The organism is Noviherbaspirillum soli, from assembly GCF_015352955.1.
GTDB classification, from domain to species: Bacteria; Pseudomonadota; Gammaproteobacteria; order Burkholderiales; family Burkholderiaceae_D; genus Noviherbaspirillum_A; species Noviherbaspirillum_A soli.
The window spans coordinates 224,436-280,884 of the sequence record NZ_JACYOX010000003.1 but is presented as its reverse complement, the minus strand read 5'-3'; the positions used below and the strand labels follow the sequence as shown (position 1 = coordinate 280,884).

The following is a 56,449-nucleotide window of genomic DNA, read 5'->3' as shown; positions in this document are numbered from 1 at the left end:
TCGCCAATGAGCGGCTGCATTTCCGCCGGCGCGCCAGCGGCGGGCGCGCGCAGCAGCAACTCGCCGCGCAAGAGGCTGCGCACGCCATTGACCCAGCCGCGCCAGCTCAACTGGGCGATGACCACCGTCAGCACCGCAATCACCAGGGCGAGCAGCGCGAACATGGTGAAGACGTATTTGCGGGTATCGGCGCTGCGCCGCTCGATAAAGCTCATGTCATGCACCAGCAGCAGCCTGCCCACGAGCACGCCGTCCTGCATCAGGTCGCTCCCGGATACATGGACGGCGCCCTGCGGCAGGCGCAGCATCGCCCTGTTTTCACTGCCGGCCTTGCCCTGGGCCGGACGGCTGCAGGGAATCGATGCGGGAAAGGTTGCCGTCTTGTACAGCAGGCTGCCGGCGGCGTCGCACAGCCCCAGCGCATAAAGCCGTTCATCGCGGATGGCGCGGTCGAACAGCTGGTTGATCTGCCTGCGCGCCTTTTGCGGCAGATAGCCCAGCAAGGGCTCTTCCAGCGCGCTGGCCAGCAGTTGCGACCGGATGTCGAGGTCGCGCACGAACCAGCGCACTGTCAGTTTTTCGGTGAGGGGCACGGCCGCGTAGGCGAACAGCACGAGCACGAGCGCCAGCGGCAGCAGGAAACGCAGCGAGAGACGAAGCGACTGGGACGGCATGGCGTCTCCTCAGGCAGCCCTGGCGGCGGGGATAGCTGCCAGGTGGCTGGCGGCAGCCTGCATTTGCTCGGGCGCCAGGCGCAACAGGCTCACCGGATAGGCGAGGGAGATTTCACGCGCATTGAGCGCCTCAAGCAGCGCCAGGTTGATGGCCTGCTGAATATCCATGTACTTGTTGAAGTCGGGATCCAGCACGAAGTACACCACTTCGAAAAGCAGGGCGCTGTCGCCATAGCCCTTGAAATGGGCACGGTCGAAACGGGTCTGCAGTTCGGAGGAAATGATTTCCCGCACGATGCCGGGCAGCGCCCGCACCTGCTCGATCGGCGTTTCACGGGCGATGCCGAACTCGAACAGCACGCGCCGCTCCTGCATGCGCTTGTAATTGCGGATGCGGTTTTTCAGCAATTCGTTGTTGGAGAAGATGATCTGCTCGCCGCCCAGGCTGCGCAGGCGCGTCGTCTTCATGCCCACGTACTCGACGGTGCCCATGTAGGAGTCGACGACGATGAAATCGCCGATCACGAACGGCTTGTCGAGCGCGATCGACACCGATGAAAAGATATCGCCGAGGATGTTCTGCACCGCCAGCGCGACCGCAATGCCGCCTATGCCCAGGCTGGCCATGAGCGTCGTGATGTTGAAGCCCAGGTTGTCCAGGGTTACCAGCACGGCGACCGACCACAGCACGATGCGCGCCACCAGCCCGGCCAGCATCAGGTGCGTGGCGGACGCCGGATTGCTCGTGCGCTGGCGCTCGAAGGCGCGCTCCACGGCAACGGTGACGATGCGGTTGGCCCACAGCGCTATCTGCGACACCAGGATGATGATCCAGGCATAGTTGAGCCACTTTTCCTGGCGCGGGTTCAGGGTCAGCTGGCTGACGCCGGCCAGCAGCGCGACCCAGCACAGGAAGGGCAACCGCGTGGCGCCAAGCACCTGGGCCACATAGCCAAGCACATTGAAGCGGGAGGCTTCGGCCAGCCGGCGCAACTGGCGCGTCAACAGGGCCTTGCCTGCGAGCAGGCCGGCAAGTACGGCGATGAAAACGACTGCGGCAAGCATGACGTCGTATGATGGCATCGGCATCAGGTCCATATCTTCTCCATTTTGAAACGCACCTCACCGGCCCGAAGCAGACACGGGGCGGCGCCGGGAATCGCGCGCGGCGAAGCCGGAGCGGTGCGGCTGGGACGGGGCGCGGCGGCGCCCTTCACCAGGACTACAGATTGAATGACAGCGGCTTGTCGCCGGCGTCCTTGTCGGCGTCCTCGACCACGTCGAGCAATGCCTGCAGTCCGGCATTGAGCTTGGCCCGGTCAGCGGCGCTGACCCTGGCCAGCGCTTCCGGAAGCAGGCCGCGCGCCGGTTGCGGCGCCTTGCGCAATACCTTCACGCCGCTGGGGGTGAGCGACAGGTTGACCACGCGCTGGTCGCTTTCGTCGCGCGACTTGAGCACGTAACCGCTTTTTTCCAGCGAGTCGAGCAGGTTGCTTGTGGTCGTCTGGTGAATGGCCATGCGGGCAGCCAGTTCGCCCACCCGCAGGCCAGGCGCGTCGCGCAGTTCCTGCAACATCCAGAGCTGTGCGCCGCTGACGCCGCACTGCTTCTGTATCGCTGTGGAATGCCGCTGCGCGGCACGAATCAAAATGCGGAACTTCCCGAGAATGACCAGCGGATCGTTCGTTTTTGCAGCGCCGGAGCGGGAAGCAGCCATATATTTACCGTTCAGATCAGTATCTTTTTTGCAAATATACATTCGTTACAATGTGTTTCGCAACCTCAATCTCATCATCCTGCGCCTCGGGAGCGCTGCGAATTATATTTGCTAGAATGTAAAAAACAAGGCTATTGATCAGGAAGGCAATGGAAAATCCAGGCTCGCGGCGGACCAGACTGCGAAACGGCGCGGTGACATATTGGCACAAGGGCTGGGCCTGGCTGATCGGCCCCCTGCTGGTAGGCCTGGTGGCGGTCGGGCTCGCCCAAGGCAGTGAAGAGGCCACGCGGCTCAACCGCGCGCTCTGGAGCGCTTATCCATATCTGCCGCTGCTGCTGATGCCGGCGGCGTTCGCCGCACTGGCATGGGTCTGCCGCAACTGGTTTCCCGGCGCCCAGGGCAGCGGGATACCGCAGGCCATCGCCGCCATGGAAGTGCATGACCGTATCCAGCCGAGCTCGCTGCTGTCGCTGCGCATCGCATTCGGCAAGGTGCTGCTGACGATAGGCGGCCTCGCCGCCGGCGCATCGATCGGCCGCGAGGGGCCGACCGTGCAGATCGGCGCATCGATCATGCACGCCTTTCGCGGCCGCGGCCCGCTGAATGGCGAGCAGCAGCGCCGCACCCTGATCCTCGCCGGCGGCGCCGCCGGCATCGCCGCAGCGTTCAACACGCCGCTGGCCGGCATCATGTTTGCCATCGAGGAACTCAGCAGCCAGCATGTCTTCAAGGCAAACAGCTCCACGCTGATCACGGTCGTTCTGTCCGGCCTGGTGTCGCTTTCCCTCCTCGGCAACTACACCTACTTTGGCACCACGGCCACCACACTGGACTGGCGCAGCGGCGCGCTCGCCATTGTGGTGTGCGGCATTGCCGGCGGCCTGGGCGGCGGGCTGTTCAGCCGCCTGATGATACGCAGCAGCGCCGGCCTGCCAGGCCGCGCCGGCCGCTTTGCCCGCTCCCGGCCGTATGCCTGGGCGGCCTCTTGCGGCCTGGGCGTGGCCCTGCTTGGCGTTGTTACCGATGGCCTGGTGTTCGGCACCGGCTATGAACCGACCCGCATGACGCTGGAACAGAGCGGCGCCCTGCCCTGGTACTTTGGCGCAGCAAAGTTCCTGGCCACGCTGATGTCCTCGGCCGCGGGCATTCCCGGCGGCATCTTTGCGCCTTCGCTGGCCGTCGGGGCCGGCATCGGCGACAACGTGGCGGCGCTGCTGCCGGCGCTGGCGCCGCACAGCGCAATGGTTCTGCTGGTGATGGCCGCCTATCTGGCGGGCGTGACCCGCGCGCCGCTGACCTCCTTCATCATCATGATGGAAATGACCGACAGCCATCACATGCTGATGCCGCTGATGGCCACCGCACTCATCGCCAGCGCTGCCTCCAAGCTGGTGTGCAGGACGCCGCTCTACCACACGCTGGCCGAACGCATGCTGCCCGCGGCGAGCGCGGGAACGCCGGGGCGGCACTGACGCCGGCGCCGGACAATCCGGCGCAGGCCCTTCCCTGCCCGGCCCGCCGCTGCCTGCGACTCTACCGCCCGCCTTATTTTTTAAGAACTCTTAATTTCGCGCAAGCCCTTGCTCCATAGGGTTTCGCGCACGATGCTGGCTTGGCACGAATGGTTGTTTGAAGGAGAATCGGCGGCTATACTGCCGAGCTTTTTTATATTCTGCCAAATGCATATTGCCGTCCGACACCAACTTCTGTTCTGGCTCGCCTGTGCAGCGCCATGGGCTGAGGCGCAGTCCAGCGTTGTCCTGTACGGCAACATCGACCTTGGCATCAGCAAGCGCAGCGGCAATCCCCTTGCGCTCGAGCGCGGGTACAACAACTGGTTGGGCATCAAGGGCAGCGAGGCGCTTGGCGGCGGCCTGTCCGCCACCTTCCATCTGCAGACGCGTTTCAATCCGGATACAGGCAGCCTGGAGCGCAACAGCACCTTCTGGCAGGGCGAGTCGACCGTGGGGATGGCGAGCGAGACGCATGGCACGCTGCGCCTGGGCCGGGCGCTGACGCCGCTCTGGAACAATGTGTGGCGCTTCGAGCCATGGCTCAACAGCGGCTTCAATGGCTCGCTGGCCGCATTCCAGACCGGCAGCTACAGCAGCGACGGGCTGAAGGACACGGCTACGGATTACGCCAATTTCTCGCGCATCAGCAACGGCCTCTTTTACGAGAGCCCGACGTTTGGGGGCTGGAGCCTGGATGCGGCCGGCGAAACGGAACGGCTCGCCGGCGCTGCCAAGCGCACGTCTGGCGTTTCGCTCAATTATGCGCGGGGGGCGGTGGAGGCAATGGCGTCCTACGAGAGCAACCGGATTCGCGACCGTATCATGTTGATCGCGGCATCATGGCGCCTCGACAAGCTCACGCTGATGGCATCGCATGCCCGCGTGCACCTCAACCAGGGCGATACGGAGAAAGCCGTCATGCTGGCCGGCACGTACAAACTCGGCAAGGATACGGTGCGCGCGGGATACGGTCGCAATGCTGACCGGCACAGCAGCAAGCTCAGCATGGGCTACATCCATGCCTTGTCCGTGCGCACCAATATCTATGCTGACCTCTACCGCGACCGCGAGCCGGACTTTGGCAGCGCGGTGGGCGCCGCGCTGGGAATCAGCCACACTTTCTAAAAAGCCGCATGGCAGGCCGGGGCACCGGCATTTGCGGCGCCGACCTTTCGTCAGGAGACGTCATGCAGCTCATATTTCCGGCAGGCCTCATTTTTATCGTGGTGCTATGGGGCATCCTTTCGCCAGCCTCCATGGCTGCCGTATTCGACACGGTGTTGGCGGCAAGCATCCGCAATTTCGGCTGGCTGTATTTGTGGATCGTGCTGGGGCTGGTGCTGTTCGCGCTGTTTCTCGCGATGAGCCGTTACGGCAACCTGAAGCTGGGCAGCGAGGACGAGGAACCCGAGTTCTCGGTGGCCAGCTGGTTCGCGATGCTGTTTGCAGCCGGCATGGGCATTGGCCTGGTGTTCTGGGGAGTGGCCGAACCCCTGTCGCATTACAACGCACCGCCTCCGGGCATCGCACCCGGCACGCCTGAAGCGGCCAATGCCGCGATGCGCTATGCGTTTTTCCATTGGGGCCTGCACCCGTGGGCGGTCTACAGCATCGTCGCGCTGGCGATTGCATTCTTCCAGTACCGCCGCCAGTCGCAGGCGCTGATCAGTTCGGCGACCAGCGCCTTGCCTTGGGCAGCGGTGCGCCGGCTATCGGGCCTGTTCAATGCGCTGGCCGTCATCGCCACCGCCTTTGGAGTTGCCGCCTCCCTCGGAATGGGGGCATTGCAGATCAACAGCGGCCTGAAGGCGGTGTTCGGGCTGCCGGTCAGCAACGTCGCGCAGGTGGCGATCATCATCGTCACCGCCGTCATCTTCATCACTTCGGCGACCACGGGGGTCGACAAGGGCATCAAATACCTGTCGAACTTCAACATGGTGGTGGCCGCGCTGCTGATGCTGGCAGTGTTCCTCCTCGGCCCCACCATTGCCATCATTGACACACTGACCAATACGCTGGGCAGCTATCTGAGCGAGATCGTGCGCATGAGCTTGCGGGCGACGCCGTTCCGCGACAGCAATTGGGTTGGCGACTGGACCATTTTTTACTGGGCCTGGTGGATTTCCTGGTCCCCGTTCGTCGGCCTGTTCATTGCCCGCGTGTCGCGCGGCCGGACTGTGCGCGAATTCATTGTCGGCACCGTACTGGCGCCGTCTCTGGCTGCCTTTCTGTGGTTTTCGGTATTTGGCGGCACCGCCCTGACCATGGAGATCTGGCAGCATGTGCCGATCGCGGCAGCTGTCAAGGCCGATGTCTCCACTGCGCTGTTCACCATGTTCGACGCCATGCCGCTGGGCGGGCTGATGTCGGGCGTGGCAACGCTGCTGGTGCTGATCTTTTTCGTCACCTCAGGCGATTCGGCTGTGCTGGTGCTGGGCATGATGAGCACTGGCGGCAATCCGGAGCCGTCTGCCCGCGTCAAGATCATCTGGGGCGTCCTGGTATCGGGCATCGCCATCAGCCTGCTCCTGGCGGGCGGCATCAAGGCCGTGCAGACAGCGACGATCGTGTTCGCCCTTCCGTTTGCCCTGGTGATCATACTGATGGTCATAGCGCTGTGGCGTGCGCTGCGCGAAGACCAGAAGGAAGAAGAGCGGCGCGAGCGCGAACTGCGGCGGCGCATGCGCAACATCGTTGCCAAGTAGGCCGCACTGCCGCAAGGCGATCCGATGATGAGAATCAAGAGGACGAAAATATATTTGAACAAATTTAAACTGCGCACTCTCGAACTGGCGGCAGCGGGAATGGATCATTCATGCGCTGGGCTGGTCGCTCCGCTTCGCGCCGGTCTTGTCCGTTGCCTGATTAGTTCCTGATGGTTAATTCATTTTCGAGGAGAGCAACATGCCACATCAACAGTTTCAAGCCTGCATCGATGCCTGCCATGCCTGCGCGGTCGCCTGCGACCACTGCGCCGCTTCATGCCTGCAGGAGCAGGATGTCAAAATGATGGCGCGCTGCATAGCCCTCGATATGGACTGTGCCCAGATCTGCCGCATGGCTGCCGCCTACATGAGCCGCGGCAGCGAGTTCGCGGCAGCCATCTGCAAGGCATGCGCGGACGTATGCCAGGCATGCGGCGACGAATGCGGCAAGCATCAGGCCCAGCATTGCCAGGAATGCGCCCAGGCCTGCCGCCGCTGCGCGGATGAATGCCGCCGCATGGCAACCGCCTGATTTCCGGGAAAACGAGGCCGCTCCTGCATGGCCTTGCCTCCGCTCAATGGAGTGCGGGCAATATTCGCCAGTGCCTGTCGCTTCGCGCAGACAACAACGCCGTACCCGGAAATAGTGGATTTACACAGATGCTATCAATACCTTGCGGCGAATCGTGGGTATAGTCGTCCGTGCGCCGGTGTCCGCTGTCCTTGCGGACCTGTTGCAATCGCGAATTCCAACCTGAACGGAGACAACCATGTTGAAGACCCTGATCGTCGGCGCCTGCGCCGCCCTGATCGCCGGCGGCGCCTTCGCCGCTGCCCACACCGCAGCCCCTTCGGCCCCGACCACCAAGGCTGAAAAGAAGGCCGAGGCCGCAAAGGAAAATGCCAGCAAGGACGCCACCGGCAAGACCCAGGCGAACCGCGACGGCAAGATGAGCCCGACCGGCCAGAACGAGACCAGCAGCACGATGCCGAAGAAGGAAGGTGCGGGCAGCACGACCGGCACCATGTCGAAGTAATCCAGCCGCTGCATCTTGCGGGCCAAGGCCTGCCTGCCCGCCATGTACATGGCGGGCAGGCAGGCCTTTATCGTTTTCAGCGCGGGCTGATGCGGGACTGGCGCATCAGTCGGCGCTGATCCTGGCGCGCTTGATCACATCGGCCCAGCGCGCCAGGTCGTTCTTCACCATCATGCCCAGGGTTTCGGCCTTGCCGGGCGTCGGCACCATGCCCTGCTTGTCCAGCGCTTCGCTGACCTCCGGCATCGCCAGGATCTGGTTGATCTCGCTGTTCAGGCGAGCCACCACCGGCGCCGGCGTGCCCGCCGGCGCCAGCAGGCCGTACCAGAGGTCGACATTGGAATTGGCCACGCCCTGCTCGGCAAAGGTCGGCACTTCCGGCGCGCTTGGCACCCGCTTGTCCTGCGCCACTGCGAGCATGCGCAGCTTGCCGGCCTTGGCATGTGCCAGCGCCGAATGCACCGGCAGGATCATTGCCTGCACCTGGCCGCCCAGCAGGTCGGTAATGGCGCCGGCAGAGCCCTTGTATGGCACATGCAGCAGGTCGGCGCCGGTGTTGAGCTTCAGCAGTTCCATCGCCAGATGCTGCGGCGTGCCGTTGCCGGGCGAGGCATAGCTATACTTGCCCGGATTGTCCTTGAACAGCTTGATGGCTTCCGTCAGCGTCTTTGCCGGAACCGATGGATTGACGGCGAAGGTCAGCGCGCCCTGGGCGGTGGGCGCGACCGGCACGAAGCTCTTCACGGGGTCGTAGGGAACGCTCTTGTACAGGCTGGCGTTCATCACGAAGGTGTTGACCGTCATCAGCAGCGTGTAGCCGTCCGGCACGGCACGGGCAACCGCCTCGGTGCCGATGTTGCCGGAAGCCCCGGCCTTGTTCTCCACGATGACGGGCTGTCCGACCCGCTGCGACAGCTTCTGGCCCAGTGTGCGCGCCAGCACATCGATGCCGGTGCCGGGCGTGAATGGCACGACGATCGTGATCGGCTTCGATGGCCAGGCTTCCTGCGCCATGCCGGCGCCGGGCAAGGCCAGCGCGGCGATCGCGCCTGCCAGCAGCATGAACTGGCGGCGCCCGCGGCGCTGCGAGATGAAAGGGGTGTTTTGTGACATCACGGTCTCCTTGAGATTGTTATCCATTTTTATGCATAGCCCTGCGCTGCAAGCGCAGCGCGTCATTGTGAACGATCAGCCGCTCTCCGGTGTTCCCGCATCGGGGCGCCAGGGTGGCTGCCTGTCTCCCGCCGCCATCTGCGGCAGCATCCCGATCAGCATGTCGGTGAACTCGGCCATATAGAACGGCTTGCCGCGGCCCTTGCGCGAAATCTGGTGGAAGCCGGCGGTGACCTGGGGCTGGACAAGCGGTGCGGCGCTGACCCGATGGCGCCGGCAGGCGGGCATCGCAAAGGACGGTATCACCGCCGATCCGAGGCCGATGGCCACCATGGCGATCAGGGTGTCGAAATGGTTGAACGACGCGCGCTCGGCATCGGCATGGCCTGTCCTGGCAAGCTGCCGGTCGACCAGCTGCTGGATCGGGTTGTCGGGCGGCAGCCCGATCAAAGTCTGTTCACGCAGGCTGTCCCATGGCACCGGCATGGCCGGCGCGGGCAGGCCGGCATCGTCGGCTTGCGCCTGCAGCGGGCCGACCAGCACCAGCGGGAAGTCGTACAGCAGCCTGCGCTCGATGCTCTTGCTGCCTTCGAAGAAGAAGCCCAGGCCAAAGTCGGCGGCGCCGCCTTCCACCAGTGCCTGCACCTGCTTCAGATCGGTATCGACCACCCGTACCGTGACATCGGGATACTGCTGCCGGAAGCGGCTGATCACCAGCGGCAACAGGGTCGAGGACACCAGCGGCGTGGCGGCCACCCGCAGCAGGTAGCGCGCCCTGTCCGACATGTCATCCAGTTGCGCCGCCACCTGCTCCAGCCCTTCCACCGCAGCCTGCGCTATCGGCAGCAGCTTCTCGCCGGCCGGCGTCAGCGTCACCGAGCGCGTGGTCCGGTCGAACAGCCTGCTGGCAAGCTGGACTTCCAGCTCGCGCATCATCACGGAGAGGCCGGCCTGGGTGATGTGCAGGCGCTCCGCCGCGCGAGTGAAGTTCTTCAGTTGCGCAATCAGCAGGAAGGCCTTGAGCTGGCGCGTCGATATGTTCATGCCGGCACCGCAGCAGCCTGCATCAGCGAGCCGGCGCGGGCTGGGACAATGCGTTCACGCTGAAGCCGGCAACCTGCTTGTAGCGGTTCGACATCGCCTGCAGTTCTTCGCGGCTGATCACGTCCTCGATGCGGGTGAACGGCTTGCCGCCGGTCAGTTCGTGCACGGTCTGCAGGATGGCATCCGGCGGCGCCACCCGGTTCATCAGCACCACTTCGCCGGTCGCCTTCAGGCGGATGCGCTCATATTCCTCCAGCGCCTTCGCGGTCGCGCCGAAGGTGCGTATCTGCTGCGCCAGGCTGGGGCCGTCGAGGATGGCCTGGCCGGCGCCGTTGGAGCCGCGCGGCACCATCGGATGGGCAGCGTCGCCGAGCAGCGTCACGCGGCCGAAGCTCCACTTCGGCAAGGGGTCCTGGTCCACCATCGGATATTCCAAGATGGTCTCGGTGGCCTGCAGCATGGCGGCCACGTCCAGCCAGTCGAAATGCCAGTCGGCGAAGGCGCAGAAGAAGTCTTCCAGCCGGCCGCCCCGGTTCCAGTCGCGGCGCGCTGGCTGCGGCGCCTCGATCTCGGCCACCCAGTTGACCAGCTGCCTGCCCTGGCCATCGACATTGTTGCGGATCGGGTAGATCACCATCTTGCCCACCGACAGCCAGCCGGCGCGCACCATGCTGGCTCCCGACAGGAAAGGCGGCAGCGCCGTGGTGCCGCGCCACATGTTCACGCCGGAATAGCGCGGCGCGCCCTCGTCGGGATACAGCTGCTTGCGCACCGCCGAGTGGATGCCGTCGCAGGCCACCGCCAGCGCGGCGCGGGCGGGCTCGCGTTCATGTCCGTCGCCGTCATCGAAACGCACGATGACGCCGGCATCGTCCTGCTCGACGCCCAGGCAGCGCCAGCCGAGCTGCACCGCCTCCCTGCCCAGCTGCTCATGCACTGCATCAAGCAGCACCATCTGCAGGTCGCCGCGGTGGATCGAGAACTGCGGCCAGGCATAACCGGCGTCCCGGCCAGCCGGCTCGCTGTAGACGAACTGGCCGAACTTGTTGAAGAAGATGGATTCCTTCGTCGTGACCGCCACCTCGGCCAAGCGGCCGGCCAGGCCCAGTTCATCCATCACCCGCACTGCATGCGGCAACAGGTTGACGCCAGCGCCCAGCGGCCGGATTTCCCGCGCCGCCTCGAACACTCGGCAGGAAATGCCCTGCTGATGCAGGCTAAGCGCCAGTGTCAGGCCGCCAATGCCGGCGCCGATGATGGCAACGTCGTATTGATGAGGGTTCATGCCGATTCCTTTTGTCCGCGCCGGCGTTCAACAGCAATGCCGGAAAAGCGCCATTAGACATCAACCCGTCACATTGGGAAAATGCATATTTCATATCAATTCAAAAGAATTGCTTATGAATGACCAGAGCGCTTCGTAACCAGGCAAAGGGGGCCGGAGGAATCGATCATGACTGCCCGGGCTACCTCAATCCTTCGAGAATTGCTTGCCCGCGAAGTCAACGGTGACCAGCTTGCCATTCATCTTGCCCATGCCGGGCGAGTTTGCCGGCATCCCCGGCACTGCGACGCCTTTCACTGCGGGCGCGGCAATCAGTTTCGCCAGCGCGGTGGCGGGCACATGCCCTTCCACGACCTGGCCCGACGCATCCACCACGCCGGTGTGGCAGGACTCCAGATTCTCGGGCACGCCAAGGCGTTTCTTCACGGCGGCCATATCGTCCGAATCGATTGCCCTGACCTTGTAGCCGGCTTCCCGCAGATGCTCGATCCACGCGCTGCAGCAACCGCAGTTCGGGTCCTTGTAGACCGTGATGGCTTCGCCCGCGGCGTGGGCAAGCGTTGAGGCGACAGCCAACAGGCTTGCTATAAATAACTTCTTCATTTTTGCTCCGTTGTAGACCTGGCTTCTAAAAGTTGCTGATACCTTACGCCTTCCTACAGTGGGAAGGTCAAGCGGATCGAGGTGAAACGCCTGCACCCTCCGAGCTTACATTCCAGATGACGGTTACTGTGCCTTGCTTTGCACAAACAACGCACAGTAACCGTCAATGTCTGCCGGTGATGCATTTGGGAACCCCGTCCAGCCTTATTAGTCGAAAAATCGCTTGACCTTCCCTTCATGGGAAAGCTTAGAATGCGAGCCGGTGCGGTGGAAGGAATGCCGCACGGAATAGTAAAGTGAATAAATGAACCGTTTCCTTAAGACCCTTCTGCTCTGGCTGCTGTTGGCCGCACTGCCCTTCCAGGGGATAGCTGCCGTCGTGAAGACCGCCTGCGGCCCGATGGAACTGGACGGTTCAACCGGCGTGGCAGTCTCCATGCAATCCCATCATCATCACGATGACGAAAGCATGCATGCGGCGCATGCTGCGGCTGCAGACGACACAGCAGTAAAGCCGTCGCCTGACGCACCATCCGACGCGAAACATACCCATACAGCCTGCAGTGCTTGCGCAAGCTGCTGCGTGGGGGCTGTCGCCCCGCCGTTTGCATCGGATGCGATTTCTTCCTGCAGCGGTTCCCTGCCTGTCGTCACTTCCCCGCCGCCCCTGCTTGCCAGCGTGGTGCCGGGCGGCCTGGAACGTCCTCCCAAACGCATTACCGCTTGATCGCGTACTGAGCCGGGTACGCTGGGCAACGCTCGTCCAGCGACCTGCGTCTCGGTGCGGTTTGCGCGCCCTGGCGCGCCTACCCTATCGATTCCGAGGTAATCATGTCGTTTTCATATTGGCCCAAGGTGGCCGCGCTGGCGCTCCTGCCGCTCGCCGCGATGGCACAGCAGGCACAGCAAGCCGGCCCTGCCGACCCGAACGCATCCGTTCCGGCATCGCAGTATGTCTCAGCGTTCAGGGACTACCGCGCCGTGGCCGACGGGCAGGGCTCCCCGGACGAGACCTGGCGCGCAGCCAATCAGGCGGTTGCAAACCAGGACCCGCATGCCGGGCACATGGCGGCGCCGCACACGGCGTCCCAGGCCGTCGCCCCTGCGGCGTCACCCCTCGCCGCGCCTGCGCCGGCTGACCCGCACGCTGGCCACGGCAGTCATCATCATTAAGGAAAACAAGCATGCCCCTACACCGAAATGCAGCGGGCCTGAAGCCGCTTGCCATCGCATTGTCGGCCCTGCTCGTGGCAGGCTGCGCAACTTTTTCCAGGGACGGCGGACTGGACTCCGTCTCTGCAATGACCAGGGAGCGTACCGGCCTGGGTGTGCAGCGCGACAAGTCCGCCGACGATAGCGCGGCAAGCGAGGCGGCTGTCAGGCAGCTCCTGGCACAGCCGCTGACGCCCGACGCCGCCGTCCGGATTGCCCTGACCAACAACAAGGGCCTGCAGGCTGCCTTTGCCGGGCTGGGCATCGCCGAAGCCAACCTTGTCCAGGCGGGCCGCCTTCGCAATCCCGGCTTTTCGTTTGGGCGCATGCGCGGCGGCGACGAAGTCGAAATCGACAGAAGCATCCTGTTCGACTTCGTTGGCTTGCTGACGCTTCCATTGCGCACCGGCATAGAGAGCCGCCGCTTCGAACAGGCCAAGCTGCAGACCGCTGCGCAGGCGGTTCAGCTGGCGGCGGATACCAGGCGGGCCTACTTCAACGCCGTCGGCGCCCAGCAGTCGGTGCAATACGCCGAGCAGGTCGTCAATGCCGCGGAAGCCAGTGCCGAGCTCGCACAGCGCATGAGCAGGGTCGGCAACTGGAGCAAGCTCGACCAGGCCCGCGAGCAAGCCTTCTATGCGGATGCGACGACGCAGCTGGCCAGAACCCGCCATAACGCCACGGCGGCCAGGGAACGGCTGACCCGCCTGCTCGGCTTGTGGGGCGCTGCGATCGACTACAAGATCCCGGACCGGCTGCCGGACCTGCCCAGGGCGCCCAATGAAGCGACCGATGCCGAGGCACGCGCCATGCAGCAGCGGCTCGATGTGCAAATCGCCAGGCAGGGCGCATCGGCGACAGCGGCCGCGCTGGGGCTGACCCGCGCAACCGGCTTCATCAATGTGTTCGAACTCGGATACGCGAACAAGAGCCAGACTGGCGCGCCACGACAGAACGGTTATGAAATCGAACTCGCGCTTCCCCTGTTCGACTGGGGCACGGCGCGCCGCGCCCGCGCAGAGGCGATTTACATGCAGGCAGTCCAGCAGACTGCCGATACCGCTATCCGGGCACGCTCGGAAGTGCGGGAGGCCTATTCCGCATACCGCACCAGGTATGACATCGCAAGGCATTACCGTGATGAAGTGGTGCCTCTGCGCAAGCGAATTTCGGACGAGGTGCTGCTGCGCTACAACGGCATGCTTGCCAGCGTATTCGAACTGCTGACCGACTCGCGCGCCCAGGTGAGCAGCGTGAATGCGGCCATCGAAGCGCAGCGGGACTTCTGGATCGCCGAAACCAACCTGCAGGCCGCCATCAACGGCAATGGCAGCGCCGGCTCCACCGAGATACGCGGCCAGGCTTCCACAGAAGCCCAGCCTCAACATTAATAAAAGGAACAGCGATGGTTTCACGTAGAAATTTCCTGGCCAGCGCCGCCACCGTGGTCGGGGCCGGCGTCGTCAGCCGTGTCGGCGCGGCCTCCCTGCCGGAAGCGGCAATCATGACCAGCGCATCCACCCAGGCGCCGCTGGCGCCGCCCAACGGCCGGCCGTATAACCCTGTCGTCACGCTGAACGGCTGGTCCCTGCCGTGGCGAATGAACGGCGGCGTGAAGGAATTCCACCTGGTCGCCGAACCGGTGGTGCGGGAATTCGCTCCCGGCATGAAGGCCAACCTGTGGGGGTACAACGGCCAGTCGCCGGGCCCGACGATTGAAGTCGTCGAAGGCGACCGGGTGCGCATCTTCGTGACCAACAAGCTGCCCGAGGCGCACAGCATCCACTGGCACGGGCAACGCCTGCCGAATGGCATGGATGGCGTCGCCGGCCTGACCCAGCCCGCCATCCCGCCCGGCAAGACCTTCGTCTATGAATTCATCGCCAAGCGGCCGGGAACCTTCATGTATCACCCGCACGCCGACGAAATGGTGCAGATGGCGATGGGCCTGATGGGCTTCTGGGTCACGCATCCGAAGAACCCGGACTTCATGCGCGCCGACCGGGATTTCGTTTTCCTGCTCGGTAATTACGACATCGAACCCGGCAGCTATACGCCCAAGACATCCACCATGCTCGACTTCAACCTGTGGACCATCAACACCCGGGTGTTCCCGGGCATCGACTCGATGAACGTGCGCCAGGGCGACCGGGTACGCATCCGCATCGGCAACCTGACCATGACCAATCACCCCTTCCATCTGCACGGCCATGAATTCGTCACGACCGGAACCGATGGCGGCTGGATACGGCCGGAGGGCCGCTGGCCCGAGGTCACCACGGATCTTGGCGTCGGCCAGATGAAGGCCATCGAATTCATCGCCGACGAGCCGGGCGACTGGCCTTTCCATTGCCACAAATCGCATCACACCATGAACGCGATGGGACATAACGTGCCAACGATGATCGGCGTCGACCAGAGGGGCGTCGCCGAGAAAATCAACAGGCTGGTGCCTGACTACATGGCCATGGGCGAACGCGGCGGGTCGATGGGCAGCATGGAGATGCCGCTGCCGGACAATACCCTGCCGATGATGACCGGCGAAGGTCCTTTCGGGAACATCGAAATGGGCGGCATGTTCACCACCGTGAAAATCCGGAAAAACCAGAAGCCCGGCGATTACAGCGACCCGGGCTGGTACCAGCATCCCAAGGGCACCGTCGCCTATGAATGGACTGGCGACATGCCAGCGGCGCCGCAAGCGCCGCAGGCAAAGACGCCGGCTCCCGGCGTGGAGCTCAACGTCAGGAAACCGCAAGGCCATAATCACTAATCCATGACCAACAGCCAGAAATCCCAGATGAAGCCATTCAAACAGTTTGTTTCTTCCGTACTCTTTGCCGCCGCCGCAATGGCAGGCCATTCATCCGCGTGGGCGCATGCCACCCTTAAAAGTGCTTCGCCAGCAAGGGATGCGGAAGTCGCCACGGCGCCCAGGGAAATCTCCCTCCAGTTCAATGAGAAGCTCGAAGCTGCCTTCAGCAACGCCAGGCTGGTCGACAGCACCGGCAAGGAAGTCAGCGCCGGCAAGGCGACCCTGGATGGCGCCGACCCGTCCGTGATGAAACTGGCCGTGCCGGCTCTCGCGCCGGGCAGGTACAAGGTCGAGTATGTCGGCGTAGGGCACGACGGCCACCGGCGCAAGGGCGACTATGCCTTCACCGTGAAGTGAGCGATGGCGTCATGGAGTCGACGCTTCCGCAGGTTGCGGCAACGGCGCTGGTCAACGCCAGCTTTGCCTGGATTGTCGGCGTGCTGGCGTCGAGGTTCTGGTTAGTGAATCCGGCCACGGCCTGGCAGCGGTCGGCCGCGAAGCGACTGTCGTCAGCCATGTCGGCCGGGCTGATTGTCTGCGCCGCTAGCATCTTCCTGTCGCTCTGGACAGAGTCATCGGTGATGGGCGACGTCGCATGGCTGGATGCCTGGCCCGCCTGTGCCCGGATGATGGCCACCACGCACTATGGCCATGCCGGCGTCGCAGCCCTTGTGCTGCTTGTCGCCACCATGGTGGCGCACCGGATGCTGGACCGGCCCGACGCCGGCATGGTCTATATGGCAAGCATCGCCGCATTGCTGCTGCTGGTGGCCGCAGCACGCGTCACCATCGGCCATGCCTTTGAACACGGGCCGTTCAGAGTCGCCGTCGCGGTGGAATGGCTGCACCTGCTGCTGATGGCGGTATGGGCGGGCATCGTCTTCGTCGCTGGCTGGCTGGTGCTTCCCCATGTGCTGGCCAACGAGGCCGCGCCCTCCGGGGAGCGTTCCGCTTACCTGACATCGATGTCGAACTGGGCCGCTGCGGCGCTGGCGGCAATCCTGGCAAGCGGCGCCTATAACGCCTATCGCGTCCTGACCAGCCCGCGTGACCTGGTTGACGTGGATTACGGGAACGTCCTGTTGTTCAAGATTGCCCTTGTCCTGGTCGCCATGGCGCTCGGCGGCTTCAACAAGCTGGTCGGCTTGCCGGCCGCAGAAGCTTCGCAGGCCGGCCTGCGCAAGGTGATTGCCGTGCTGCGGATTGAATCCATTGCGCTCCTGCTCGTCTTGATTGCTGCTGCTGTCCTGGCCGGCAGTGCCCCGCCCGCGCAATGATCCAGGAACTCTTCAATAAACTCGTAAAACTGAAAAAGGAATTCACCATGAAAACGTTTGCTGCAGCAGCATTACTCGCCGCGCTGGCACTGTCTCCCATGCCGGCCGCCCTTGCCCAGTCAACGCAAGCGACCGCAGGCGCGGCCGATGCGATGTCGACCGGCGAAGTGAGGAAGATAGACAGGAGCACGGGAAAAATGACGATCAAGCATGGTCCCCTCGCCAATCTCGGGATGGATGCGATGACGATGGTGTTCCGCGTCAGCGACAAGGCGATGCTGGACCAGGTGAAAGTCGGCGACAAGATCAACTTCGTGGCTGAAGAGCCGAACGGCCAACTTACCGTCATCCGGCTGGAGAAGCAGCAGTAAGCCGGGGAGGCTCAAGCCGGGCGCGCGGGCACGATGATGCCGGGCCGTCTGGGCAGGCGGTTCGCACGGACCAGCCTCGCACCCGGCCTTTTTTCACGCCGCGCTTGACCTTCCCATAGCAGGAAGGTCTACATTGAACTTCTATCTTGATAAAGGAGATCACACCATGTATGAACTGCAAGTGGAAGGCATGACCTGCGGCGGCTGCGCCAGGAGCGTGACCCGGTCCGTGCAATCGGTCGACAGCAATGCACGAGTCGATGTCGACCTGGCCGCGAAGAAGGTGCGCATCGATAGCCAGGCCAGCCTGGATGCGGTGAAGTCAGCCATCAGTGAAGCCGGTTATCCGGTGACGGCAAGCGCGGCGGTATAAGAGCGCAAGGGCGGCGTGGCCGGTGCATGCCGCCCGCCGTTCGGATTCCGGAAAATTCCGATGCAGGTCAACCGCATCATGCCGCGGGATCAATGGCAGGCTTGCTGCGCGGTGGCCAGCTCGTCCAGAATCGGGCAGTCCGGACGCTGGTCGCCATGGCAGCTGTCCGCCAGGTTCTGCAGTTCATTGCGTATGGTCTGCAGCTTCTCGATGTCCCGGTCCAGCTCGGCAATGTACTGGCGCGCCAGTTTCTTCACATCGGCGCTCTTGCGGCCACGGTCTTCCCACAGGCCGAGCAGGGTCCTGATGCGCTCGATCGAAAAGCCGAGGTCGCGCGAGCGCCTGATGAAGCGCAGCGTCTGCACGTCCCTGTCGCTGTATTGCCGGTAGCCGGAATCGGTCCTGCTTGCGGCCGATATCAGGCCGATGCTCTCGTAATACCGAATCATCTTTGCGGTGACGCCAGAGGCTTCCGCCGCCTGCCCGATATTCATTGCTTTCCTCCTTCGGTGAATGCCGGCTTCCAGCGCCTGAGCAAGAGTGCGTTCGACACCACGGAAACGCTGGAAAAGGCCATTGCGGCGCCAGCGATCACCGGGTTCAGGTAGCCAAATGCAGCCAGCGGAATGCCTACGATGTTGTAGATGAAGGCCCAGCCCAGGTTCTGCTGGATCTTGCGATAGGTCTTCTTCGAGATGTCGATCGCTTCCGCCACCAGGGTCGGCTCGCCGCGCATCAGGGTGATGCCGGCCGTATGCATGGCCACGTCGGTCCCGGTCGACATGGCAATCCCGACATCGGCCGCGGCCAGCGCGGGCGCGTCGTTGATGCCGTCGCCGACCATGGCCACTGTCCTGCCGTCCTTCTTCAGGGCGGCGACCACCTCCGCCTTGTCGCCGGGCAGCACCTCGGCCCGGAAGTCGCTGATGCCGACGGCCGAGGCCACGGCGCGGGCGCTGCCGGGGTTGTCGCCGGTCAGCATCACGGACGCCACGCCGATTGCCTGCAGCCGCTGCACCGCGGCCCTGGCCGACGGCTTCAGGGTGTCGCCGAATGCCAGCAGGCCAGCCAGCTCGGTCGCGCCATTGCCCTGTATGGCCAGCCACGACACGGTACGCCCGGCGCTCTCGTGCCTTGCGGCGGCCTCTTCCATGCCGGCGGTCGCCAGGCCGATTTCCTGCATCAGGCGCTTGTTGCCGAGATAGACGGACGCGCCATCGACGTCGGCGCGCACGCCACGGCCGGCAAGCGCCTGGGCGGCGGTGGCGGCCCGCAGGACGATGCCCTGCCTTTCTGCCTCCGCCTGGACTGCCTTGGCCAGCGGATGGTCGCTGTACTGCTGCACGGCCCTGGCCATCTCCAGCAGTTCGCGCTCGGTAAGCGAGGCCGCTTCGACCGCGACCACTGCCGGCCTGCCCTCGGTCAGCGTGCCGGTCTTGTCGAAGGCAACCACATTGACTGCATGCGCGGTCTCCAGCGCCTCGGCATCCTTGATCAGGATGCCGTACCGCGCCGCCACGCCGGTGCCCGCCATGATGGAGGTGGGCGTGGCCAGGCCGAGCGCGCAAGGGCAGGCAATCACCTGCACCGCCACGGCATTGAGCAGCGCCTGCTGCCAGTCGCCGGTCATCCATCCCCATCCGACCAGGGTGACCAGGGAAATCAGCAGCACCACCGGCACGAAGACGGCGCTGACCTTGTCGACCAGGCGCTGGATCGGCGCCTTCACCGCCTGCGCATCCTCCACCAGCTTGATGATGTGGGACAGCATGGTGTCGCCGCCGACCGCGGTTGCCTTCACCACCAGCATGCCGTCCGCATTGACTGCGCCGCCCGTGACGGTGTCGCCCGCGCCCTTGGTCACCGGCAGGCTTTCGCCGGTCAGCAGGGATTCATCCAGGTGGCTGCTGCCTTCCATCACCTCGCCATCCACCGGCACCCGGTCGCCAGGACGCACGACGATCATGTCGCCGACGCGAACCTGGGATACCGGCACTTCGTCTTCCCGGCCATTGCGCCGGACGATGGCCGTGGTGGCCCGCAGCGATTCCAGCGCATGCAGCGCGGCCACCGTCTGATGCTTCGCCCGCGCCTCCAGCCATTTGCCAAGCAGCACCAGCGTGATGACCACCGCCGACGATTCGAAATAGAGATGGTCCATGCCGGCGTGGTCGCCGTGCCCGAGGAGCAGATACAGCGAAAGCGCATAGGCGGCGCTGGTGCCGAGCGCGACCAGCAGGTCCATGTTCCCGGAGCGGGCAAGCACGGCTTTCCAGCCCGCCTTGTAGAAACGGGCGCCGAGCCAGAACTGCACCGGCGTTGCCAGCGCAAGCTGCAGCCATCCCGGCAAGGCCCAGTGCAGGCCGAATGGCATGGCCAGCATCGGCGCCACCAGCGGCGCGCTGAGCAGTGCAGCCACCGCAACCGGCCACCAGCCAGGCAGGCCGGCTTCCGCCTTCGTTGTCGAAACGCCGCCTTCGGGCACTGGCGCAGCCTCGTAGCCGGCTTTCTCGACGGCGGCAAGCAGCTTCCCGATCGGTACGCCGACCGAGCTTACCTGGGCCTTTTCGGTGGCCAGGTTGACCGAAGCCGCGGTCACGCCGGGCACCTTCTTCAATGCCTTTTCGACACGGCCGACACAGGAAGCGCAGGTCATCCCGGAAATTGCGAGGGTCACCGTATCGCTGGCGATGTCGTAGCCCGCCTTTTCCACCGCGGCCGAAAGCGCATCGACCGGGAGCGCGGGGTTGGCGCGGACAGTGGCCTTTTCAGTGGCCAGGTTGACGGAGGCGCTCTCCACGCCCGGGACGGCCTTCAGGGCCTTCTCGACGCGGGCAACGCAGGAAGCGCATGTCATGCCTTCGACCTTGAAGCTCAGGTCGAGCGGCTCGACGGCGGATTTGACGGCAGCGTCCATGGCATTCTCCAGTTTCATGCCTGCAGGATAAACCTTACCGCGATGGTAAGGTCAAGCGGTCGGGAACGTTGCCCGCGGCAGCGTGGCTGCAGCCGGCGCGGCGATGCGACTCACTGGCCTGGCCTGCCTTCATGCAATGGCTCTTGCCGGATGGATCAGGCCCGGACTCGCTGCGTTGACAGGGTGAGCGCCCTTGCCGTGCACGCGGCAAGGCGCCATGCGTCGCGCTCAGTCCAGCATGCCGGCCAGGCGCTGGCGGATGATGGCTTCGGCCTGCGCCATGATCCGGTCGAGCAGTGCCTGCACCGTGGGAATATCGTCGATCAGGCCGGCCACCATGCCGCAGCTCCATGCGCCCGCATCCATCTGGCCTTCGCGCATGATCCTGGGATACACACCGGCCACCTCGGGCAGGATGTCCTTGAACTCGATCTTCTCGCCCAGTGCGCGTTCCTTTTCGAGCAGGCGCTCCACGCCCGCATTCACCAGCACCCGCTCGGTGTTGCGCAGCGGGCGCATCACCAGGCGGGTATCGAGCTCGCTGGCATTCAGGATGGCCTGTTTCACATTCGGATGCACCGGCGCTTCCTGGGTCGCGATGAAGCGGGTGCCCATGTTCATGCCGTCGGCGCCCATGGCCAGCGCCGCCACCAGGGACCGGCCGTCGGCCATGCCGCCCGAGGCGACGAAGGGAATCTTCAGCTCGTCGGCGGCGCGCGGCAGCAGGATCATGTTGGGCACGTCGTCCTCGCCCGGATGGCCGCCGCATTCGAAGCCGTCGACGCTGACCGCGTCGCAGCCTATCGATTCGGCCTTCAGCGCATGCCGGACCGAGGTGCATTTGTGGATCACCTTGATGCCGGCATCCTGCAGGCGCGGCAGCCATTTGGCCGGATTGTTGCCCGCCGTTTCGACCACCTTCACGCCGGCATCGATGATGGCGTCGATATAGCCGGGATAGTCCGGCGGCGTGACCGCCGGAAGGAAAGTGAGATTGACGCCGATGGGCTTGTCCGTCATTGCCTGGGCGCGCCGGATCTCGTCGGCCAGGTGCTTGCCGCTGGGCTGGGTCAGGCCGGTGATGATGCCCAGGCCGCCGGCATTGGACACCGCCGCGGCGAGTTCGGCAAAGCCGACATAATGCATGCCGCCCTGAATGATGGGCCGCTCGATGCCGAACAATTCGGTGATTCTCGTTTTCATGGTCTCTCTTCCCCTGTTGGTCAATGTGGTTCGCTGGTGGCCGCAGCCGACCGCGAACGCCGATGATAGAGGCTTTGCGCGCTGCAGTGTTTTTCAAGGTTGGCAGCGCGGCCAGGCGACACCATAAGGAAATTGTCGGCAATGCATGGAAAGCAAGGCCGGCGCATGCGGCTGCAAATATTTCCTGTTCCGCCCGGCACTTTTTGCCATCGCTCCGGTCCGAGGCCTAACACCTGCAAGCAGACAGATTCGACAGGATCATCGGAGACCTCATGAACGCCCAGCCGCAAGCCAATTCCAGCCAGTTCGATACCGCGGAAATCCTTGGCGGACTGTACGGCGCCGGCATCATCGCCTGCAGGGGCGGATTCGAGCGGGCCTGGGTGCAGCGCCTGCGCGAGGATGTGGATATGCTGTTTGCCGAGGCGCTGCAGCGGCCGGGCGGCGCGCTCAACCGCGGCCCGAACCGCTACTACGTCGAGGTGCATCCGGAACGGCTGCGCGGCTTTGTCGATATCGCAAGCCATCCATGGATCGTCGCGGTGTGCGAAGCAGTGCTCGGCCCGGACTACCGCATCGTGGAAATCGGCTTCGACGTGCCGGGACCGGGCGCGGCCAACCAGCCCTGGCATCGCGACTTCCCCACGCCGGAAGCCACTTTGCGCGGCCGTCGGCTCAATTCGCTGGCCTTCAACATGACCCTGGTGGACGTAACCGAAGAGATGGGGCCGCTGGAGATAGCGCCAGGCACCCAGTGGGACGACCTGACCGGGCGCAGCGACGCCAGCGGCATGTTTCCCGACCAGGCGCTGTATCCGCGTTATGAAGCCCGCATGCAGCGCAAGATGCCGGCCATGGGCGACATCTCGGCACGATCGGCGCTGACCATCCATCGCGGCACCGCCAACCGCTCGAACCTGTCGCGTCCCATCCTGGTGCTGGGCGTGGATGCGCCCGACGCCGGCAATGCGGCGCGCCATGACCTGCAGGCGACGCGCGCCTACTGGGACACCCTGCCGCCGCAGGTCAGGGAGCACATGACCTGCCGGGTGGTGGACCAGCTCGAACCTATCGTGCAGCTGCACACGATAGAGGGGCTGAAGATGGGCGTCTGACAATAAGGCCTCTGTTCATCACGGACCATTGCGAGCCGCAAGGCCTGACGCACCCGCGTGCGGCGCTGTTTGCGTTTGCCATTGCCATTGTGGCGAGCAATGCGGTGGCACGTGGACCATTCATGATCTGCGAAAAGCCACCTGGCATGATGGAAATCCCGACGGCTTTGTTTCTGCGCCTGAGCGATATGCTTGGTTACGCTGCCTAAATGGATAAGGCCCGGCAAAAAAAGTAAATCAGAAAAGGCGACCCGGTGATCGCGCCCCGCTGCGCGGGGTCCCCGTGTCGGCGGGACTTGAACGGCAACGGCCACTTCGAAGACAACAGGGAACTGTCGCTGTGCGAACCGCAATCGCAATCTTGATGTGTGATACCCGAAAGGCATGCCACCGCCGGTGCTGCACGATGGTCCCAGGCAAAACCGCTGCCTGATCAACGGCCCGGTGCAATGCCCCGCAGCACATTGCACCGGGCGAAAGCACAAATGCCCGTTTGCTCGAAACGATGAAGCTGCTTCGCGCTTTGTGTCGAAGCCTTTCGCCGCGCAGTCGCCTAGCGGAAAGCCGGCAGCCGGTTTTCCAGGTTGGCCCTGACCGCCTCGATCTGGTTCGGGCTGCCGATCAGTTCCTGCTGTTCGACCGATTCAGCCATCAGCACCGCGGCCGGATCATGCATGGGCAGGTTGAGCAGGCGCTTGGCGGCGCGGATCGCGTCTGGACTCTGGCGGGCGATTATGCGGGCAAGGGCCAGCGCTTCCTCGCGCGGATCGGGGCTGAGCTGGGTGGCGAAACCGATCTGCAGCGCCTCCTCGCCGGAGAACTGGCGGCCGGTGAAGGTCAGCTCGCGCACCACGTCCGGCCTTGCCAGCTCGCGCATGAGCACGATGCCGGCCATGTCCGGCACCAGGCCCCACTTGATTTCCATCACCGACATCCTGGCGTCGGGCGCGACGATGCGGATGTCCGCGCCCAGCGCCAGCTGCAGGCCGCCGCCGAAGGCCGCGCCGTGCACCGCCGCAATCACCGGCACCGGCACGTCGCGCCATACGGTGGCGATGCGCTGCGGCGCGTTGGCGATACCGTGGCTGCGCGTGGTCAGCGGCTGGTCCAGCGCGCCGGCGCCCTGCTGGCTGTCTCCCATGCGCTGGAAGGATTGCATGTCGAGGCCGGCGCAGAAGGCGCGGCCTTCGCCGCTGATGACCACCGCGCGCAGCGAGGCATCGCCGGCCAGGGTCTCGCCCGCTTCCAGCAGGGCGGCGAACATGGCCGGGTCGAGCGCATTGAGCTTGGCCGGGCGGTTGAGAAGCAGTGTGGCGATGCCATCCGCTATGCGTAGATTGATTCTGTCGTTCATGTCGTGTCGGCTCCGTCGGGCATTGTTATCGTTGTGCGGCCTGCCGCCCGTTGCGGACGGCAAGCGCAATGCGCAGCAAGTGTAGCCTGGGTGGAGCGCAGCGCAACCCGGGATTGCGCGCGTCGCGCAAGAAACGCATCCCGGTCTTCACTGGCCAATTGTCAAACCCTGCCTTTTCCGTATGGCTGGCACGGTCGCTGGCTTCGGCGACGAATCGCCCGGGTAGCGCTGCGCTCCACCCAGGCTACGGGCTACGGGCTAGCGCGCGTTCGCCTGTCCCTCCCCTGCGGGCCCGCGCAGCCCGGCGATCCGGAAGATCATCACTCCCTCCCGCTCGCCCAATGGCTCCAGCACCGCCTCCCGCCGGATCTCCTCCAGCGTATGCAAATAATCCCGCCCTTTATCCATGAACCAGACCAGGAACGCCGGCCTGCCCGGATTGCGCGCGATCTCTTCGCGGAAGGCCGGCATCGTGCTGGACACCACTGTCGATGAATACCGGCCCAGCATCGGCGAGTACTGCACGTAATCCACGCCCGCCTCCACCCAGGCCACCTCCGGCCGGTTCGAGTACACCAGCGCATCCGCCGGCAAGCGATGGTCCCTGAATGCCCGCAGGTCGCCGACGTGATAGCCGCGATAGATCGTCGCATGCTTGACCGTGGCGACCACCGTGCGGGTGGCCGGGATGGACAGCGCCAGCAGGAAGGCCAGCGCCAGCGCCCGTTTCAGGTACAGCGCGCGCAGGCCCAGCAGAGCATGCACGATGAAGGCGCCCTGTATCGCCAGAAGCGGCGTGTTCACGCCCAGGAAGCGGTCGACGCAGCAGGTGTTGGAGCGCTCGGCCACGACCATGATGAAGACGGTATAGACCAGCACGAACAGCGACAGCACGATGGAGGAGACCAGCAGGGGCCGGTCGTTGCGCCGGCGCAGCCAGACCAGCAGCGGCGCCGCCACCACGACAAGCAGGATGATGGCGCCGGCCGCCTCGTTCAGGGCCTGCAGCCGGCTGGGCAGCACGGTTTCGCCGATCGACGACAGCGACTGCGCGATGATCTCGCGGGGGCCGAAGATGGAAGGCAGGCGCTCGCCGGTCAGCGTGCCGGAAATCCGCAGGTTGCGCGCAAGCCAGATCGCGGTTGGCACGCTGGCGATCAGTCCATAGGCGAAGGCGGCCGGAATGCGGCGCAACAAGCCGGTGTCCCGGCGCAGGAACATCAGGCTGAAGGTGCCGACGATGACCGTGATGCCGCCCGCATAGCGCTGCTGCGTCGCCGCGCCTGCCAGCACCGCCGCCAGGATCACGTTGGTCCAGCTCGGCACGGCCAGGCAGCGTGTCAGCGCATACAGCGCGGCCACCACCAGCGCCACGAACAGCGGCTCGGACCAGAGCATGCTGGCGTAGTACAGCAGCATCGGCGACAGCGCGACCCACAGCGCGGCCAGCAGCGCCAGCACGGTCGAGCGCGTCACCGACGCGATCCACAGCGCCGCCAGCAGCGTGGTGCCGCTCCACAACAGCGCATTGAGCACCCGGGCGGCGCCGAGCACGGAAAAGCCCATCTGCTCGAACAGCGCCAGGAGCGTGGGGAACAGCGGCGGCCAGGACGTCATCCGCTCGCCGGTAAAGCCGACGAAGCCACGCCCCAGCCCGAGATTGCGGGCGGCAGCCAGATAGTCGACCGAGTCGGGCGAGAGCGCCAGTCCCGGCGGCTGGGTGGCGTACAGCGCCAGAAAAGCGGGAAGCAATGCCAGTGCCAGGAACCCGGGATGCCGCCGTTGGTGCTGCTGCTTGATATGCATGTTGCAGTACTCCGTTGCCGATAAAACAACTTTAACTGAACAGCGATTAAAGCATGCCGGTCGCAGCGCATCCTGCGTCGGATCAAGGCCGGCTGCCCCGGCGCACCAGGCGACACGACCGTTTGCGGTCAACAGGCCCGGCGGCGAAATCCGGATAATGAAGGCCTTCCGCCCATTCCCGGCGCTCCTGAAAGCCATTGCATGTTGCCTGTCGTTTTCTTCCTGCGCCCACGGCCCGCGCGCATCGCGCCACAGCGGCGGGCTGGATGATCAGCACCTTCCGCTCGCTGGCCAGCTACAACTACCGGCTATGGGCCGGCGGCGCGCTGGTGTCCAACGTCGGCACCTGGATGCAGCGCACCGCCCAGGACTGGCTGGTGCTGACCGAGCTGACCAACAACAGCGCCACCGCGGTCGGCATCGTGATGTCGCTGCAGTTCGGGCCGTCGCTGCTGCTGCTGCCCCTGACCGGCTATGTCGCCGACCGCTACGATCGGCGCCGCGTGCTGCTGGCGACCCAGAGCGCCATGGCCCTGCTGGCGCTGGGCCTGGGCCTCCTGACGCTGCTGGGCGTGGCGCAGCTGTGGCAGGTTTACCTGTTCGCCTTCCTGCTCGGCTGCGTCAGCGCCTTCGATGCCCCGGCGCGCCAGACCTTCGTCTCCGAATTGGTGGGCGAGCAGCACCTGACCAATGCGGTCGCTCTGAACTCCACCTCCTTCAACGCCGCCCGCATGATAGGCCCGGCGGTGGCGGGCCTTTTGATCGCCTCGGTCGGCACCGGCTGGGTGTTCGTGATCAATGCGCTGTCGTATATCGCGGTGCTGGGTTCGCTGGCCATGCTGCGCGTGGCCGAGCTGCACTGGCGCGGGCGGGCGCCGCGCGCCGAGGGCGGGCTGCTGGCGGGCCTGCGCTATGTGTGGGACCGGCCCGACCTGAAGACCGTGCTGTTCATGCTGTTCCTGCTGGGGACGTTCGGCCTGAACTTCCCGATCTTCATCTCGACCATGGCGGTGGGCGCCTATCATGCCGGCGCCGGCCATTACGGCGTGCTGAGTTCGGCGATGGCGGTGGGATCGGTGGCCGGCGCGCTGTTTACCGCGTCACGCGCCCAGCCTCACATTGCGCGGCTGGTCAATTCCTCGGCGCTGTTCGGCCTGGGCTGCGCGCTGGCCGCGCTGATGCCGAGCTACCAGACCTTCGGCGCGATGCTGGTGCTGGTGGGGATTTCGGCGCAGACCTTCACCACCTCGACCAACAGCGTGGTGCAGCTGTCGACCGAGCCGGCCATGCGCGGCCGGGTGATGGCCATCCTGCTGGCGATCCTGATGGGCGCCACGCCGCTCGGCGCGCCGGCGGTGGGCTGGGTGGCCGACACCTTCGGCCCGCGCTGGGCGCTCGGCGTGGGCGCCGCATCCGGCATTGCTTCGGCCATCGTCGGCCTGCTGTACCGGCGCAGGGCGCGCGCAGCCAGGCGGTGAAAGGGTGGGTTCGGTTTTAATTGCTGGATTTGTGGCGCGGAGCCACAGGTTGCGGTTGCGGTTGCGGTTGCCGTTGCCGTTGCCGTTGCCGTTGCCGTTGCCGTTGCCGTTGCCGTTGCCGTTGCCGTTGCCGTTGCCGTTGCCGTTAGGGTCCCCGTCTGTGTACCGCCGTGCCGTCGATGCCCGGAGCGGGAAAAGGTGCGGCGTCTGTCTGAGCGCAGCGCAGCGTAGCGAGTTTAGCCGCGCCCCGCTCCGGGCATCGACGGCACGGGAACCCCGCGCAGCGGGGCGGCACAGTCGGGGTCGCCTTTTCTTGCCTACTTCTTTTGGCGAAGCAAAAGAAGTAGGTCGCCCGCCGGGGCGAACACCCGGCCTGGTCATGACGACAGTGCAGTCGGCTTGTTTCACCAGGCGGAAAGACGTCACTGCGAAGCAGCAGTTGGCTTTTGAAGTTAAAGGTTTAACGTTCAAAACCCTTTGAACAACAACACCGACAGTGCTGACCGTGCCTTGCCGGGTGACGCAAGACGGTTGCACTGCCGTGGAGACAAGCCGGGAATCCGTCCCGGCAGCCGGGTCACTTTTTTTGCTTCGCCAAAAAAAAGTAACCAAAAAAAGGCGACCCGGTGATCGCGCCCCGCTGCGCGGGGTCCCCGTGCCAGCGGTACCCGGAGCGGGGCGCGGCTAAACTCGCCAAGCTGCGCTTGGCTCAGACAGACGCCGCACCTTTTCCCGCTCCGGGCACCGCTGACACGGCGCGCTCAACGGGATTTCACTGCAACGGCAACTTCAAAAACAACGGCAACGGCAGAGGCAACCGCAACCGCACCCGCAACCGCACCCGCAACTGCCTCCCAGGACCAGATCCGCCAACCGGATCAGACTACTCCGCCATCTCCCCCCGAAGAGACTTGACGCCTGATCCTTCATCAGCGTTTCAGTGGAACGCCCCTCCGTGTTATCCCACCGACGCCGCGCCAACGCCGCCAGGATGCGATGCTGCCGCAACCTGAAACCGGCCAGCCTGAACAGGTTCCAGCACCCCTACTCGTCGCCGCCCTTGAAGCGGCGCAGGCCCTTGAACAACAGCGGCGCCAGCAGGGCGATCACTGCAATTGCGAGCAGGGTCGCCGACACCGGGTGCTTGAAGAACACCAGGTAGTCGCCCAGGCTGACCTGCAGCGCCCGGCGGAACTGGCTTTCCGCCATGGGTCCCAAGATCAGCCCGACGATCATCGGCGCCACCGGATAGTCCCAGCAGCGCATCAGGTAGCCGGTGACGCCGAACACCACCAGCATCGTCAGTTCCACCACCGAAGGATTGGCCGCCAGCGTGCCCATGGCCGCAAACACCAGGATGCCGGCATACAGCCAGGCCTGCGGAATGGCCAGCAGCTTGACCCACAGGCCCACCAGCGGCAGGTTCAGCACCAGGAGCATCAGGTTGCCGACCAGGAAACTGGCGATCAGGCCCCAGACCATCTCGGGGTTGGTGGTGAAGAGCAGCGGTCCGGGCACCAGGCCGTACTGCTGGAAGCCGGCCAGCATCATGGCCGCGGTGGCCGATGTCGGCAAACCCAGCGCCAGCAGCGGCACCAGGGTGCCGGTGGCCGATGCATTGTTGGCCGCCTCCGGGCCGGCCACGCCCTCGATGGCGCCGCGGCCGAACTGCTCGGGGTTTTTCGTCAGCCTGCGCTCAAGGGTGTAGGACAGCAGCGTCGGCACTTCGGCGCCGCCGGCGGGCAGCGCGCCGATCGGAAATCCGAGGGCGGTGCCGCGCAGCCAGGCTTTCCATGAGGCTTTCCAGTCGGCCCTGGTCATCCACAGCGAGCCGCTGACCGGCTCTACCCGTTCTGTCACGTTCTTGAAGCGGGAAGCGACATACAGCGCTTCGCCCATCGCAAACAGGCCGACCGCCAGCGTGGTGATCGAGATGCCGTCCATCAGCGACGGCACGCCGAATGCCAGGCGCGCCTGCCCGGTCAGCTTGTCGATGCCGACCAGGCCGAGGAACAAGCCCAGCGCCAGGCTGGTCAGGCCGCGCAGCACCGAGGTGCCGAAGGTGGCCGACACGGTGACGAAGGCCACCACCATCAGCGCGAAGTAGTCCCAGGGGCCGAACTGCACCGCCAGGTCGACGATGGTCGGCGCCAGCAGCGCCAGCAGGAAGGTGGCAATGGTGCCGGCGACGAAGGAGCCGATGGCCGCGGTGGCCAGCGCCGGGCCGGCGCGGCCGGACAGCGCCATCTTGTAGCCTTCGATCGCGGTGGCGATCGAGGCCGCCTCGCCGGGCGTATTGATCAGGATGGCGGTGGTGGAGCTGCCGTACATGCCGCCGAAGTAGATGCCGGCGAACATGATGATCGAGCCGGTCGGGTCGAGCCTGAAGGTTACCGGCAGCAGCAGCGCCACCGTCAGCGACGGGCTGATGCCGGGCAGGATGCCGACCAGTGTGCCAAGCAGCACGCCGATGCCGGCAAAGAGCAGGTTGCCGGGCTGCAGCGCGATCCAGATGCCGTCGGCCAGAAGTGAAAGCGATTCCATGTCGGCTCCTTATCCCAGCAGCCGCTCTAGCGGACCCATCGGCAGCGACAGCCCGAGCGCCTTGGTGAAGAACAGGTACACCGCCGTGCTCAGCACCAGGCCGTAGACCGGCCCGAGCGACCTGAGCGAGCGGCCGAAGCCGCAGGCGGTGAAGGCGAACAGGATGGCCGACGACACGATGAAGCCGGCGCCGATCGACAGCGCGACGATCTGCAGCACCAGCCCGGCGAACACCCAGGCCAGCGAACCCGGATTGACCTTGTCTTCCGGGTCCTGTGCCTGCCGCTGCCCGGCCAGGCGCAGCGCCTGCACCAGGTGCGCCACGCCCAGGCCGGCCAGCAGCAGCGCGACCAGCTTCATCGCCGCCGACGGGCCCACGTTCGGCCCCATGCCGGACGCCACGCCAAAGGAATCGAACAGGGTCAGCCCGGCCAGGCCGAGCAGGATCACGCCGACCACCAGCGGCGCCCGTCCGGCGGGCACCGAGCCATCCTTGCCGAGGCTCATTTCACCAGGCCGATCGAGGTCAGGATGTCCTTTACGCGAGCCTGGTCGGCCTTCATGAAGTCGGCGAACTGCTCAGGCGGCAGGTAGGCATCGTCCCAGCCGCGCGCCTTCAGGATCTTGGTCCACTCCGGCGACTTGACCGTCTTTTCCACCGCCGCCGACAGGGCCTTGCGCTGCTCGGGCGTGATGCCGGGCGCCGCCACGATGCCGCGCCAGTTGACCAGCTCGACATCCAGGCCCTGTTCCTTCAGCGTCGGCACTTCCACGCCGGGAATGCGCTTGCCGGAGGCAATGGCCAGCGCGCGCAGCTTGCCCGACTTGATCATGCTTTCGAATTCGCCGTAGCCGGACACGCCGGCCGCCACGCGTCCGCCCAGCATTTCGGCCAGGGCTTCGCCGCCACCCGAGAACGGCACGTAGTTGAGCTTGCCGGCGTCGCCGCCGGCGGCCTTGGCCACCAGGCCGGCCAGGATATGGTCGGCGCCGCCGGCCGAACCGCCGGCCCAGACCACCTTGGACGTATCGGCCTTGATGGCCGCGGCCAGGTCCTTGATGCTCTTGTGCGGCGAACTCGCCGGCACCACCACCACCAGCGGGTCGGCGGTCAGGCGGGCGATCGGCGTGACGCTGTCCAGGCCCACGGGCGACTTGTTGGTCAGCACCGCGCCCAGCATGGTGATGCCCATCACCATCATCTGGTTGCCGTCGCCCTTGGCGCCATTGGCGAACTGGGCCAGGCCGACGGTGCCGCCGGCGCCGGGCACATTGACCACCTGCACGCTCTTGGCGGCGCCGGCCGCGACCATGGCCTGCTGCAGCGAGCGCGACGCGCCGTCCCAGCCGCCACCCGGCGCGGCCGGCGCGATGATCTTCAGTTCCATCGGCGCCTGCGCCATCACGGGCGCGGCGGCGGCGAACGCGGCGGCGATTGCCACGGCGCGGCCGGCATGGGCAAACAGGTGATTGATCTTGTACATGCAACATCTCCTCTTGAAAGCACCTGGTTTTTGCGGTGCGGATTTTTAATGAAGGATGGACCGGGCAGCCAGGCACGGACTGACAGCACTGCCCGGTTGAACTGCCCTATCGCGGCCGGCGATCCATGCAAGCCTGCGCCCGCGGATATCCGGCCCTTTCTGGCCGGCGGTTTCGTCAGCCTTTCAGCATGACGTCATGGCCGGACGATGGCACCCAGCATAGCTTATGGCTGGCTTGCCAGCCGTTAAACGAACGTCGCGCACTAAAACACTAGTGTCGACTTGTTTTCTTTTTACAACATTATTCCGAGCCGGCCGGCGCCACCGAGGCGCCCTGTATGCCATGCCGCTGCAGCGCCTCCGACACGAAGCCGCTAGCCTTCTTTTCTTCGACGAAGGCGCGCAGGAAGTCCGCCGCCTCCGCACCGCGGCTTTTCGGCAGGCCCATCGCCTGGCGGATCACCATGAAGCGCTGGTCCAGCAGCCGCAGGCCGCCAACTTTCGCGGCATCGGCCTCCAGCTGCTGCCTGACGCCGGCGGCGACCTCGGCGCCCTGCTGCAGAAAGGTCTCGACCACGGCCGGCGAGGTGGGCGCACGCAGGATCTGCGCATGGGCCAGGGTGCGGCTCAGGTACAGGTCATAGGCGCTGCCCTTGCCGACCACCACCCGCTGGCCGGCGCGGTCGACTTCGTCGTTGGTGAAGAGCGGGGAATCAGCCTTCACCAGGTAATAGCCTTCGATCAGCACATAGGGCCCGGTGAACGCGATCTCGGCGCCGCGCAGCGGGTCGATGGCGAAGAAGCCGATGTCGGCCTGCTCGGCGGCCACCGCCTGCACCGACTTGCCGGCCGCGTCGAACACCACCAGTTCCAGTTCCACGCCCAGCGCCGTGGCCAGTTCCCTGGCCAGGTCGACCGAGACGCCGCCGGGCTGGCCGCCGGCATCGGTATTGGCGAGGATGGGATTGCCCAGGTTGATCGAGGCGCGCAGCTTGCCGGTGGGCGTGAAGGCGGCGCGGATGGCGGGAGTCAGGTTCATGGACGTAGCCTCTTGTTGGTGGGTTCAGGGTTGCAGGATGTTCTCGATGCGCGACAGCGACTGCATCGTATGGTCCAGGTGTTCGCGCAGGAAGGCCGCTGCCTCGGCATTGCGCCGCTGTTCCAGCAGGTCCAGCAGGTGCAGGTGCTGCCGGCAATGCTCGGGATAGCGTTCGCGCTGGCGCATGGAACGGTAGGACAGCAGCCGGCGCACGCGGTTGACGCGCCGGATGGCGTCGATGAAGAAGGCATTGCCGGAGGCTTCCACCAGGCTTTCATGGAAGCGCACGCCGCGGTCGTGCAGCGCGTCGGCGCTGGCGGTCATGATGCCGCCGTCGAGCAGCTGGCGCTCGGTGGCGCGGCATTGGGCGAGCACGGCGGCGTCGAGGCGATAGCCCGGCTCCAGCAGCGCGGCCGGTTCCAGCGCCAGCCGCAGCCGGTAGGACTGCAGCAGGCTGTCGGGCGTGGTCAGCATCGATGAGAACGTCCAGCCGTAGCCGGGCTTGCGCTCGGCCCAGCCTTCGCTGGCGATGCGGCCCAGCACCGCATTGAGCTGGGCGGCGGTCAGGCCGTAGCGCTTGCGCATCATCTGCTCGGAGAATGCCTGCGGCAATGCGCCCCTGAGCAGGTCGTCGGCAATCCGGAAATAGCTGCTGGTGACGATGTCGGCCTCATCCAGGCCGAGCTTGCCGACGATCTCGGCCAGCGCCTCCTCGGTCAGCGGCCGGGCCAGGAAGTAGCCGCGGTTGGGCTGGCGCGTCAGTACGCCCTGCTGCGCCAGCGCCGCCAGCGCGGCATTGACCGGCTGGCGCGACACCCGCAGCCGGTCGGCCAGCATCTGTGCCGGCAGGTGCGTGCCCGCCGCCCAGTCCTGCTGCCGGGCCAGTTCGACGATCTGGCGGGAGATGGCGGCTTCGGCGCTCATGGGACGGCAGGCTTTCGGATCGGCGCGGCGGCCATTGCCTGGCGCAGGATGATGGGAATCACGCCGCCGTTCTCCAGCAGCGTGCATTCCAGCCGGGTCTCGATCGCCGCCTGCGCCTCGAACGCCTGCACCTCGCCATCGGCGCGGTGCAGGCGTACCGGCACCCTGCAGCGCGGCTGCAGCGTCGCGGCCTGCGCATCGATTTCCAGCCGGTCGCCCGGCCGCAGCCGCAGCGCATCCGGATGCATGCCGGCCGGCAGCCGCAGCGGCAGGATGCCCATGCCGATCAGGTTGGCGCGGTGGATGCGCTCGAAGCTCAGCGCCAGCACCGCGCGCACGCCGAGCAGCCTCTGGCCCTTGGCTGCCCAGTCTCGCGACGAACCGGTGCCGTAGCGCTCGCCGGCCACCAGCACCACCGCGTCGCCGGCATCGCGGTAACGCTGCGCGACCTCGAAGATGGGCGCGACCGTGCCGCTGGGCACATGCAGGGTATGGCCGACAGGTGCTTCCGGGCACAGCAGGTTGCGCAGGCTCCTGCTGTAGAACGCGGCGCGCAGCATCACTTCCCAGTTGCCGCGGCGAGAGGCGAACACGTTGAGGTCATTGCGGTCGTCGCCGCGCGCAACCAGGAAGTCGGCGACGAAACTGTCCTTCGGGATCGCGCTGGCCGGCGAAATATGGTCGGTCGTCACGTCGTCGCCCAGCACCAGCAGCGGATAAGCCAGGTAATGGCCAAGCTGGCTGTCCTCGCTGGCGGCCGCGAAGGGCGGGCGGCGCAGCGCGGTGGAGGCGGCATCCCAGGCGAACTGCGGCGCCCGCGGCGCTTCCAGCTGGTGCCAGGCCGGGTTTTGGCTGGCCAGCGCGAAGGCGCGCCGGAAGTCCTGCGGCGCCACGCCGCGCCGGACATGGACGTCGATCTCCTCCTGCTTCGGCCACAGGTCGCGCAGGTAAACCGCCCTGCCGTCCGGCGCGACCTGCAGCGGTTCGCGGCTCAGGTCGATGTCGGCCCGGCCGGCCAGCGCGAACGCGATCACCAGCGGCGGCGACATCAGGAAGCCGAGTTCGAGATCGGGATGGATGCGGCCCGGAAAATTGCGGTTTCCCGACAACACCGCCACCGGCCTGGCCTGGCGCTGCGACAGCGCCTGCTGCACCGGCCCGGTCAGCGCACCGGAATTGCCGATGCACGTGGTGCAGCCATAACCGACGATGTCAAAGCCCGCTGCAGCTAGGTCGTCCAGCACGCCGGCCCGTTCCAGGTAGGCGGCGGCGGCCGGCGAGCCGGGGCCGAGCGAGGTCTTGACCCAGGCCGGCGTGCGCAGGCCGAACGCGCGGGCACGCCGTGCCAAGAGGCCGGCGGCAATCAGGAGGCCAGGGTCGGAAGTGTTGGTGCAGCTGGTGATGGCCGCGATCGCCACCGGATAGGCCGGCAGGCCGTTGCCGCCTACCGGCGCCGGGCCGCTGGCGGCCAGCGCACGGCCGGTGTCGGCGTAGTCCAGCAGGTCCTGCGGCCGGCGCGGGCCCGCCACATGCATGCCGACCGCATCGAGGTCGACGTCCAGCACGCGGGTGTAGCGCGGCGCGGCAGCCGGATCGAACCAGAGGCCGTTGCGGCGCGCATAGGCCTCGACCAGCGCCACGCCGCCGGCGTCGCGGCCGGTGGCGCGCAGGTAGTCCAGGGTATGGCCGTCGATCGGGAAGTAGGCCGTGCTGGCGCCGTATTCGGGCGTCATGTTGGCCACCACGCTGCGCGCGCCGGCATCCAGCGTGGCCACGCCGGGGCCGAAGAATTCGACGAATTCGCCGGACACGCCGATGGCGCGCAGCCGCTCCGTCAGCGTCAATGCGAGATCGGTGGCAAGCACGCCGGCCCGCAGCCGGCCGCCCAGGCGCACGCCGATCACGTCGGGAATGCGCAGCATGGTCGGCATGCCGAACATCACCGTCTGCGCCTCCAGGCCGCCGACGCCCCAGCCCAGCACGCCGATGCCATTGATCATCGGCGTATGGCTGTCGGTGCCGATCAGGGTGTCGGGCACCAGCCATGGCTGGCCGTCGCGCTGCTGCACCGTGACCACAGTGGCGAGCTGCTCCAGGTTGATCGTATGCATGATGCCGGTGCCGGGCGGATGGATGCGCACGTCCTGCATCACCGTCGATGCCCACTTCAGGAAGCGGTAGCGCTCGCCGTTGCGGCGCATTTCCAGCTGCAGGTTGCGCCCGGCCGCATCGCGCTGCGCAAAGAATTCCACCGCCAGCGAATGGTCGACCGAGATATCCACCGGCAGGCCGGGATGGAGTTGGGCCGGGTCGCCGCCGGCTTCGGCCAGCGCGTCGCGCATCGCGGCGATATCGACCAGGGCCGGCGTGCTGGTGGTGTCATGCATCAGCAGGCGCGCCGGCTGGAAGGCAATCTCCGCCTCGCTGCTGCCGGTGTCCAGCCAGGCGAACATTGCCTGCACCGCCTCTTCCCGCTCGGCGCCGTCGGTATTGCGGACCAGGTTTTCCAGCAGGATGCGCAGCACCACCGGCAAATCGGCATGGCGCACGCCGAACAGGGCCGGCAGATCCGCCAGCAGATAGGTCGAGCCGCCATGGCCTAGGGAGGCGGGTACGAAAGAGGACAGGTTTTCCATACCTCATATTTGCATAAATACGCATAAAAATGCAATGTACTGGTGTTGATATCCTTGATTGTTCGTGAATATGGAATTCTGAATTGTTTGTAGCGCTGTTTATTGCGGGCGCAAGGGTGAGTACACTGTGTCCATCGATGAACGCACCAGCAGGTGCGGTTCACCGAAGCAGGACCCGACGGGCAGACTTGACTCTTGAATGCCTTGACCGCCGTGCCCGCTTCCCTAACCTTTATTTGGAGAACACCATGAACGTCAAGAACCTCATCGCCGCAGTTGCCGTCTTCGCCGCCGCCGGTTCGGCCTTTGCCCAGCAGACCGAATTCGTCGCCCCGGACGCCGGCTTCCAGTCCCGCCTGACCCGTGCCGAAGTGCGCCAGGACCTGGCCCAGGCCGCCTCGGAAGGCGCGATCGTCCAGCGCCAGCATGACGGCCAGGACACGGTCTACGCCGCCAGCAGCCGCAGCCGCCAGGAAGTGCGCGCCGAAGCCATCAAGGCCGCGTTCAACCGCCACTATGGCGATGTGAACGACACCTACTTCGGCGGCTGAGCAGCAGTCAATCCGCTCTGAAGCAGCAACCGGCCGCGCCTTGCGGGGCAGCTGGTTTAGAACAGCAAAAGCCGGCGCATGCCGGCTTTTGTTTTATAAGAGGTGTTCATAAGCAGATGGCCCGGACTCATCAAGGACATCCGTATTCGCTGCGTCGCACTCTCCAGTTCATTTAGCCAGAGCCTTGGCCTCTTCCAGGCCGAAATGCTCGAACGCAGGCTCGAAGTCGTCCAGCTCGGCCGACCGCAAGCCCACTTCCGGCGTCACCGCCACGGATTTCCACTGGCTTACCGCTTTCACTACCTCCGCCAAAACCTGTTTTGCTTCGTTTGGCTTCAGTTCGAACCGCGCGGCCTGCCCCATAAGCTGTTCGATAGAGCTTATCGGCCCCGTATCCTCGCTGAGCCACGTTGTGGATTCGCGGTCCTTGTCCGGAGATGGGTTCAAGTCGAAGGCGGGAGACAGACACCACAGGTTTTTGTCGGCATACAAAAAACCAATGTTTTGAAGATGGTCATCGACATTGGTGATGAGGTGGTTAAACACCAGCCGGCGCCAAAGTTGCCTGGCGTCCGCTGCGAAATTCAGGCATTTGGAGCGCATCTCATCGACCAACTCGGTGTAAGCGTGGTCCGCGTTCCGGCTTGCTTGCAGAAGCGTTGCCCCAGACATGTACGGGATGCGGCCGTCCGTGGTCGTACGGTCGAAACGACGGACAATTGCCACCGCAGTGCCCTGGACCATGACGATGCGCGCGTCGGCGGCGTCGATGCCGGCCAGGCGCGCCAGGCGCAAAGCCAGCACTTCCCCGCGCGTGACGTTGCGCTCGTCCTTCACGCTCGGGAATTTTCCCAAGGCGAGCGTGCCGTCCTCGTCAAGGATGGTGCACTTTGGCCGCATGCCGCCCAGTGATGTTCCTTTTCCTTGCAAGTACGTCAAGTCCTCCGCCGTTTCCTGGCCGAGTTCGACGGCGCGCGAAGCGGCCAGCATCTTTTCCAGTTCCAGCATTGGCGGTGTGGTTCGCCGGCCTTCGTCGGCACTGCACAGGCATCCACCACTGGCGTTCCGAATTCGAAGCGCACCGATACGGCTGAAGTCGTCTACTGCACACAGATAATCCAACTCCGTCAGTGCGGTAAGTGCCGGATTCTTCTTGCGCTCTTTCGCATGCGCGCGGGCGATGACACGCCGGCCCCAGGCGTCCGGTTCGGTGTCCGCCAGGGAAAGGAAAAAGAGCGAGTCGTCCCTGCTTGGCGGCTTGCGGATCTGATAGGCCAGATCCGGCGCCAAATCGGGGGAAATGTCGAAAAACTGCGCATCTCGCAACCACGCTTCACGGTAAGCGAACTGGGAAAACTGTCGAGCCCCATCCTTCCGGAAAATCACTCTCCCCACGCCCAGCCTGGCTTTCCCGACGCAGACGTCGAGCTCAACCTTGATACCCAAGTCTGACTTGGGTTTGTTTGTTTTGGTCGAATTCATTACCTGTCGACGAGCGGCTAGAACGCCCCTCCTTCCGGAGTACGTCGCGGCCTGCGCACGCGCTGTGGAAGATTTTCCTCCATCAAGGTAAGGCCCACTGTGTCGTGCGAACTGTCCAGGAGGAGTTCCAGCTTGTCGAGCTCCCAAACACTTGCAAAGCCCGGGCAAAGTGCTGCAGCGCAGTTCCGGGACTGCCTTCCTCCATCCGCCGCACCGTGTTCACGGAGGCGCCGATGCGCTCAGCCAGCATGTCTTGCGACATGTGTCGACGCCGGCGCGCAAGGGAAATGCCCCGGCCTATTCGGCGCAACGCACGTTCAACAGGCAAGGGAAGGGGAGCGACCATGAATAACACACCAAATATGGTTGTATGACATTTATAAGGATACAAATATGAGCGAGTATAGCGATCCTGCCCTGCGGCCGAAAAATATTGGTCCTTATAGCCAAATATAGACGCTTAACGCTGTTTGACACCCATATATGGTAGATAAAGATAAAAACAGCAGCCTGCCCAGGCTGCGCCACCTGCCACCAACGGTTCTGCGCAGCCTTATGCACCCAACCGTCTTTCTCACCCGCGCGCAATCACCACCAAGCCCGCCACGATCAGCCCCGCTCCCATCAGCTTGGCCAGGGTAACGGTTTCATGCAGCACCCAGAAAGACAGCAGAAGGGCGATCACGACGCTGCCCTTGTCGATCAGGGCAACGGTCGAGACGTCGCCCAGCTTGATCGCCTTGTAATAGAAAACCCAGGAACCGGCGGTGGTCACCGCCGACACCGCCAGCCAGAACAGGTTTTTCGCATTGAGCGACTGCAGTTCGGCGGCGGGCACGACAGCGCCGGCAAACAGCAGCACGAACACAAAGACGAAGCAGGTGCGCACGGCCAGGCCCAGATCGCCCGAGATGCCCGACAGGCCGAGCTTGGCGATCACGGACGTGAAGCCTGCAAAGGCCATCGAGATGAATGCATAGATGAGCCATCGGTCCATTTTGCTGGTTTCCTTCCGCTGAAATTGCGTCGTGAAGCGATACGGCGCGCAGGCGCCTAATAGGTCAGCCCGATGGAAAAGCGATTCTGGCTGACGCTGCCGAAGTTTGCATAGGGATCATGGGCAATCCGGACGAAGGTATGCCGGTGGGTATAGGTAATGGTCAGCCCATGTCCACGCACCAGCATGCCATCATCCGCCAGGCCGCGCTTGTAGGTGCCGTCCAGCGAGAGCCGGTCGCTGTCGGTCAGGTTCAGATGGGCATACAGATGGGTGATGCGCTGCCCGGTGCCCAGCCGGTCGTCACGGACCTGGTAAAGCGCCAGGTCGACATGGGGAATCACGCCCGTGCCCGCGCCCAGCGTGACTGCATCGTTCGGGTCGAAATTGAGGTTGTAGTAATTGCGCAGGTTGGTGCGGCCCAGTCCGGCGATCAGGTAGAACGGGTCGCCTACCTGCAGCGTGGCCGAGCCGCCGACGAAGCCGCCGCTTGCCGCCTGTGCCGACCACACCACATGCCCGGCCTGGAAGTACTGGGTGTATTCATAGCCGGAACGCAGCTGGCGCTGGCCTTCCCGGGCCAGGTACTGGCCCGCCCACAGGGAATGCGGCCCCCGGTTGGCGCGCAGGTTCAGGTCCCAGGCGTGATTGCCATCGGCGGACTGATACCAGGACGGCGTGAACTTGATGGCCAGGTCGTTATCGCCGCACCAGGCCGGCGCCGCAATGCAGGACGACAGGCAGGCAGCAAGACGCAGGCTGGCAATGCGGGGAGGAATGGGCCCGGGCTTCATCGAGTGGCGGACAAAAAGCGGCATCTTAGCGTGGATCGTCGTCCCAGGTTGCCGTCCGTTGGCATCGCAGCCAGGCAACTGTTATTCACCACAGTGATATTGAGTATTGGCAATGGAAATTTCCGCCCTTGCCGGGCCGCCGGTATAGTTCTCCCTGTCTCCTCCACCCTCCCAAAGGATGGATTTACCCGCTCCCTGTGAGCGGGTTTTTTTTGCCTGGCGATTCCAGGTGCGGCAGCGTCGACGGTCAGCGAATCGGACGCCATTGGCTAGAATGACGGCTCCCCAAATAATCAGGAGACGCCGTGCGCATCAAAACCCTTCCCGCCCTGCTGGCCCTGGCCCTCTCGGCCGCCGTCCACGCCAGCGTCCATGCCGCCGAAGCAAGCCAGCCGCTGCTGCAGGCCGCCCGCCAGGCCGAGCCGGCAGTGATCGAGAGCCTGAAGGACATGGTCATGATCGAATCCGGCAGCAGCGACGCGGCCGGGCTGGAGAAGATGGCCGACTATGCCGAGGCCAGGCTCAAGGCGCTGGGCGCGGCCACCGAGCGGCGGCGCGGCAGCACCGGGCCGGGCAGCATCGTCATCGGCACTTTCAGCGGCACCGGCAGCAAGCGCCTGATGCTGATGGCGCACATGGACACGGTATACCCGGCCGGCACGCTGGCAACCCAGCCGTACAAGGTGGAAGGCCGCCGCATCTATGGCCCCGGCATTGCCGACGACAAGGGCGGCGTCGCCGTCATCCTGCATGCGCTGCAACTGCTGAAGGACGCCGGCTGGCGCGATTACGGCAAGGTGACCGTGCTGTTCAATGCAGACGAGGAGATCGGATCGGTCGGCTCGGGCGACATGATTGCCGCGCTGGGCGCGGAGCATGACTACGTGCTGTCGGCCGAGCCGACCCAGGCGGGCAAGGAAGGCATCCTGCTCGGCGCTTCAGGCACCGGCACCGTCACGCTGCAGGTGCAGGGCCGCTCCTCGCATGCGGGCGCGGCGCCCGAAGCGGGGCGCAATGCCCTGATCGAGCTGTCGCACCAGCTGGTGCAGACCCGCGACGTGGCCAAGTCCGTGGCCGGCACCCAGCTCAACTGGACCGTGTCGCAGTCGGGCAAGGTGCGCAACCAGATCCCCGAATCGGCGGTGGCCACCGGCGACATGCGCCTGACGGTGCCGGACGGCTTCGAGAAGCTGGAAGCGGCATTGAAGGACAAGGTGCAGAACCGGCTGGTGCCGGACACCCGGACCACGGTCAGCATCGAGCGCGGCCGCCCGCCCTTCGTCGCCAGCGCCACCGCGCGCGAGGTCGCGAAGAAGGCGCAGGAGGTCTATGCCGAGATGGACCGCAAGCTGACCCTGGTCGACATGACCGGCGGCGCCACCGATGCCGGCTTCGCTTCCCAGTCCGGCAAGGCGGTGGTGCTGGAAAGCTTCGGCCTGGCCGGCGCCGGCTACCATGCGCGCGATGAATACATCGACGCCGACACCATCGTGCCGCGGCTGTACCTGATGGCGCGCATGATGCAGGAAGTCGGCCGCGGCCAATAGCAGCAGGCGGCGGTCCCGCCTGCGCGCCGGCCCGCTTCAGTCGGCGTGCAGGCTCCAGATCGCATGCATGTCCAGCAGCAGCCTGGCCTGCGCTTCCAGGGCATCGATCTGCGCCTGCTCGGCGGCCGACAGCGCGTCCAGCGCCTGCCGCCTTGCCAGCAGCGTGTCCGACAGCGGCGACTCGCCCAGTTCATAGGCGCGCGCCACCAGCGCGGCATTGCTGCCGGACTGGCGGCCGATGTCGGCAAGCTGGCGCCACAGCGTCTGCGTGCCGTCGGCCCGCAGTGCGGCGGCCAGCGCGTCGGCTTCCACCTTCAGCCGCACCGCGCGCGCATTCTCCAGCGCGACGTTGGCGCGGCCCTGGCTGGCCACCACCTGTTCGCGGCGTGCCTGGCCCGGTATCGGGATCGACACCGTAACCGAGAACAGCCGCTCCTGGCGGTCGCGCTCCTGCGCATAGCGCAGCCCCAGCGTCGGGTCGGGCGTGCGCTCCAGCGCAGCCCGCTCGGCGCTCGCCCTGCCAAGCGCGGCCTCGGCATCGGCCAGCTCGATTTCATGGTTGTCTTCCAGGATCGTGCGCCGCCACAGCGCGGCGTCGCCGGCCGGCAGCGCCGGCTCAGGCAGGCCGTCCGGCAGCGCCGGCGCCAGCCCCGGATAGCTCACCGCGAGGCTGGCGGCCAGCAGGTCGCGCCGCTGCGCCGCCTGCAGGAAGGCGGCCTCGGCGCGGTTGCGCTCGGTATCGGCCAGCATCATTTCCATGCGCGGCGCGTCACCGGCCGCCACCCGCCTGCGCACGATGTCGGCCTGCTGGCCCAGCAGCGCCGCATGCTGCTGCAGGCGCCGCGCCGCCTGCGCCTCGCGCACCCATTCGAACCAGCGCCGCAGCAGGGTGCGCGCGGCCTCATGCCAGGCGTCGGCCAGCCGCGCCTCGGAGATCGACACGCCCTGCCGGCCCAGCTCGGCATCCTTGTCGGCCTTGCCCATCCAGCGCAGCGGCCGCTCCAGCGCGACCTCGTTCTCGTGATACCGCGGCCCGCTGGCTTCATTGCGCCGCTGGGCGCTGGCCTTGACCGACCATTCATACGGCCCTGCCGCAAGCCGGCGGCTGTTGGCCTGTTCCACTTCGATGCCGGCCTGCGCGGCCGTCACCTGCGGCTGGCGTTCCAGCAGCCGGGTGACCAGCTGCGGCGGCGGCAACAGCGGCGGATAGGCGGCGCCGGCAACCCCGGCGGCCAGCGCCGGCACGGCGGCAGAGAGCGCCATGCAGAGCAAAACCGATTTCATCCTGACCTTCCATAAGCAGTGAGCGGCACGGTCCACCAGGACAGCGCGGGCGTCGGAAACTGACGCCGCACGCTGGCAAGCAGGGCATCGACCTGCTGCGCCTGCATCGGCATCGTGACCAGCGCCAGGCGGGCCCGGCCGCGCACCTTTTCCATGGCGGTGGCCAGGTTCGCGCCCTGGCCCATGCCGTCCTGGTGGGCCACCATCAGGCTGTCGGCCCATTCCGGATGCGCGCCCAGGTGCTCCAGCAGCGCATCCTCGATGCTGGCCGGGACCACCAGCGTGAGCAGGCAATCGCGCGGCGCCGTCATGCCGTCCTCCCGCGTCCGAAGCGCTTGAACAGCAGCGGCAGCAGCACCAGCGTCAGCAGGGTGGAGCTGAGCAGCCCGCCGATCACCACGATGGCCAGCGGCCGCTGGATCTCCGAGCCGGGGCCGGTGGCCAGCAGCAGCGGGATCAGGCCGAAGCCGGTGATGCTGGCCGTCATCATCACCGGCCTCAGCCGGCGCCGGGCGCCCTCGGTGATCACCGCCAGCGTGTCCATGCCGCGCGCGGCGAGCTGGTTGAAATAGCTGATCATCACCAGGCCGTTGAGCACCGCGATGCCCATCAGCGCAATGAAGCCGACCGAGGCCGGCACCGACAGGTATTCGCCGGTGACGGCCAGCGCCAGCACGCCGCCGATCAGCGCAAACGGGATGTTGACGAACACCAGCGCGGCCTGGCGCAGCGAGCCGAAGGTGGTAAACAGCAGCAGGAAGATCAGCGCCAGCGCCACCGGCACCACCACCATCAGCCGGCTGGCCGCGCGCTGCTGGTTCTCGAACTGGCCGCCCCACGCAACCCGGTATCCGGTCGGAAGCTTGACCTGGCGCGCCACCGCCGCCTGCGCCTCGGCCACGAAGCCGACCAGGTCGCGGCCGTGCACATTGGCCCGCACCACCACCATGCGCGCGCCGTTCTCGCGCTCGACCCGCACCGGGCCATCCACCGTCTTCAGGCGCGCCAGGTAGGACAGCGGCACCGCCTGGCCGTCGGCCAGCGGCAGCCGCAGGTTCTGGAACAGCTCGGGCGACATGCGCAGCGCCTGCTCGCCGCGCACCATCAGCGGCAGCCGCCGCCCTTCCTCGACCACGATGCCGGCCTGGCGCCCTTCCACCAGCGCCCGCAGGTCGTTCTGCACCTGGTCCACCGTCAGGCCGAAGCGGCCGGCCGCCATGCGGTCGATCTCCACCTGCAGGTACTGCAGGCCGGTGTTGCTGACCGTGAGCACGTCCTGGCTGCCGGGTATGGCTTCGAGCAGCGTCACCACCTGCGCCGCCAGCCGGCCCAGCTGCGCCAGGTCGGCGCCATAGATCTTCACCGCCAGGTCGCCGCGCACGCCCGACAGCATTTCCGAGGTGCGCATTTCGATCGGCTGGGTGAAGCTGAAATTGATGCCGGCAAAACCGGAAACGGCTTCCCGCAGCCGCTGCTGCAGCACTTCCTTGTCGGGACTGCGCCACTGGTCGCGCGGCTTGAGCACCAGGAAGGTGTCGGTCTCGTTCAGGCCCATCGGGTCCAGGCCCAGTTCGTCGGCGCCGGCGCGGGCGACGATGCTGCTGACCTCGGGCACCTTGGCCAGCACCTGGCGCTGCACCGCCAGGTCGATGTCGGCCGTCGCCGCCAGGTTGATCGACGGCGCCTTCTCCACCTGCATGATGATGTCGCCCTCGTCCAGCGTCGGCATGAAGGACTTGCCGAGCAGGCCGAACAGGAGCGCCGCGCCCGCCAGGCCGGCCAGCGCCAGGCCATAGACCAGGCGCTCGCTGCGCAGCGCCCATGCCAGCATCGGCGCATAGCCCTGTTCCAGCCAGCGCACCAGCCGCGGCTGGACATGGCTGCCGTTGCGCAGGAAGAACGAGCTCAGCACCGGGATCACGGTCAGGGACAGCAGCAGCGAGGCCGACAGCGCGAACACGATGGTCAGCGCCACCGGCGAAAACAGCTTGCCTTCCAGGCCCTGCAGCGTCATCAGCGGCAGGAACACCATCATGATCACCAGCATGCCGGCCGCCACCGGCGCCGCCACCTCGCGGGCAGCGCGGTAGACCAGGTGCAGCCGCTCGCGCGGCGCGCCTTTTGTCGGCTCGGCCATGTGGGCCTCGATGTTTTCCACCACCACCACCGCGGCATCGACCAGCATGCCGATCGCAATCGCAAGACCGCCCAGTGACATCAGGTTGGCCGACAGCTTGAAGTAATGCATCAGCACGAAGGTCGCCAGCGCCGACAGCGGCAGGATGGCCGCCACCACCAGGGCCGCGCGCAGATTGCCCAGGAACAGGAACAGCAGCACCATCACCAGCACCACCGCCTCGGCCAGCGCCTTGGCCACCGTGTTGACTGCCCGGTCGACCAGCGCGCCGCGGTCATAGAAGGGGCGGATGGTGGCGCCGGCCGGCAGGTTCTTCTCGATCTCGGCAACCTTGGCGCGCACCTGGGCCACCACCTCGCGCGCATTGGCGCCGCGCAGGCCCAGCACCAGCCCTTCCACCGCTTCCCGCTTGCCGTCGATGGTGACGACGCCGTAGCGGGTCAGGCTGCCCACGCGGACGGTGGCCACGTCGGCCACCCGCACCGGCACGCCGCCGCGCTCGGCGATGGCCAGCGCCTTCACGTCGTCGGGCGTGCGGATGCTGCCGTCGGCCCGCACCACCAGCGCTTCCTCGTGTTCCGACAGGCGGCCGGCGCCGTCGTTGCGGTTGTTCGATTCCAGCGTGGCCTGCAGCTGCGCCAGCGACAGGCCGCGCGCGGCCAGCGCGGCGATATCGGGCACTACCTCGAAGCTCTTGACCATGCCGCCCAGCGCATTCATGTCGGCCACGCCGGGAATGGCGCGCAGCTGCGGCCGCACCACCCAGTCGAGCAGGGTGCGCTTCTGCTCCAGCGACAGGTCGCCTTCGATGGTGAACATGAACATCTCGCCCAGCGGCGTGGTGATCGGCGCCAGGCCGCCGGCGGCCCCGGGCGGAAGGTCGCGCATCGCATTGCCCAGCCGTTCGGCCACCTGCTGGCGCGCCCAGTAGATGTCGGCGCTGTCCTCGAAGTCGAGCGTGATGTCGGCGATGGCGTACTTCGACTGCGAGCGCAGCAGCCGCTGGCCCGGTATGCCCAGCAGTTCCTGCTCGATCGGCGCGGTGATGCGGGTTTCGACTTCCTCCGGCGTCATGCCGGGCGCCTTCATGATCACCTTGACCTGGGTCGAGGAGACATCCGGGTAGGCATCGATCGGCAGCACCCGCAGCGCCATCGCGCCGGCGCCGACCAGCATCACGGTCAGCACCATCACCAGCAGGCGCTGCGACAATGCCAGGGCAAGCAGGCGGTCCAGCATCACTTGCCCTCGCCCTGGGCGCCCAGCCCCATCCACATGCCCTTCAGGGCGACCATGCCCTGCACCGCCACCTCGCTGCCGGGCTTGAGGCCGGCCCGCACCACGCTGCGCTCGGCGCCGCGCGAAAGCACCGTGACCCGCACCGGCCGCACGCCGTCGGCTTCGCGCAGCATCAGGTAGTCGCCGGCATCCATGCGCAGCAGCGCCGCGCTCGGCACGGACAGGCCGCCGCGCTCGCCACGGGTGCTGACCACGGCATCGATGTACTGGTTGGGCCGCAGGCATTGCCCTGCCTGCGGCAGTTGCGCGCGCACCAGCACCGCCTGGCTGGCGGCATTGACCTGCGGGCTTATTGCGCTGACCTTGCCGGCGCGCGGGCAGCCATCGACCTCCACCTTGTCGCCCGGCTGGATGCGGTCGGCCTGGGCGCGGGTGGCCTGCAGTTCCAGCGCCAGCTCGCCGGCCCGGGCCAGCCTGGCCAGCGGCGCGCCGGCCTCGACCTGCTGGCCCGGCATCGCCAGCAATTCCAGCACGATGCCGGCCTGCCGGGCCGCCACCGGCATGGTTGCCGACAGCGCCTGCTTCGATGCCAGCGCGCGCAGTCCGGCCTCGTTCATGCCGGCCAGGCGCAGCAGCTGCGCCCTTTCCTGCGCCGCCACCCGCGCCTGCACCTGGGCATTGCGGGCATCCTGCAGCCGGCTCAGCGCAATGATGCCTTCGCGGTGCAGCGCCTCGTCGCGCGCCAGCTTGTCGGCGGCCAGACGCTCCTGGGTCGCCAGCTGCACATAGTCACGCTGCCATTCCAGGAACTGCGGGCTGAACAGCCGGGCCAGCACGGCGCCGGCCGCCACCGCCTGCATCGGCGCCGCCGCCACCTCCTGCACCACGCCGGCGGCAGGCGCGCTGACCACCTCCATCGCCTGCACCGGGAACACCACGCTGCCGGCCAGCCGCATCGCCTCGCCGTTCGCGCCGGCTTCCTCGATGCGGCCATAGGCAATGCCGGCGGCGCCGGACTGCGCCGGACTGAGCTTGATCAGCGGCGCGTCCTGTGCCGGTGCGCCTGCGGCGGCGAGGCAAAGACAGAAGAGGGCCAGCGTTTGGCGTGGGGTCATGGGTGAAAGCGGCGGAAAAGGCGTTGATGGTCGGGTCGGTTGGATCGCGCCGGAAAGGCCAGGCCTGTCGGCGTGCGGCAGTCGCCGGACGCAGCCGGCGCCAGCGCGGCCTGCGCACTTGACCGGATGCGCCGCACTGTCGCCGCCCTTTGCGGCAACAGTGCGGCATTGTATTCGGGAATTATGACCCCCATCAATGCCGCCTCCATGCCAGCCCGGCACACTGTGACCTTGATCAATTTTTTATAGCGAATTCATCGTGTACAACGCTTCACAGAAAGACAGGTATTCCCGCTACACCCGGATCAGGCGTTCCCATGCGCTGATGCGCGCGGGCCTGATCGGCGCCCTGCTGGTTCCCGCCCTGCTGTATTTCACTGCCGGCTAGAGGCCGTCACGCGCTTCGGCTTGGGCCTGGGCGTTGCCGGCGCCGGCCGGATGCACGCAATCCAAAGGCATTGACTTGCCGGCCAAGGCGCGCTGCACATGCGGCGGCGAAGCACTAACCGGTAACGGTGAGGCGCAGCAACGTCCCGTATGGCAGGTCATGGCGGTCTCCAGGCATAGTTCTGAAATCCAGAGCAAGCTCCAGCGCACCGGCCCGGCCGGCGCGCTTTCTTCGCCATGCGCGAAGCATTATGCTGATGCGATCGGGCGCGCGGCGCGAGGGCACCAGCCCGGCCGCTGCCGCTGCGCCATCCCGGCAATCACCCACTGGAGAACATCATGCCCCACCTGCCCGCACTGTTCATTTCGCATGGCTCGCCCATGCTGGCCATCGAGGACAGCCCGGCACGCCGCTTCCTGCTTGAACTAGGCAATGCACTGCCGCGTCCGAAAGCCATCGTGGTGGCATCGGCGCATTGGGAAACCAGCGGCGGGCCGGCGGTCAGCCTGGCGCCGCAGCCCGAAACCATCCATGACTTCGGCGGCTTTCCGCCAGCGCTGTTCGCCATCGAGTACCCGGCGCCGGGCGCGCCCGAGGTCGCCGAGCGGGTGGCGATGCTGCTGGAACAGGGCGGCCAGGCCGTCAGCCGCAGCCCTGACCGTGGCCTTGACCATGGCGCCTGGGTGCCGCTGCGACTGATGTATCCGCAGGCCGACATACCGGTCACGCAGCTGTCGGTGCTGCGTGGCGGCACGCCTGCCGCGCACCTGGCGCTGGGCGCGGCAATAAGCGCATTGCGCGACGAGGGCGTGCTGGTGATCGGCTCCGGCTCGCTGACGCATAACCTGCATGAATTTCGCGGCCAGGGCATTGCCGCGCCCGTGCCGGGCTGGGTCAGCGGATTCGGCGACTGGATGCAGTCGATGCTGGCGCAGAACCAGCGCGCCGCACTGCTGGACTACCGCCGCCAGGCGCCGCATGCAGCGCGCAACCACCCAAGCGAGGAACACCTTCTGCCGCTGTATGTGGCCATGGGCGCCGGCGGCGACGGCGCAAGCGCGCAGCGGCTGCATGCCAGTTATGAATACGGCGTGCTGGCGATGGATGTCTACGCCTTTTCCTGACGCCGCTGCGTCGTGCCACACGGCGCCGGCCTTCGGCGCGTCGTCGCAACGAGGCCGCGGCAGGCCTGGTTGCGACGGCAACTGCTGCATCCACATGGCACGCCAACTGCCGGTTACCACGCTCCTCCGCCTTGCCAGCACGGCTGCTTTGGCCTCTTTTGAGGTGATATCAAGCCGTCACCACAAATTTTCAAAACTTAACCGCGGTCAAGGATAGTCAAAATCCGTTCTTCCACAATCGTCTCACCTACCGCTCCGACAGCGCTTCAACACCCGGTGGCCACCGGGCTGGGGAGCTCGAAGAAAGGTAATCAAAATCAATAAGAAAGATGGTCGTTCACGGCGCAGGCAAAAGGCCGGGACAAGCAAGCAAACATCAACACGATTAACGGAGACAAAAATGCTTGAGGCAACATCCTTTCGAAGCGCGGGCTCGCTGCGCTGGTTTGACACCTTTCAGTTCGCAGCCGCCGCATCCGGCGTGACGGGGAGCGCAAAATGAGCCAGGCTACCCTGAACGCGCAGCGCCCGCTTCCCGCCACCTCCGACCGGACCCGCTGGATACAGCTGATCGTCGGCGTGGTCTGCATGATTGCCACTGCCAATATCCAGTACGCATGGACCCTGTTCGTGCCGGAGATCCAGGACAAATTCGGCTGGGCGCGCGCCGAGATCCAGATTGCCTTCACCCTGTTCGTGCTGGTGCAGACCTGGCTGGCGCCGATTGAAGGCCACTTCATCGACAAGTTCGGTCCCCGCGTGATGGTCGCCTTCGGCGCCGTGATGATCGGCGTCGCCTGGGTGATCAATTCGCAGGCCACCAGCCTCCTGGGCTTCTATGTCGGCGCTGCCATGGGCGGCATCGGCGTCGGCTCGATCTACTCCACCTGCATCAACAATGCGCTGAAGTGGTTCCCGGACCGCCGCGGCCTGGCCGTGGGCCTGACCGCCGGCGGTTATGGCGCCGGCTCCGCCGCCACCATCCTGCCGATCGCGGCCATGATCGAGTCCTCGGGCTTCCAGCACACCTTCCTGTTCTTCGGCATCCTGCAGGGCTCGCTGGCCTTCGTCGCCGCCTGGTTCCTGCGCTCGCCGAGCAAGAGCGAAGTCAAGGCGTCGTCCAAGCTGACCCAGGCGACCCGCGACTACACCCTGAAGGAAGCCCTGTCGACCAAGCTGTTCTGGCTGATGTTCGTGATGTTCATCCTGGTCGTCACCGGCGGCATGATGGCAGTGGCCCAGCTGGGCGTGATCGCCAAGGACCTCGGCGTCAAGGAATTCCAGGTCGACCTGCACTTCTTCGTGATGGCGGCGCTGCCGCTGGCCCTGATGCTGGACCGCATCATGAATGGCGTTTCCCGTCCGCTGTTTGGCTGGATCTCGGACAACATCGGCCGCGAAAAGACCATGGTGATCGCGTTCTCCCTGGAAGGCATGGGCATCATCGCGCTGGGCTACTTCGGCAGCAACCCGTGGGCCTTCCTGATCCTGTCCGGCGTGGTGTTCCTGGCCTGGGGCGAAGTCTACTCGCTGTTCTCGGCCCTGGCCGGCGACGCCTTCGGCACCAAGCACATCGGCAAGATCTACGGCGTGCTCTACACCGCCAAGGGTATCGGCGCGCTGTTCGTCCCGCTGGGCAACCTGATGATGGAAGCCACCGGCACCTGGTCCACCGTGCTCTACACCGTGGCGATGATGGACCTGACCGCCGCCTTCCTGGCCATCATGATGCTGCGACCGGTGCTGGCCAAGCATGTCAGCTTCTCCAAGAGCCTGATGCTGCGGGAAAGCGGCGCAGCGGCAGCGACCTGATGCTGGACACAGCCTGACCACGGTCGGGTTGAGAGAGAAGCGGGCTTCTTCGGAAGCCCGCTTTTTTCATGAGCCTTTTTGAGCCAGCGCCCGAATGGACTTACGACGTTTTTACGTCAACGCTGCGATAAGTCCTTTTGAACGCGCTGGTCGCCGTTTCAACCAGAACCGCAGTGTCATATTCTTTCAGGAATACCCACTTGCCCCGGCTCCGGGGTACGTTGTTCAACACGTTGCGCACGGCAGCCCGGCGGCCTGTTCGTGAACTGGCAGCCCAGACAGCCGACATCTGTGGCCGGACTATCCTTGCTTGCCAGGGGACATGCCGGGCAAGCTACCTCCCTCCCATCACGACAAACCCGGCCATGAACAGCAGCGCCAACCCCAGCGCCAGCGAGACCCCCTTCCAGAACAACACCGGATTGCGCTCCACCAGCGGCGTATGGCCGCGGTGCAGGTAGGCCTTGTTCGGATGATGCAGGTCGTACAGGAATTCGGACAATTCCTGATAGCGCTTCTGCGGGTCCGGGTGCACTGCGCGGCGCAGCGTCTCGTCCACCCAGGCCGGAATCTCGCGCTGGTCGTCCAGCACCGAGCGGTATTGCAGCTTGCGCTGCGCCGCGCGGGTGGTGGACTTGGCGACCTGCGCGCCATAAGGCAGCCGCCCGGTCAGGATCTGATAGGCAATCACCCCGAGCGAATACAGGTCCGAGCGCGGCGTGCCGCGCTCGCCCAGGAAGTATTCGGGCGCGGCATACTGCGCCGTGCCCGGCATCTCGGCCCGTTCCAGGCGCATCGCGGTCTCGGTCAGGCCAGCCACCCGGGTCGAGCCGAAGTCGATGATCTTCACCGTGCCTGATGCATCGATCATGATGTTCTCGGGACGCACATCCTGATGCAGCATCTCCAGGCGATGAAACGCCAGCAGGCCACGCGCGATCTGTTCGATAAGGCCGCGCATCGTGGCCAGGTCGGGCCGTGGATTGTCCCGCATCCATTGCGACAGCGTCTGGCCTTCGATGAACTCGGTGGCCACATACAGATAATTGCGCTTCCTGGTCTGCGGGCTGGCCTTGAGCACATGGGCATTGCTGATGCGGCGCGCGATCCATTCCTCCATCAGCAGGCTTTCCAGGTAGGCCGGGTCGCCTTGCAGGTCGACCGATGGCGTCTTCAGGATCTGCAGTTCGCCGGTCTCCTTGTCCTGCGCCAGAAAGATATGGCTGCGGCTGCTGGATCGCACTTCGCGCACGATGGTGTAGCCATCGAAGTCCATGCGCGCTGCCAGCATCGGCGCCGGCGGCAGGCCGGACAGCTTGCGCAGCGTCTCGGCGGCATCCGGCGCAGGCAGCGCATCGATGCGCACCAGCTGCACGGTCAGGTTATCGGCGCTGCCACGGCGCAGCGCTTCCCCGACGATCAGCCGTGCCGCCTGGTCGAGGTCATCGGCATGGCGGTCGATCGCATCGAACACGAACCCGGCATCGACATGGTCATACACGCCATCGGTGGCCAGCATGAACAGGTCGCCTGTCTCCAGCTGCAGTGTGCGGAAGTCGATGTCGACCTGCTGGTTCATGCCCAGCGCCCGGCTCAGATAGCTGGTCTCGCGCGATACCCACAGCCGGTGGTCGCTGGTCAGCTGCTCCAGCCGGCGCTCGCGCAGCTGATAGATGCGCGAGTCCCCCACATGGAACAGGTAGGCGGTGGCGGACTTGAGCACCATGGCCGACAGGGTGCAGACATAGCCACGGTCGGGATCATAGCGGTGCTGGCCCTGCCTGCTCTGGGCATGCAGCCAGGAGTTCGTCGCCGCCAGCACCTTCTCGGCCGAGGTCTTCACCGACCAGGCTTCCGAGGTGCAGTAATAGTCCTCCAGCACGCTGGTAACCGCGGCCTGGCTGGCGATCTGGCTGACATCGCTGCTGCTGATGCCGTCCGCCAGCGCAATCGCAATGCCCTTGGTGGCAAGCAGCGGCTCCCTCGGCAGTTGGGCGCCGTGGAAGTCCTGGTTAATGTCCTTGCGTCCGCGGTCGGAGTGCTGGCCGACGGTGACTTGTAATTGTGTTGTCATGGAGTGTTCAAGATCGCTTCCAAGGTGGAAGAGGGACGGTAGCGGACGCAGTTGCAGTTGCCGTTCGTAGTTCGTAGGGTGCAATACCCCGAAGGGGCATTGCACCATTGGTCGATCGAGGAAGCCGGCCGACAATGCCATCCCGGTTTGCGCCCGTGGTGCAATGCCCTTCGGGTATTGCACCCTACAAAAGGGGCTTAAGTCACTTCTGATGTTGCAATTGCAAAGATAAAGGCAAAGGCAACTGCAGTTGCACAGGCTCCGCCTTATCTCCCCTTTCCCCTCTTTCCCTGCCGCCGCACCGCCGCATTCTGCGCCTGCAGCATCGCATCCACCCGCTCGGAAGCAGCACGCGCCAGGGACTGCGCTTCCTCCACGCTGGGGAAGTACTCCGGCAAGCGATAGCCCAGCCAGGCATAGGCCGAATAGAGCCGGCACTGGTCTTCCACTTCCTGCAGGCCCAGCCGGCCGAGTTCGCGCGGGTCGACCTCGAGTTTCATTGCCCGCTTCTTCGCCAATGCCCTGGCCCAGCCTTCCCATGCCAGCTGCAGCGTGGGCACGCGGCTGGCGATGGGCACCAGGGACAGGGTGAACTTTTCGGCGATCGCCAGCGGCAGCGTGTCCAGCCACAGCGCCCGCTCCGACTGCTCCTCGGTAATGCGCGGAAAGAAAAAGCCGTCCGGCACATCGATGTTGTGCACGAAGCGCTTCAACAGCCGCACCAGCGACTGCTCGCCGGTCACGGACGAAATCCGGTGCAGATGCTCCAGCGTCGGCGCAACCGGAAAATTGGTGGCGGGCACCGGGGCCAGCTTTTCCTTCAGCAATGCGCCGATCACCTGGTGAGTGTCTTCGTCGTAGCCGGCGACGAAGCCTTCCTCGTGCACGCCGTAACGCCCGGCGCGGCCAGCGATCTGGCGCGCCAGCGCCGCCGAGATCTCTTCCTCCTCGACGCCGTTGAACTTCACGGCGGTGGTCATCACCACCCGCGAGATCGGCATGTTCAGGCCCATCGCCAGCGCGTCGGTCGCCACCACGACATCGGCCTCGCCGTCGCGGAAGCGCTGGGCCTGCGCGCGCCGCACCTCCGGCGACAGGTTGCCGTAGACGGTGGAGACCGACATGCCGGTCTCGGCGATCATGTCGCGCCACATCAGCACCTCGCGCCGCGAGAACGCGATCACGGCGTCGCCGCGGCGGAAGTTGCGCAGCTTCCTGACGGCCTGGCCTTCCATCGTCAGCGGCGCCTTGCGCTTGAGCAGGTGGATTTCGAGCGGGCATTCCAGGCGGTCGGCCAGGGCTTCGATCGCCTTGCGCGCTTCCGGCGCGCCGACCAGGTACACCGTGGCGGCGGGCGCGCCGCAGACGGCGGCGGTCCAGGCCGCGCCGCGGTCGCGGTCGGCCAGCATCTGGATCTCGTCGATCACCGCGACCTCGACCCGGGTGCGGCTGTCGAGCATCTCGACGGTGCTGGCGACATGGGTCGCGCCTTCCTCGACGCGGCGCTCCTCGCCGGTGATCAGGCTGACCTTCAGTTCCTTGCCGTGCGGCCGGGCCGCCTGCATGCGCTCGTAGTTTTCCAGCGCCAGCAGCCGCAGCGGCGCCAGGTAGACGCCGCTCCTGGCATGGATCAGAGCCTCCATCGCCTTGTGGGTCTTGCCCGAGTTGGTCGGGCCCAGCACGGCGATGAACTTGCGCGGCAGGCGGCGCGCCACCTCGAAGGAATCCGGATACTCGGCCAGGTTGATGCTCTCGCGGGTCAGCGCGGCATGGCGCTCTTCCTGCGCCCGCTCGATCGCATGGTCCAGGCGCTGGCGGATGCGGTCGAACACGAATTCCGCCGGGTCGGCGCTCTCCTGTCCGGCCAGCGACTGCAGGTAGGGCATGGCATCCAGACCGGCTTCCCCGGCGCGTTCCCCGATCTCGCGCACGAAACTCGCCACCTGCCGGCGCAGCGCTTCCATGGCTTCCGGCGTGACCCGCTCCCGCACCAGCGCGAGCCGGGCGTCGTCGTCCATCTTGCGCCATTTGGTCGGCTTGGCCAGCACGCCATAGGCCGGCACCAGGTCGTAGGGAATGCGCAGCAGGTCGGCCTCGACCTCGCCGGTGAAGCGCACGAAGACGCGGCCCTCCAGCTTGACCAGGCGCGCGCCGGCAGCGTTCACATACTGTTCAGCGGATGCGGCTGCATCCTGCGCGTCTTCCTGCCCGCTGGCGGCGGAAAGGGAAATGTCTGGCTCTGTCATCGGCAATCGCGGCGGCAGTGGCGGCCGCCAGAGAAAAAGGGAACCCGTATCCTACCGGAGGCGCCGACCGGCTTGTTAGCGTGCGGACAAGCGCGCCGCCAGCGGCCGGCGCGGCCGGCGCGGCCGGCGCCGCTCAGGCGCCCGGCTCCGGACCAGTCCGCCCGGGTGGGGCCTTGCGGGCCTGTTCCGCCATCCCGGTCAGCAGCTCGACCGGCAGCGGGAACACGATGGTCGACGACTTGTCGCCGGCGATATTGGCCAGCGTCTGCATGTAGCGCAGCTGCATCGCGCCCGGCTGCCGCGCCAGCACCTCGGCGGCCTGCATCAGCTTTTCCGATGCCTGCAGCTCGCCCTCGGCATGGATCACCTTGGCGCGCCGCTCGCGCTCGGCCTCGGCCTGGCGGGCAATCGCCCGCACCATCGATTCATCCAGATCCACATGCTTGATCTCGACATTGGCCACCTTGATGCCCCAGGCATCGGTCTGGGCGTCGAGCACCTGCTGGATGTCGATGTTGAGGCGCTCGCGCTCGGCCAGCATCTCGTCCAGTTCATGCTTGCCCAGCACCGCGCGCAGCGTGGTCTGCGCCAGCTGGCTGGTGGCCTCGAAGAAGTTGGCGACCTGGATGATGGCCTTTTCCGGATCGACCACGCGGAAGTACAGCACCGCGTTGACCTTGACCGAGACGTTGTCGCGCGAGATCACGTCCTGGGTCGGCACGTCCAGCACGATGGTGCGCAGGTCGACCCGCACCATCTGCTGCAGCACCGGGATCAGGATCAACAGGCCCGGCCCCTTCACCGCCCAGAAGCGGCCCAGCTGGAACACCACGCCGCGCTCGTATTCGCGCAGCACCCGGATCGATACGGCCAGCAGCAACAGCAGCAGGATGACGATGGCGCCGGCGCCGAGGCTCAGGGTGGCGGGCATGGCGATTCTCCTTGCGTGTCGTCGATCGGAACCACGTCGAGCAGCAGGCCGTGGCGCGCCACCACCCGCACTCTCTGGCCGTGGCGCAGCGGCACGGGGCTGGCCACGCGCCAGGTCTCGCCGCGCAGCCGCACCCAGCTTTCGTGCGGCGCGCCGGGCGCCGCCTCCACCTCGGCGATGCCGCCGACCATGTCGTCCAGCCCGGCCATGCGCGGCCTGCGCCGGGTTTTCAGCGCCACGGTGGCGATGGCGCCGAGCAGCAGCGCGCTTGCCACCGCCACGGCGGCGATCAGTGCGGGCGGCAGGCCGTAGCCCGGCAGGTCGGTATCGATCAGCATCAGCGCACCCGCGACGAAGGCCGCGACGCCGCCGATGCCCAGCACGCCGTAGCTGGGCAGGAAAGCCTCGGCCACCATCAGCAGCAGCGCCAGCAGGATCAGCGCCAGACCGGCGTAGTTCACCGGCAGCAGCTGCAGGCCGTACAG

General features: G+C 65.9%; 49 protein-coding genes (2 of these 49 only partly in view). 19 read left to right on the top strand and 30 right to left on the bottom strand.

Annotated features, from left to right (window positions below; all coding sequences use genetic code 11):
* From IGW04_RS05330 to IGW04_RS05320, 3 genes are all read right to left on the bottom strand, one after another.
* A protein-coding gene (locus tag IGW04_RS05330; protein ID WP_194711991.1) for an alpha,alpha-trehalose-phosphate synthase (UDP-forming) crosses the window boundary here: on the bottom strand, window positions 1–674 show its 5' end (the start). It extends 1,585 nt beyond the left edge of the window; the window shows 674 of its 2,259 coding nt (coding positions 1–674); the start codon lies at window positions 672–674; its stop codon lies beyond the left edge, outside the window.
* Window positions 675–683: 9 nt separating this feature from the next.
* A complete protein-coding gene (locus tag IGW04_RS05325) occupies window positions 684–1,763 on the bottom strand; it encodes a mechanosensitive ion channel family protein (RefSeq protein ID WP_228526867.1) in 1,080 nt (359 codons plus the stop codon).
* Between the two features lie 133 nt (window positions 1,764–1,896).
* Window positions 1,897–2,391, bottom strand: coding sequence for a MarR family winged helix-turn-helix transcriptional regulator (locus IGW04_RS05320; RefSeq protein ID WP_194711989.1), 495 nt, complete (start codon window positions 2,389–2,391; stop codon window positions 1,897–1,899).
* 194 nt (window positions 2,392–2,585) lie between these two features.
* Here IGW04_RS05320 and IGW04_RS05315 point away from each other — a divergent pair, with 194 nt between their 5' ends.
* The 5 genes from IGW04_RS05315 (at window position 2,586) to IGW04_RS05295 (ending at window position 7,650) form a co-directional block, all read left to right on the top strand.
* Window positions 2,586–3,866: a chloride channel protein gene (locus IGW04_RS05315; protein ID WP_323744813.1), complete on the top strand. Its 1,281-nt coding sequence runs from the start codon at window positions 2,586–2,588 to the stop codon at window positions 3,864–3,866.
* A gap of 132 nt (window positions 3,867–3,998) precedes the next feature.
* Entirely contained in the window at window positions 3,999–5,033 is a 1,035-nt protein-coding gene (locus IGW04_RS05310) for a porin (RefSeq protein WP_228526865.1), read from the top strand.
* Between the two features lie 62 nt (window positions 5,034–5,095).
* Window positions 5,096–6,613 (top strand): BCCT family transporter, encoded by a 1,518-nt coding sequence (locus IGW04_RS05305; RefSeq protein WP_194711988.1) that lies wholly within the window; start codon window positions 5,096–5,098, stop codon window positions 6,611–6,613.
* A gap of 199 nt (window positions 6,614–6,812) precedes the next feature.
* Window positions 6,813–7,145 (top strand): four-helix bundle copper-binding protein, encoded by a 333-nt coding sequence (locus IGW04_RS05300; RefSeq protein ID WP_194711987.1) that lies wholly within the window; start codon window positions 6,813–6,815, stop codon window positions 7,143–7,145.
* Between the two features lie 238 nt (window positions 7,146–7,383).
* On the top strand, window positions 7,384–7,650 hold the full coding sequence (locus tag IGW04_RS05295) for a hypothetical protein (RefSeq protein WP_194711986.1): 267 nt from the start codon (window positions 7,384–7,386) through the stop codon (window positions 7,648–7,650).
* A 105-nt stretch (window positions 7,651–7,755) separates the two neighbouring features.
* On the opposite strand, the gene IGW04_RS05290 is transcribed toward IGW04_RS05295, so the two are convergent.
* The 4 genes from IGW04_RS05290 to IGW04_RS05275 all read right to left on the bottom strand — a co-directional run bounded on the left by IGW04_RS05290 (window position 7,756) and on the right by IGW04_RS05275 (window position 11,695).
* Window positions 7,756–8,763 carry a tripartite tricarboxylate transporter substrate binding protein gene (locus tag IGW04_RS05290; RefSeq protein WP_194711985.1) on the bottom strand — a complete coding sequence of 336 codons (1,008 nt, stop codon included), beginning with the start codon at window positions 8,761–8,763 and terminating at the stop codon, window positions 7,756–7,758.
* Window positions 8,764–8,838: 75 nt separating this feature from the next.
* Window positions 8,839–9,807 carry a LysR family transcriptional regulator gene (locus IGW04_RS05285; RefSeq protein ID WP_194711984.1) on the bottom strand — a complete coding sequence of 323 codons (969 nt, stop codon included), beginning with the start codon at window positions 9,805–9,807 and terminating at the stop codon, window positions 8,839–8,841.
* 22 nt (window positions 9,808–9,829) lie between these two features.
* Window positions 9,830–11,092 (bottom strand): flavin-dependent oxidoreductase, encoded by a 1,263-nt coding sequence (locus IGW04_RS05280; protein WP_194711983.1) that lies wholly within the window; start codon window positions 11,090–11,092, stop codon window positions 9,830–9,832.
* A gap of 186 nt (window positions 11,093–11,278) precedes the next feature.
* Window positions 11,279–11,695 carry a DUF411 domain-containing protein gene (locus IGW04_RS05275; RefSeq protein WP_194711982.1) on the bottom strand — a complete coding sequence of 139 codons (417 nt, stop codon included), beginning with the start codon at window positions 11,693–11,695 and terminating at the stop codon, window positions 11,279–11,281.
* Between the two features lie 831 nt (window positions 11,696–12,526).
* Here IGW04_RS05275 and IGW04_RS05270 point away from each other — a divergent pair.
* The 7 genes from IGW04_RS05270 to IGW04_RS05240 all read left to right on the top strand — a co-directional run bounded on the left by IGW04_RS05270 (window position 12,527) and on the right by IGW04_RS05240 (window position 17,743).
* Window positions 12,527–12,868 (top strand): hypothetical protein, encoded by a 342-nt coding sequence (locus tag IGW04_RS05270; RefSeq protein WP_194711981.1) that lies wholly within the window; start codon window positions 12,527–12,529, stop codon window positions 12,866–12,868.
* An 11-nt stretch (window positions 12,869–12,879) separates the two neighbouring features.
* Window positions 12,880–14,298, top strand: coding sequence for a TolC family protein (locus IGW04_RS05265; protein ID WP_228526864.1), 1,419 nt, complete (start codon window positions 12,880–12,882; stop codon window positions 14,296–14,298).
* A 14-nt stretch (window positions 14,299–14,312) separates the two neighbouring features.
* A complete protein-coding gene (locus IGW04_RS05260; RefSeq protein ID WP_194711980.1) occupies window positions 14,313–15,680 on the top strand; it encodes a multicopper oxidase family protein in 1,368 nt (455 codons plus the stop codon).
* A gap of 27 nt (window positions 15,681–15,707) precedes the next feature.
* Window positions 15,708–16,079 carry a copper homeostasis periplasmic binding protein CopC gene (copC, locus tag IGW04_RS05255; protein WP_194711979.1) on the top strand — a complete coding sequence of 124 codons (372 nt, stop codon included), beginning with the start codon at window positions 15,708–15,710 and terminating at the stop codon, window positions 16,077–16,079.
* Complete coding sequence (locus tag IGW04_RS26105; RefSeq protein WP_323744812.1) at window positions 16,076–16,999, top strand: CopD family protein; 924 nt, start codon at window positions 16,076–16,078, stop codon at window positions 16,997–16,999. The genes copC and IGW04_RS26105 overlap by 4 nt, the downstream gene beginning before the upstream one ends.
* Window positions 16,996–17,370 carry a copper-binding protein gene (locus tag IGW04_RS05245; protein ID WP_407672036.1) on the top strand — a complete coding sequence of 125 codons (375 nt, stop codon included), beginning with the start codon at window positions 16,996–16,998 and terminating at the stop codon, window positions 17,368–17,370. Before IGW04_RS26105 ends, IGW04_RS05245 begins: the two co-directional genes overlap by 4 nt.
* 166 nt (window positions 17,371–17,536) lie before the next feature.
* Entirely contained in the window at window positions 17,537–17,743 is a 207-nt protein-coding gene (locus tag IGW04_RS05240; protein WP_194711977.1) for a heavy-metal-associated domain-containing protein, read from the top strand.
* Between the two features lie 89 nt (window positions 17,744–17,832).
* Here IGW04_RS05240 and cueR read toward each other — a convergent pair whose 3' ends face one another.
* The 3 genes from cueR to IGW04_RS05225 all read right to left on the bottom strand — a co-directional run bounded on the left by cueR (window position 17,833) and on the right by IGW04_RS05225 (window position 21,863).
* A complete protein-coding gene (gene cueR, locus IGW04_RS05235) occupies window positions 17,833–18,237 on the bottom strand; it encodes a Cu(I)-responsive transcriptional regulator (protein ID WP_194711976.1) in 405 nt (134 codons plus the stop codon).
* Window positions 18,234–20,660, bottom strand: coding sequence for a heavy metal translocating P-type ATPase (locus IGW04_RS05230; RefSeq protein WP_194711975.1), 2,427 nt, complete (start codon window positions 20,658–20,660; stop codon window positions 18,234–18,236). Before IGW04_RS05230 ends, cueR begins: the two co-directional genes overlap by 4 nt.
* 228 nt (window positions 20,661–20,888) lie before the next feature.
* On the bottom strand, window positions 20,889–21,863 hold the full coding sequence (locus IGW04_RS05225) for an NAD(P)H-dependent flavin oxidoreductase (RefSeq protein ID WP_194711974.1): 975 nt from the start codon (window positions 21,861–21,863) through the stop codon (window positions 20,889–20,891).
* Between the two features lie 272 nt (window positions 21,864–22,135).
* Between IGW04_RS05225 and IGW04_RS05220 the strand changes: the two genes are divergently transcribed.
* Window positions 22,136–22,978 (top strand): phytanoyl-CoA dioxygenase family protein, encoded by an 843-nt coding sequence (locus IGW04_RS05220; RefSeq protein WP_194711973.1) that lies wholly within the window; start codon window positions 22,136–22,138, stop codon window positions 22,976–22,978.
* Between the two features lie 553 nt (window positions 22,979–23,531).
* On the opposite strand, the gene IGW04_RS05215 is transcribed toward IGW04_RS05220, so the two are convergent.
* Window positions 23,532–24,332, bottom strand: coding sequence for a crotonase/enoyl-CoA hydratase family protein (locus tag IGW04_RS05215; RefSeq protein ID WP_194711972.1), 801 nt, complete (start codon window positions 24,330–24,332; stop codon window positions 23,532–23,534).
* A 258-nt stretch (window positions 24,333–24,590) separates the two neighbouring features.
* Entirely contained in the window at window positions 24,591–26,138 is a 1,548-nt protein-coding gene (locus tag IGW04_RS05210; protein ID WP_194711971.1) for a hypothetical protein, read from the bottom strand.
* Window positions 26,139–26,404: 266 nt separating this feature from the next.
* Between IGW04_RS05210 and IGW04_RS05205 the strand changes: the two genes are divergently transcribed.
* Entirely contained in the window at window positions 26,405–27,616 is a 1,212-nt protein-coding gene (locus IGW04_RS05205) for an MFS transporter (RefSeq protein ID WP_194711970.1), read from the top strand.
* Between the two features lie 1,044 nt (window positions 27,617–28,660).
* Here IGW04_RS05205 and IGW04_RS05200 read toward each other — a convergent pair.
* The 6 genes from IGW04_RS05200 to acnA form a co-directional block, all read right to left on the bottom strand.
* Window positions 28,661–30,160: a tripartite tricarboxylate transporter permease gene (locus IGW04_RS05200; protein ID WP_194711969.1), complete on the bottom strand. Its 1,500-nt coding sequence runs from the start codon at window positions 30,158–30,160 to the stop codon at window positions 28,661–28,663.
* Between the two features lie 9 nt (window positions 30,161–30,169).
* A complete protein-coding gene (locus tag IGW04_RS05195; protein WP_194711968.1) occupies window positions 30,170–30,667 on the bottom strand; it encodes a tripartite tricarboxylate transporter TctB family protein in 498 nt (165 codons plus the stop codon).
* A complete protein-coding gene (locus IGW04_RS05190; protein ID WP_194711967.1) occupies window positions 30,664–31,644 on the bottom strand; it encodes a tripartite tricarboxylate transporter substrate binding protein in 981 nt (326 codons plus the stop codon). Before IGW04_RS05190 ends, IGW04_RS05195 begins: the two co-directional genes overlap by 4 nt.
* 301 nt (window positions 31,645–31,945) lie before the next feature.
* Window positions 31,946–32,683 (bottom strand): ABC transporter substrate-binding protein, encoded by a 738-nt coding sequence (locus tag IGW04_RS05185; RefSeq protein ID WP_194711966.1) that lies wholly within the window; start codon window positions 32,681–32,683, stop codon window positions 31,946–31,948.
* A 24-nt stretch (window positions 32,684–32,707) separates the two neighbouring features.
* On the bottom strand, window positions 32,708–33,607 hold the full coding sequence (locus IGW04_RS05180; protein ID WP_194711965.1) for a GntR family transcriptional regulator: 900 nt from the start codon (window positions 33,605–33,607) through the stop codon (window positions 32,708–32,710).
* Window positions 33,604–36,243, bottom strand: a complete 2,640-nt coding sequence (gene acnA / locus IGW04_RS05175) for an aconitate hydratase AcnA (RefSeq protein WP_194711964.1) — start codon at window positions 36,241–36,243, stop codon at window positions 33,604–33,606. Before acnA ends, IGW04_RS05180 begins: the two co-directional genes overlap by 4 nt.
* Before the next feature lie 248 nt (window positions 36,244–36,491).
* Between acnA and IGW04_RS05170 the strand changes: the two genes are divergently transcribed.
* Window positions 36,492–36,794 (top strand): DUF4148 domain-containing protein, encoded by a 303-nt coding sequence (locus IGW04_RS05170; protein ID WP_194711963.1) that lies wholly within the window; start codon window positions 36,492–36,494, stop codon window positions 36,792–36,794.
* A 168-nt stretch (window positions 36,795–36,962) separates the two neighbouring features.
* Here the strand turns inward: IGW04_RS05170 and IGW04_RS05165 are convergent, their stop codons facing one another.
* The 4 genes from IGW04_RS05165 to IGW04_RS05150 all read right to left on the bottom strand — a co-directional run bounded on the left by IGW04_RS05165 (window position 36,963) and on the right by IGW04_RS05150 (window position 40,091).
* Window positions 36,963–38,276: a type II toxin-antitoxin system HipA family toxin gene (locus IGW04_RS05165; RefSeq protein ID WP_194711962.1), complete on the bottom strand. Its 1,314-nt coding sequence runs from the start codon at window positions 38,274–38,276 to the stop codon at window positions 36,963–36,965.
* A gap of 82 nt (window positions 38,277–38,358) precedes the next feature.
* Window positions 38,359–38,526, bottom strand: a complete 168-nt coding sequence (locus IGW04_RS26100) for a hypothetical protein (RefSeq protein ID WP_323744814.1) — start codon at window positions 38,524–38,526, stop codon at window positions 38,359–38,361.
* Window positions 38,527–38,850: 324 nt separating this feature from the next.
* Window positions 38,851–39,273, bottom strand: coding sequence for an EamA family transporter (locus tag IGW04_RS05155; RefSeq protein ID WP_194711961.1), 423 nt, complete (start codon window positions 39,271–39,273; stop codon window positions 38,851–38,853).
* A gap of 56 nt (window positions 39,274–39,329) precedes the next feature.
* Window positions 39,330–40,091: a hypothetical protein gene (locus IGW04_RS05150; RefSeq protein WP_194711960.1), complete on the bottom strand. Its 762-nt coding sequence runs from the start codon at window positions 40,089–40,091 to the stop codon at window positions 39,330–39,332.
* A 281-nt stretch (window positions 40,092–40,372) separates the two neighbouring features.
* On the opposite strand from IGW04_RS05150, the gene IGW04_RS05145 reads away from it, so the two are divergent.
* On the top strand, window positions 40,373–41,614 hold the full coding sequence (locus tag IGW04_RS05145; protein ID WP_194711959.1) for a M20/M25/M40 family metallo-hydrolase: 1,242 nt from the start codon (window positions 40,373–40,375) through the stop codon (window positions 41,612–41,614).
* Window positions 41,615–41,650: 36 nt separating this feature from the next.
* On the opposite strand, the gene IGW04_RS05140 is transcribed toward IGW04_RS05145, so the two are convergent.
* The 4 genes from IGW04_RS05140 to IGW04_RS05125 are packed head-to-tail and all read right to left on the bottom strand — an operon-like array spanning window position 41,651 to window position 47,389.
* A complete protein-coding gene (locus IGW04_RS05140; protein WP_194711958.1) occupies window positions 41,651–42,898 on the bottom strand; it encodes a TolC family protein in 1,248 nt (415 codons plus the stop codon).
* Window positions 42,895–43,209 (bottom strand): DUF3240 family protein, encoded by a 315-nt coding sequence (locus IGW04_RS05135; protein ID WP_194711957.1) that lies wholly within the window; start codon window positions 43,207–43,209, stop codon window positions 42,895–42,897. The genes IGW04_RS05140 and IGW04_RS05135 overlap by 4 nt, the downstream gene beginning before the upstream one ends.
* Entirely contained in the window at window positions 43,206–46,274 is a 3,069-nt protein-coding gene (locus tag IGW04_RS05130; RefSeq protein ID WP_194712041.1) for an efflux RND transporter permease subunit, read from the bottom strand. Before IGW04_RS05130 ends, IGW04_RS05135 begins: the two co-directional genes overlap by 4 nt.
* Window positions 46,274–47,389 carry an efflux RND transporter periplasmic adaptor subunit gene (locus IGW04_RS05125; protein ID WP_194711956.1) on the bottom strand — a complete coding sequence of 372 codons (1,116 nt, stop codon included), beginning with the start codon at window positions 47,387–47,389 and terminating at the stop codon, window positions 46,274–46,276. Before IGW04_RS05125 ends, IGW04_RS05130 begins: the two co-directional genes overlap by 1 nt.
* A gap of 259 nt (window positions 47,390–47,648) precedes the next feature.
* On the opposite strand from IGW04_RS05125, the gene IGW04_RS26025 reads away from it, so the two are divergent.
* The 3 genes from IGW04_RS26025 (at window position 47,649) to oxlT (ending at window position 50,713) form a co-directional block, all read left to right on the top strand.
* Window positions 47,649–47,777, top strand: coding sequence for a hypothetical protein (locus tag IGW04_RS26025; RefSeq protein ID WP_267253676.1), 129 nt, complete (start codon window positions 47,649–47,651; stop codon window positions 47,775–47,777).
* Between the two features lie 338 nt (window positions 47,778–48,115).
* Complete coding sequence (locus tag IGW04_RS05120; RefSeq protein WP_194711955.1) at window positions 48,116–48,901, top strand: DODA-type extradiol aromatic ring-opening family dioxygenase; 786 nt, start codon at window positions 48,116–48,118, stop codon at window positions 48,899–48,901.
* 498 nt (window positions 48,902–49,399) lie between these two features.
* Complete coding sequence (oxlT, locus tag IGW04_RS05115) at window positions 49,400–50,713, top strand: oxalate/formate MFS antiporter (protein ID WP_194711954.1); 1,314 nt, start codon at window positions 49,400–49,402, stop codon at window positions 50,711–50,713.
* 334 nt (window positions 50,714–51,047) lie between these two features.
* Here the strand turns inward: oxlT and IGW04_RS05110 are convergent, their stop codons facing one another.
* The 4 genes from IGW04_RS05110 to IGW04_RS05095 form a co-directional block, all read right to left on the bottom strand.
* Window positions 51,048–52,787: a bifunctional protein-serine/threonine kinase/phosphatase gene (locus tag IGW04_RS05110; protein WP_194711953.1), complete on the bottom strand. Its 1,740-nt coding sequence runs from the start codon at window positions 52,785–52,787 to the stop codon at window positions 51,048–51,050.
* A gap of 266 nt (window positions 52,788–53,053) precedes the next feature.
* The gene (locus tag IGW04_RS05105) at window positions 53,054–55,033 is read right to left on the bottom strand and encodes a helicase-related protein (RefSeq protein ID WP_194711952.1); all 1,980 of its coding nucleotides are present in this window, start codon (window positions 55,031–55,033) and stop codon (window positions 53,054–53,056) included.
* A 133-nt stretch (window positions 55,034–55,166) separates the two neighbouring features.
* Window positions 55,167–55,964 (bottom strand): slipin family protein, encoded by a 798-nt coding sequence (locus IGW04_RS05100; RefSeq protein WP_194711951.1) that lies wholly within the window; start codon window positions 55,962–55,964, stop codon window positions 55,167–55,169.
* Window positions 55,949–56,449: the end of an NfeD family protein gene (locus IGW04_RS05095; RefSeq protein ID WP_194711950.1), read on the bottom strand. The gene runs 882 nt beyond the window's last position; the window shows 501 of its 1,383 coding nt (coding positions 883–1,383); its start codon lies off the right edge, out of view; it ends in the stop codon at window positions 55,949–55,951. Before IGW04_RS05095 ends, IGW04_RS05100 begins: the two co-directional genes overlap by 16 nt.

What these genes read in the sequence shown, in the direction of transcription:
- IGW04_RS05285 (WP_194711984.1), bottom strand. Translation starts at nt 9,807, where the DNA reads ATGAACATATCGACGCGCCAGCTCAAGGCCTTCCTGCTGATTGCGCAA.
- IGW04_RS05275 (WP_194711982.1), bottom strand. Translation starts at nt 11,695, where the DNA reads ATGAAGAAGTTATTTATAGCAAGCCTGTTGGCTGTCGCCTCAACGCTT.
- IGW04_RS05295 (WP_194711986.1), top strand. Translation starts at nt 7,384, where the DNA reads ATGTTGAAGACCCTGATCGTCGGCGCCTGCGCCGCCCTGATCGCCGGC.
- IGW04_RS05205 (WP_194711970.1), top strand. Translation starts at nt 26,405, where the DNA reads ATGATCAGCACCTTCCGCTCGCTGGCCAGCTACAACTACCGGCTATGG.
- IGW04_RS05120 (WP_194711955.1), top strand. Translation starts at nt 48,116, where the DNA reads ATGCCCCACCTGCCCGCACTGTTCATTTCGCATGGCTCGCCCATGCTG.
- IGW04_RS05125 (WP_194711956.1), bottom strand. Translation starts at nt 47,389, where the DNA reads ATGACCCCACGCCAAACGCTGGCCCTCTTCTGTCTTTGCCTCGCCGCC.
- IGW04_RS05200 (WP_194711969.1), bottom strand. Translation starts at nt 30,160, where the DNA reads ATGGAATCGCTTTCACTTCTGGCCGACGGCATCTGGATCGCGCTGCAG.
- IGW04_RS05105 (WP_194711952.1), bottom strand. Translation starts at nt 55,033, where the DNA reads ATGACAGAGCCAGACATTTCCCTTTCCGCCGCCAGCGGGCAGGAAGAC.
- IGW04_RS05180 (WP_194711965.1), bottom strand. Translation starts at nt 33,607, where the DNA reads ATGAGCGCCGAAGCCGCCATCTCCCGCCAGATCGTCGAACTGGCCCGG.
- oxlT (WP_194711954.1), top strand. Translation starts at nt 49,400, where the DNA reads ATGAGCCAGGCTACCCTGAACGCGCAGCGCCCGCTTCCCGCCACCTCC.
- IGW04_RS05325 (WP_228526867.1), bottom strand. Translation starts at nt 1,763, where the DNA reads ATGCCGATGCCATCATACGACGTCATGCTTGCCGCAGTCGTTTTCATC.
- IGW04_RS05135 (WP_194711957.1), bottom strand. Translation starts at nt 43,209, where the DNA reads ATGACGGCGCCGCGCGATTGCCTGCTCACGCTGGTGGTCCCGGCCAGC.
- IGW04_RS05310 (WP_228526865.1), top strand. Translation starts at nt 3,999, where the DNA reads ATGCTGGCTTGGCACGAATGGTTGTTTGAAGGAGAATCGGCGGCTATA.
- IGW04_RS05220 (WP_194711973.1), top strand. Translation starts at nt 22,136, where the DNA reads ATGAACGCCCAGCCGCAAGCCAATTCCAGCCAGTTCGATACCGCGGAA.
- IGW04_RS05155 (WP_194711961.1), bottom strand. Translation starts at nt 39,273, where the DNA reads ATGGACCGATGGCTCATCTATGCATTCATCTCGATGGCCTTTGCAGGC.
- IGW04_RS05170 (WP_194711963.1), top strand. Translation starts at nt 36,492, where the DNA reads ATGAACGTCAAGAACCTCATCGCCGCAGTTGCCGTCTTCGCCGCCGCC.
- IGW04_RS05210 (WP_194711971.1), bottom strand. Translation starts at nt 26,138, where the DNA reads ATGCATATCAAGCAGCAGCACCAACGGCGGCATCCCGGGTTCCTGGCA.
- IGW04_RS05190 (WP_194711967.1), bottom strand. Translation starts at nt 31,644, where the DNA reads ATGTACAAGATCAATCACCTGTTTGCCCATGCCGGCCGCGCCGTGGCA.
- IGW04_RS05280 (WP_194711983.1), bottom strand. Translation starts at nt 11,092, where the DNA reads ATGAACCCTCATCAATACGACGTTGCCATCATCGGCGCCGGCATTGGC.
- IGW04_RS05195 (WP_194711968.1), bottom strand. Translation starts at nt 30,667, where the DNA reads ATGAGCCTCGGCAAGGATGGCTCGGTGCCCGCCGGACGGGCGCCGCTG.
- IGW04_RS05270 (WP_194711981.1), top strand. Translation starts at nt 12,527, where the DNA reads ATGTCGTTTTCATATTGGCCCAAGGTGGCCGCGCTGGCGCTCCTGCCG.
- IGW04_RS05140 (WP_194711958.1), bottom strand. Translation starts at nt 42,898, where the DNA reads ATGAAATCGGTTTTGCTCTGCATGGCGCTCTCTGCCGCCGTGCCGGCG.
- IGW04_RS05290 (WP_194711985.1), bottom strand. Translation starts at nt 8,763, where the DNA reads ATGTCACAAAACACCCCTTTCATCTCGCAGCGCCGCGGGCGCCGCCAG.
- IGW04_RS05185 (WP_194711966.1), bottom strand. Translation starts at nt 32,683, where the DNA reads ATGAACCTGACTCCCGCCATCCGCGCCGCCTTCACGCCCACCGGCAAG.
- copC (WP_194711979.1), top strand. Translation starts at nt 15,708, where the DNA reads ATGAAGCCATTCAAACAGTTTGTTTCTTCCGTACTCTTTGCCGCCGCC.
- IGW04_RS05300 (WP_194711987.1), top strand. Translation starts at nt 6,813, where the DNA reads ATGCCACATCAACAGTTTCAAGCCTGCATCGATGCCTGCCATGCCTGC.
- acnA (WP_194711964.1), bottom strand. Translation starts at nt 36,243, where the DNA reads ATGGAAAACCTGTCCTCTTTCGTACCCGCCTCCCTAGGCCATGGCGGC.
- IGW04_RS05225 (WP_194711974.1), bottom strand. Translation starts at nt 21,863, where the DNA reads ATGAAAACGAGAATCACCGAATTGTTCGGCATCGAGCGGCCCATCATT.
- IGW04_RS26100 (WP_323744814.1), bottom strand. Translation starts at nt 38,526, where the DNA reads ATGCTGGCTGAGCGCATCGGCGCCTCCGTGAACACGGTGCGGCGGATG.
- IGW04_RS05320 (WP_194711989.1), bottom strand. Translation starts at nt 2,391, where the DNA reads ATGGCTGCTTCCCGCTCCGGCGCTGCAAAAACGAACGATCCGCTGGTC.
- IGW04_RS05215 (WP_194711972.1), bottom strand. Translation starts at nt 24,332, where the DNA reads ATGAACGACAGAATCAATCTACGCATAGCGGATGGCATCGCCACACTG.
- IGW04_RS05100 (WP_194711951.1), bottom strand. Translation starts at nt 55,964, where the DNA reads ATGCCCGCCACCCTGAGCCTCGGCGCCGGCGCCATCGTCATCCTGCTG.
- IGW04_RS05165 (WP_194711962.1), bottom strand. Translation starts at nt 38,276, where the DNA reads ATGAATTCGACCAAAACAAACAAACCCAAGTCAGACTTGGGTATCAAG.
- IGW04_RS05260 (WP_194711980.1), top strand. Translation starts at nt 14,313, where the DNA reads ATGGTTTCACGTAGAAATTTCCTGGCCAGCGCCGCCACCGTGGTCGGG.
- IGW04_RS05230 (WP_194711975.1), bottom strand. Translation starts at nt 20,660, where the DNA reads ATGGACGCTGCCGTCAAATCCGCCGTCGAGCCGCTCGACCTGAGCTTC.
- IGW04_RS05240 (WP_194711977.1), top strand. Translation starts at nt 17,537, where the DNA reads ATGTATGAACTGCAAGTGGAAGGCATGACCTGCGGCGGCTGCGCCAGG.
- IGW04_RS05150 (WP_194711960.1), bottom strand. Translation starts at nt 40,091, where the DNA reads ATGCCGCTTTTTGTCCGCCACTCGATGAAGCCCGGGCCCATTCCTCCC.
- IGW04_RS05265 (WP_228526864.1), top strand. Translation starts at nt 12,880, where the DNA reads ATGCCCCTACACCGAAATGCAGCGGGCCTGAAGCCGCTTGCCATCGCA.
- IGW04_RS05245 (WP_407672036.1), top strand. Translation starts at nt 16,996, where the DNA reads ATGATCCAGGAACTCTTCAATAAACTCGTAAAACTGAAAAAGGAATTC.
- cueR (WP_194711976.1), bottom strand. Translation starts at nt 18,237, where the DNA reads ATGAATATCGGGCAGGCGGCGGAAGCCTCTGGCGTCACCGCAAAGATG.
- IGW04_RS05305 (WP_194711988.1), top strand. Translation starts at nt 5,096, where the DNA reads ATGCAGCTCATATTTCCGGCAGGCCTCATTTTTATCGTGGTGCTATGG.
- IGW04_RS05130 (WP_194712041.1), bottom strand. Translation starts at nt 46,274, where the DNA reads ATGCTGGACCGCCTGCTTGCCCTGGCATTGTCGCAGCGCCTGCTGGTG.
- IGW04_RS05110 (WP_194711953.1), bottom strand. Translation starts at nt 52,787, where the DNA reads ATGACAACACAATTACAAGTCACCGTCGGCCAGCACTCCGACCGCGGA.